Annotated in this window: 57 protein-coding genes (1 of these 57 running past the window's edge); 33 read left to right on the top strand and 24 right to left on the bottom strand. The window is 48.2% G+C overall.

What is annotated here, in order from left to right; genetic code table 11:
• Window positions 1–295 precede the first annotated feature (295 nt).
• From Q1A04_RS13830 to Q1A04_RS13860, 7 genes are all read left to right on the top strand, one after another.
• Entirely contained in the window at window positions 296–2,311 is a 2,016-nt protein-coding gene (locus Q1A04_RS13830; RefSeq protein WP_299707027.1) for a BatA domain-containing protein, read from the top strand.
• A gap of 1 nt (window position 2,312) precedes the next feature.
• Window positions 2,313–3,584, top strand: a complete 1,272-nt coding sequence (locus Q1A04_RS13835) for a dihydroorotase (RefSeq protein ID WP_299707030.1) — start codon at window positions 2,313–2,315, stop codon at window positions 3,582–3,584.
• A 60-nt stretch (window positions 3,585–3,644) separates the two neighbouring features.
• A complete protein-coding gene (locus Q1A04_RS13840; RefSeq protein ID WP_299707033.1) occupies window positions 3,645–4,154 on the top strand; it encodes a DUF4199 domain-containing protein in 510 nt (169 codons plus the stop codon).
• 27 nt (window positions 4,155–4,181) lie between these two features.
• Window positions 4,182–4,700 carry a DUF4199 domain-containing protein gene (locus Q1A04_RS13845; RefSeq protein WP_299707036.1) on the top strand — a complete coding sequence of 173 codons (519 nt, stop codon included), beginning with the start codon at window positions 4,182–4,184 and terminating at the stop codon, window positions 4,698–4,700.
• A gap of 4 nt (window positions 4,701–4,704) precedes the next feature.
• Window positions 4,705–5,679 (top strand): glycosyltransferase family 2 protein, encoded by a 975-nt coding sequence (locus Q1A04_RS13850; protein ID WP_299707039.1) that lies wholly within the window; start codon window positions 4,705–4,707, stop codon window positions 5,677–5,679.
• Window positions 5,679–6,827: a glycosyltransferase gene (locus Q1A04_RS13855; protein WP_299707043.1), complete on the top strand. Its 1,149-nt coding sequence runs from the start codon at window positions 5,679–5,681 to the stop codon at window positions 6,825–6,827. The genes Q1A04_RS13850 and Q1A04_RS13855 overlap by 1 nt, the downstream gene beginning before the upstream one ends.
• A gap of 76 nt (window positions 6,828–6,903) precedes the next feature.
• Window positions 6,904–7,683: an NAD(P)H-binding protein gene (locus Q1A04_RS13860; protein WP_299707046.1), complete on the top strand. Its 780-nt coding sequence runs from the start codon at window positions 6,904–6,906 to the stop codon at window positions 7,681–7,683.
• A 77-nt stretch (window positions 7,684–7,760) separates the two neighbouring features.
• Here Q1A04_RS13860 and purB read toward each other — a convergent pair whose 3' ends face one another.
• On the bottom strand, window positions 7,761–9,113 hold the full coding sequence (gene purB, locus Q1A04_RS13865; protein WP_299708816.1) for an adenylosuccinate lyase: 1,353 nt from the start codon (window positions 9,111–9,113) through the stop codon (window positions 7,761–7,763).
• Window positions 9,114–9,488: 375 nt separating this feature from the next.
• On the opposite strand from purB, the gene Q1A04_RS13870 reads away from it, so the two are divergent.
• Together Q1A04_RS13870 and Q1A04_RS13875 are read left to right on the top strand one after the other, a co-directional pair.
• Entirely contained in the window at window positions 9,489–11,459 is a 1,971-nt protein-coding gene (locus Q1A04_RS13870; RefSeq protein ID WP_299707047.1) for a biosynthetic peptidoglycan transglycosylase, read from the top strand.
• Between the two features lie 188 nt (window positions 11,460–11,647).
• A complete protein-coding gene (locus tag Q1A04_RS13875; RefSeq protein ID WP_299708819.1) occupies window positions 11,648–12,655 on the top strand; it encodes a bile acid:sodium symporter family protein in 1,008 nt (335 codons plus the stop codon).
• A 68-nt stretch (window positions 12,656–12,723) separates the two neighbouring features.
• Here Q1A04_RS13875 and Q1A04_RS13880 read toward each other — a convergent pair whose 3' ends face one another.
• From Q1A04_RS13880 to hemG, 6 genes are all read right to left on the bottom strand, one after another.
• Window positions 12,724–13,047, bottom strand: coding sequence for a DUF3817 domain-containing protein (locus Q1A04_RS13880; protein ID WP_299707049.1), 324 nt, complete (start codon window positions 13,045–13,047; stop codon window positions 12,724–12,726).
• A gap of 175 nt (window positions 13,048–13,222) precedes the next feature.
• Window positions 13,223–14,065: a hypothetical protein gene (locus tag Q1A04_RS13885; RefSeq protein WP_299707051.1), complete on the bottom strand. Its 843-nt coding sequence runs from the start codon at window positions 14,063–14,065 to the stop codon at window positions 13,223–13,225.
• Window positions 14,066–14,408: 343 nt separating this feature from the next.
• Window positions 14,409–15,521 (bottom strand): chorismate mutase, encoded by a 1,113-nt coding sequence (locus tag Q1A04_RS13890; RefSeq protein WP_299707054.1) that lies wholly within the window; start codon window positions 15,519–15,521, stop codon window positions 14,409–14,411.
• Between the two features lie 266 nt (window positions 15,522–15,787).
• Entirely contained in the window at window positions 15,788–16,735 is a 948-nt protein-coding gene (locus Q1A04_RS13895) for a TerC family protein (protein WP_299707057.1), read from the bottom strand.
• A gap of 150 nt (window positions 16,736–16,885) precedes the next feature.
• On the bottom strand, window positions 16,886–17,620 hold the full coding sequence (locus Q1A04_RS13900; RefSeq protein WP_299707060.1) for a polyprenol monophosphomannose synthase: 735 nt from the start codon (window positions 17,618–17,620) through the stop codon (window positions 16,886–16,888).
• 13 nt (window positions 17,621–17,633) lie between these two features.
• Window positions 17,634–18,983: a protoporphyrinogen oxidase gene (hemG, locus tag Q1A04_RS13905; protein ID WP_299707063.1), complete on the bottom strand. Its 1,350-nt coding sequence runs from the start codon at window positions 18,981–18,983 to the stop codon at window positions 17,634–17,636.
• A gap of 117 nt (window positions 18,984–19,100) precedes the next feature.
• Here hemG and Q1A04_RS13910 point away from each other — a divergent pair, with 117 nt between their 5' ends.
• From Q1A04_RS13910 to Q1A04_RS13930, 5 genes are all read left to right on the top strand, one after another.
• On the top strand, window positions 19,101–19,646 hold the full coding sequence (locus tag Q1A04_RS13910) for an HAD family hydrolase (RefSeq protein WP_299707066.1): 546 nt from the start codon (window positions 19,101–19,103) through the stop codon (window positions 19,644–19,646).
• A gap of 102 nt (window positions 19,647–19,748) precedes the next feature.
• Window positions 19,749–20,345: a hypothetical protein gene (locus Q1A04_RS13915; protein WP_299707069.1), complete on the top strand. Its 597-nt coding sequence runs from the start codon at window positions 19,749–19,751 to the stop codon at window positions 20,343–20,345.
• Between the two features lie 95 nt (window positions 20,346–20,440).
• Window positions 20,441–21,181, top strand: a complete 741-nt coding sequence (locus tag Q1A04_RS13920) for a hypothetical protein (RefSeq protein ID WP_299707072.1) — start codon at window positions 20,441–20,443, stop codon at window positions 21,179–21,181.
• A gap of 39 nt (window positions 21,182–21,220) precedes the next feature.
• A complete protein-coding gene (locus Q1A04_RS13925) occupies window positions 21,221–21,721 on the top strand; it encodes a hypothetical protein (protein WP_299707075.1) in 501 nt (166 codons plus the stop codon).
• A 97-nt stretch (window positions 21,722–21,818) separates the two neighbouring features.
• Entirely contained in the window at window positions 21,819–22,379 is a 561-nt protein-coding gene (locus Q1A04_RS13930; RefSeq protein ID WP_299707077.1) for a suppressor of fused domain protein, read from the top strand.
• A 145-nt stretch (window positions 22,380–22,524) separates the two neighbouring features.
• On the opposite strand, the gene Q1A04_RS13935 is transcribed toward Q1A04_RS13930, so the two are convergent.
• On the bottom strand, window positions 22,525–22,683 hold the full coding sequence (locus Q1A04_RS13935; RefSeq protein WP_299707080.1) for a hypothetical protein: 159 nt from the start codon (window positions 22,681–22,683) through the stop codon (window positions 22,525–22,527).
• 90 nt (window positions 22,684–22,773) lie between these two features.
• The gene (locus Q1A04_RS13940) at window positions 22,774–24,168 is read right to left on the bottom strand and encodes an arginine decarboxylase (protein WP_299707083.1); all 1,395 of its coding nucleotides are present in this window, start codon (window positions 24,166–24,168) and stop codon (window positions 22,774–22,776) included.
• Between the two features lie 548 nt (window positions 24,169–24,716).
• Between Q1A04_RS13940 and rocF the strand changes: the two genes are divergently transcribed.
• The 4 genes from rocF (at window position 24,717) to Q1A04_RS13960 (ending at window position 29,220) form a co-directional block, all read left to right on the top strand.
• Entirely contained in the window at window positions 24,717–25,688 is a 972-nt protein-coding gene (gene rocF, locus Q1A04_RS13945) for an arginase (protein WP_299707086.1), read from the top strand.
• Window positions 25,689–25,696: 8 nt separating this feature from the next.
• A complete protein-coding gene (argS, locus tag Q1A04_RS13950) occupies window positions 25,697–27,487 on the top strand; it encodes an arginine--tRNA ligase (protein ID WP_299707089.1) in 1,791 nt (596 codons plus the stop codon).
• Between the two features lie 149 nt (window positions 27,488–27,636).
• Window positions 27,637–28,233: a glutathione peroxidase gene (locus Q1A04_RS13955; protein ID WP_299707092.1), complete on the top strand. Its 597-nt coding sequence runs from the start codon at window positions 27,637–27,639 to the stop codon at window positions 28,231–28,233.
• Between the two features lie 51 nt (window positions 28,234–28,284).
• Window positions 28,285–29,220: a 1,4-dihydroxy-2-naphthoate polyprenyltransferase gene (locus Q1A04_RS13960; protein ID WP_299707095.1), complete on the top strand. Its 936-nt coding sequence runs from the start codon at window positions 28,285–28,287 to the stop codon at window positions 29,218–29,220.
• 7 nt (window positions 29,221–29,227) lie between these two features.
• On the opposite strand, the gene pncA is transcribed toward Q1A04_RS13960, so the two are convergent.
• The 4 genes from pncA to Q1A04_RS13980 all read right to left on the bottom strand — a co-directional run bounded on the left by pncA (window position 29,228) and on the right by Q1A04_RS13980 (window position 32,870).
• Complete coding sequence (gene pncA / locus Q1A04_RS13965; protein WP_299707098.1) at window positions 29,228–29,836, bottom strand: bifunctional nicotinamidase/pyrazinamidase; 609 nt, start codon at window positions 29,834–29,836, stop codon at window positions 29,228–29,230.
• A gap of 54 nt (window positions 29,837–29,890) precedes the next feature.
• Window positions 29,891–30,604, bottom strand: coding sequence for a PIG-L family deacetylase (locus tag Q1A04_RS13970; RefSeq protein ID WP_299707101.1), 714 nt, complete (start codon window positions 30,602–30,604; stop codon window positions 29,891–29,893).
• 137 nt (window positions 30,605–30,741) lie between these two features.
• The gene (locus Q1A04_RS13975) at window positions 30,742–31,290 is read right to left on the bottom strand and encodes a TlpA disulfide reductase family protein (RefSeq protein WP_299707104.1); all 549 of its coding nucleotides are present in this window, start codon (window positions 31,288–31,290) and stop codon (window positions 30,742–30,744) included.
• 137 nt (window positions 31,291–31,427) lie between these two features.
• On the bottom strand, window positions 31,428–32,870 hold the full coding sequence (locus tag Q1A04_RS13980; protein ID WP_299708822.1) for a DEAD/DEAH box helicase: 1,443 nt from the start codon (window positions 32,868–32,870) through the stop codon (window positions 31,428–31,430).
• Between the two features lie 687 nt (window positions 32,871–33,557).
• Here Q1A04_RS13980 and Q1A04_RS13985 point away from each other — a divergent pair.
• Entirely contained in the window at window positions 33,558–34,763 is a 1,206-nt protein-coding gene (locus Q1A04_RS13985) for a CaiB/BaiF CoA-transferase family protein (protein ID WP_299707107.1), read from the top strand.
• Window positions 34,764–34,849: 86 nt separating this feature from the next.
• Complete coding sequence (locus tag Q1A04_RS13990) at window positions 34,850–35,521, top strand: hypothetical protein (RefSeq protein WP_299707109.1); 672 nt, start codon at window positions 34,850–34,852, stop codon at window positions 35,519–35,521.
• Window positions 35,522–35,610: 89 nt separating this feature from the next.
• Here Q1A04_RS13990 and Q1A04_RS13995 read toward each other — a convergent pair whose 3' ends face one another.
• Window positions 35,611–36,360: a phenylalanine 4-monooxygenase gene (locus Q1A04_RS13995; RefSeq protein WP_299707111.1), complete on the bottom strand. Its 750-nt coding sequence runs from the start codon at window positions 36,358–36,360 to the stop codon at window positions 35,611–35,613.
• A gap of 112 nt (window positions 36,361–36,472) precedes the next feature.
• A complete protein-coding gene (locus Q1A04_RS14000; RefSeq protein ID WP_299707113.1) occupies window positions 36,473–36,646 on the bottom strand; it encodes a hypothetical protein in 174 nt (57 codons plus the stop codon).
• Window positions 36,647–36,806: 160 nt separating this feature from the next.
• Between Q1A04_RS14000 and Q1A04_RS14005 the strand changes: the two genes are divergently transcribed.
• Window positions 36,807–37,931, top strand: a complete 1,125-nt coding sequence (locus Q1A04_RS14005) for an alkaline phosphatase family protein (RefSeq protein WP_299707115.1) — start codon at window positions 36,807–36,809, stop codon at window positions 37,929–37,931.
• A gap of 113 nt (window positions 37,932–38,044) precedes the next feature.
• Window positions 38,045–39,148, top strand: coding sequence for a hypothetical protein (locus Q1A04_RS14010; protein WP_299707117.1), 1,104 nt, complete (start codon window positions 38,045–38,047; stop codon window positions 39,146–39,148).
• A 49-nt stretch (window positions 39,149–39,197) separates the two neighbouring features.
• On the opposite strand, the gene Q1A04_RS14015 is transcribed toward Q1A04_RS14010, so the two are convergent.
• From Q1A04_RS14015 to Q1A04_RS14025, 3 genes are all read right to left on the bottom strand, one after another.
• The gene (locus Q1A04_RS14015; protein ID WP_299707119.1) at window positions 39,198–41,075 is read right to left on the bottom strand and encodes an ABC-F family ATP-binding cassette domain-containing protein; all 1,878 of its coding nucleotides are present in this window, start codon (window positions 41,073–41,075) and stop codon (window positions 39,198–39,200) included.
• A gap of 94 nt (window positions 41,076–41,169) precedes the next feature.
• Entirely contained in the window at window positions 41,170–41,559 is a 390-nt protein-coding gene (locus tag Q1A04_RS14020) for an SPW repeat protein (protein ID WP_299707120.1), read from the bottom strand.
• 87 nt (window positions 41,560–41,646) lie between these two features.
• On the bottom strand, window positions 41,647–42,174 hold the full coding sequence (locus Q1A04_RS14025) for an RDD family protein (RefSeq protein WP_299707122.1): 528 nt from the start codon (window positions 42,172–42,174) through the stop codon (window positions 41,647–41,649).
• 319 nt (window positions 42,175–42,493) lie between these two features.
• On the opposite strand from Q1A04_RS14025, the gene murI reads away from it, so the two are divergent.
• The 8 genes from murI to Q1A04_RS14065 all read left to right on the top strand — a co-directional run bounded on the left by murI (window position 42,494) and on the right by Q1A04_RS14065 (window position 49,938).
• On the top strand, window positions 42,494–43,309 hold the full coding sequence (gene murI / locus Q1A04_RS14030; RefSeq protein WP_299707125.1) for a glutamate racemase: 816 nt from the start codon (window positions 42,494–42,496) through the stop codon (window positions 43,307–43,309).
• Window positions 43,310–43,591: 282 nt separating this feature from the next.
• Complete coding sequence (locus Q1A04_RS14035; protein WP_299707128.1) at window positions 43,592–44,143, top strand: hypothetical protein; 552 nt, start codon at window positions 43,592–43,594, stop codon at window positions 44,141–44,143.
• 173 nt (window positions 44,144–44,316) lie between these two features.
• A complete protein-coding gene (locus Q1A04_RS14040) occupies window positions 44,317–45,504 on the top strand; it encodes a glutathionylspermidine synthase family protein (RefSeq protein WP_299707131.1) in 1,188 nt (395 codons plus the stop codon).
• A gap of 143 nt (window positions 45,505–45,647) precedes the next feature.
• Complete coding sequence (locus tag Q1A04_RS14045; protein WP_299707134.1) at window positions 45,648–46,751, top strand: complex I subunit 1 family protein; 1,104 nt, start codon at window positions 45,648–45,650, stop codon at window positions 46,749–46,751.
• Window positions 46,752–46,856: 105 nt separating this feature from the next.
• Entirely contained in the window at window positions 46,857–47,465 is a 609-nt protein-coding gene (locus Q1A04_RS14050; RefSeq protein WP_299707137.1) for an NADH-quinone oxidoreductase subunit I, read from the top strand.
• 36 nt (window positions 47,466–47,501) lie between these two features.
• On the top strand, window positions 47,502–48,014 hold the full coding sequence (locus Q1A04_RS14055; protein ID WP_299707140.1) for an NADH-quinone oxidoreductase subunit J: 513 nt from the start codon (window positions 47,502–47,504) through the stop codon (window positions 48,012–48,014).
• The gene (nuoK, locus tag Q1A04_RS14060) at window positions 48,014–48,331 is read left to right on the top strand and encodes an NADH-quinone oxidoreductase subunit NuoK (protein ID WP_299707143.1); all 318 of its coding nucleotides are present in this window, start codon (window positions 48,014–48,016) and stop codon (window positions 48,329–48,331) included. The genes Q1A04_RS14055 and nuoK overlap by 1 nt, the downstream gene beginning before the upstream one ends.
• A 314-nt stretch (window positions 48,332–48,645) precedes the next feature.
• Entirely contained in the window at window positions 48,646–49,938 is a 1,293-nt protein-coding gene (locus tag Q1A04_RS14065) for a T9SS C-terminal target domain-containing protein (RefSeq protein WP_299707146.1), read from the top strand.
• Window positions 49,939–50,018: 80 nt separating this feature from the next.
• Here the strand turns inward: Q1A04_RS14065 and Q1A04_RS14070 are convergent, their stop codons facing one another.
• The 4 genes from Q1A04_RS14070 to Q1A04_RS14085 form a co-directional block, all read right to left on the bottom strand.
• Window positions 50,019–50,345, bottom strand: a complete 327-nt coding sequence (locus tag Q1A04_RS14070) for an iron-sulfur cluster assembly accessory protein (RefSeq protein WP_007656691.1) — start codon at window positions 50,343–50,345, stop codon at window positions 50,019–50,021.
• A 13-nt stretch (window positions 50,346–50,358) separates the two neighbouring features.
• On the bottom strand, window positions 50,359–50,766 hold the full coding sequence (locus Q1A04_RS14075) for a hypothetical protein (protein WP_299707154.1): 408 nt from the start codon (window positions 50,764–50,766) through the stop codon (window positions 50,359–50,361).
• Window positions 50,767–50,781: 15 nt separating this feature from the next.
• A complete protein-coding gene (gene iscU / locus Q1A04_RS14080; RefSeq protein ID WP_018478387.1) occupies window positions 50,782–51,195 on the bottom strand; it encodes a Fe-S cluster assembly scaffold IscU in 414 nt (137 codons plus the stop codon).
• 92 nt (window positions 51,196–51,287) lie between these two features.
• Window positions 51,288–52,502 carry an IscS subfamily cysteine desulfurase gene (locus tag Q1A04_RS14085; RefSeq protein WP_299707162.1) on the bottom strand — a complete coding sequence of 405 codons (1,215 nt, stop codon included), beginning with the start codon at window positions 52,500–52,502 and terminating at the stop codon, window positions 51,288–51,290.
• A 117-nt stretch (window positions 52,503–52,619) separates the two neighbouring features.
• On the opposite strand from Q1A04_RS14085, the gene mce reads away from it, so the two are divergent.
• The 3 genes from mce (at window position 52,620) to Q1A04_RS14100 (ending at window position 55,230) form a co-directional block, all read left to right on the top strand.
• Window positions 52,620–53,021, top strand: a complete 402-nt coding sequence (mce, locus tag Q1A04_RS14090) for a methylmalonyl-CoA epimerase (RefSeq protein WP_196116171.1) — start codon at window positions 52,620–52,622, stop codon at window positions 53,019–53,021.
• A 63-nt stretch (window positions 53,022–53,084) separates the two neighbouring features.
• Window positions 53,085–53,657, top strand: a complete 573-nt coding sequence (locus Q1A04_RS14095) for an L-threonylcarbamoyladenylate synthase (RefSeq protein WP_299707175.1) — start codon at window positions 53,085–53,087, stop codon at window positions 53,655–53,657.
• A gap of 145 nt (window positions 53,658–53,802) precedes the next feature.
• The gene (locus Q1A04_RS14100; protein ID WP_299707178.1) at window positions 53,803–55,230 is read left to right on the top strand and encodes an HD domain-containing protein; all 1,428 of its coding nucleotides are present in this window, start codon (window positions 53,803–53,805) and stop codon (window positions 55,228–55,230) included.
• A gap of 187 nt (window positions 55,231–55,417) precedes the next feature.
• On the opposite strand, the gene Q1A04_RS14105 is transcribed toward Q1A04_RS14100, so the two are convergent.
• Window positions 55,418–55,699: a hypothetical protein gene (locus Q1A04_RS14105; protein ID WP_299707180.1), complete on the bottom strand. Its 282-nt coding sequence runs from the start codon at window positions 55,697–55,699 to the stop codon at window positions 55,418–55,420.
• A 198-nt stretch (window positions 55,700–55,897) separates the two neighbouring features.
• On the bottom strand, window positions 55,898–57,521 hold the 3' portion of the coding sequence (locus tag Q1A04_RS14110; protein ID WP_299707182.1) for a DUF2807 domain-containing protein. It continues 896 nt past the right edge of the window; the window shows 1,624 of its 2,520 coding nt (coding positions 897–2,520); the start codon falls outside the window, past its right edge; its stop codon occupies window positions 55,898–55,900.

Consider the following 57,521-nt stretch of genomic DNA (forward strand, 5'->3'; position numbering starts at 1 on the left):
CCCGGGAGAGTAGGTGGCCGCCAACCCCAACAAGGACGGCCCCCGTTTCGAAAGAGACGGGGGCCGTTCCGCGTTTACACCCACACCCCGCGCCCGCACGCTCAAGGCCAAAAACGCGTGACGGCCCGGGGGCACTGCAGCCCAAGTATGATGAGCCTAAAGGAAATGCCTAAATAGCTAAAAGGTATACTTTAGTTTTCCTGCCACTCTTCACTTATCTATTTGTTAGCAGCAACGTATTGTAATGTTCAGCTTATTCGTTGCATTTTATATACTTCCTGTCTAACTTGTTGCTATGGCATTTCTGTATCCATCCTTTCTTTGGGCTCTTGCTGCTATCGCAATTCCTATCATATTGCATCTCATTCAGTTGCGAAGGGCTAAACGAATTGAATTTAGTAACGTCAAGTTTATACAGGTATCAAAAGACCTGACTGCCAGCCAACGTAACCTTAAAGAGCTTTTAATACTAATCTCAAGGATTCTATTTATTTTCTTCTTAGTCTTAGCGTTCGCGCAACCCTATATTCCGGCATCTGAATCCATACAACCTGTCGATGCCTCTCAGGTAACAATCGCCATTGATAATTCCCTGAGCATGCAGAATGTACATGCTAATGAAGATCTGTCTTTACTAACGGTGGCCACTGATCAGGCTAAACGTGTACTTGATCTTTTCCCATCTACCGCTGCTGTTAGTATAAACTCTAATGCTAATTACAATCGCTCTCCTACGGTAACCGCTGGTGAGGCCGTCCATGTGCTTGATCAGTTGGATTACTCTACTCGTCCATTCATAAAGAGGCAAGCTGTCACATCTGATCGCTCGTCGGCAGAACATGTCTTTCTTTTCTCTGACTTTCAAAAGTCCCTTTTTGAACCCGCACTTTTCAATAGCTTAGATAGTTCCCGTTTCTATCATTTAGTGCCAGTAAAAGCTGGTGCTGTTGAAAACGTCTTCATCGACTCTGTATATCTGGCTGATGAGTTTGTTCGTTCCGGTACAGAAGGAACCCTTTATGTACGGTTATATAATGCAGGTGACAAAGCTGTACCTGATTGTCCGGTTAGATTAGTAATCGATAATGTACAGACAGCTGCCTTAAGTATCGATCTTCCGGCTAAGCAAGTAACAGAAGCTGCGATAGGTTTTACTATTCGTGGAGAGGGCACGAAGCGGGCAGTAGTAGAGGTGGAGGACTATCCCGTCGAGTTTGATAACGCCTACTATTTCGTGCTGGCACCCTCGAACAAACTGCTTATCACCGAAGTAACCAATAGCAATGACAGTCCCCTGCAACGACTTTACCAGAATGAACCTTTATTTGAAACGTTGCGCTTTAGTGCGAGTAACATAGATTATCCTCGTTTAACCGCTTCTAATCTTGTTGTTTTGCAGGGCTTGTCAGATATACCGGCGGCTCTTGTGCCTACTTTGTCTGAGTTTGTTAAAAATGGTGGCACACTGGTAGTCGTACCTAGCGCTTCAGAGCAAGGCAATAGCTACCTCAGCCTGATGCAATCCTTATCTATACCTGCTTCATTTTCTTCAGCAAGTGCCACATCTTCTAAAACTTCACTTGCTATTCCAAACAGGGACAATCCTTTCTTCAGCACGATTTTTTCCGAATATGATCCTAAGATGCAAATGCCGGCCGCAACAAGAAGTTTAGTTTGGTCTAGGTCGTCGGACGATATTATGAAATACAGAGGAGGGGCTCCCTTTCTTTCGAGATTTGACAGGGGGCAGGGGCAGGTATACCTAATGGCCGCTCCGCTGCAAGCATCGCTAAATGAATTGGTGAATCATGCCCTGTTTGTGCCCGTCATGTACAGACTTGCCATTAGTAGCTATAAGCAGGAACAACAACTCGCCTACCGAATCAGCGATGTTTCCCTTAGTGTGCCTGTACAGGAGCAAATAGGTAGTGAAGGTATTTTCAAACTTGTCATGGACAGTGCTGCTTTCATCCCTGAACAACAAATTAGAGGTGGTAATTTAGTGTTTAACATGCCACCTGATCTGGAGGAGGCTGGTTTCTATGATTTGTTCCTTCAAGATACTCCAGTAGCCACCTTTGCTTTTAATTATAATAAGCAGGAATCTCTGTTAGATCAGTTCAGTCCTGATGAGCTCAAAAGCTTCTTAGGTACAGATCGTCCGAATGTGCAGGTATATGACTACAATGACAGCTTTTCGATGAAAGGGGAATTCGAAAAACGATTTTTTGGCGTCAAGCTTTGGAAATATTGCCTAATATTGTGTCTGATTTTCTTGATGGCAGAAATTGCTCTAATCAGATTCCTCTAACATGAAACTACTTCTCAAAGCAGTCCAGATTTACGACCCATCTTCAGCATATCATCTACAGCGCCAAGACATATTGGTTGAAGACGGTGTGATTGCCTCTATAGGGGCAAACTCAGTGGGGGCTGACCAAACCATTGACTTAGATGGGCTTTGTGTGTCTCCGGGCTGGGTTGATTTGTATGCACAAGTGGGCGAACCGGGTTTAGAACACAAAGAGGATATCGAATCTTTGGCAGAGGCGGCTGCGGCTGGTGGTTTTAGTGATGTACTGTGCATGCCCAATGTGCAGCCTGTTGTGCAAAGTAAAGGCGCTATCAATTTCTTGAAGGCGAAATCGGCTGGGCTTCCAGTAAATTTGCTTCCGGCTGGTGCTGTAACAGTGGATACGCAGGGAAAAGAACTGACTGAGATGATTGACCTGCAACGTGCCGGGGCAATGGCATTTACAGACGGAGCTAAGCCCGTGCAGGGAGCCGAGGTGATTGTGAAGGCTTTGCAGTATCTTCAACCGTTTAACGGCATCCTGATGAACCGACCTGAGCATACCCGCCTAACAGAGTTTGGGCAGATGCATGAAGGGATTGTGAGCACGCAGCTTGGCATGAAAGGTATACCGGCGCTGGCCGAAGAGTTAATGGTTACCCGGGACCTGCAATTGCTGGAGTATACTGGTGGCCGTCTGCACTTCTCCCTCGTTTCTACGGCTGGTTCTGTAGAGGCTATTAGAACAGCAAAGGCAAAGGGCCTGCAGGTAACTTGTGATGTGGCCAGCTACCAAGTGGCTTATACAGACGCCACCATGGCTCCTTTCGAAACCAATTACAAAGTGTCTCCACCTTTCAGAAGCAAGCAGGATGCTAATGCTATTTTGCAGGGATTGGTAGATGGCACGATCGATGCCGTCGTGTCCGCACATCAGCCTCAGGATACCGAAAGTAAAAAGCTGGAGTTTGATCTTGCAGAGTTCGGTATGATTAATCTCGAAACGGCTTTTGCTGTTGCCAACACTACGATGGCCCATGTCCTCCCGCTCGAGAAACTCATAGAGAAGCTAACCGTTGGGCCACGTCAGATTCTTAATCTGCCTGCCTGCAGCATAGCCGAGGGGCAGCAGGCTTGTTTGACGCTGTTTCATCCTCAACTTAAATGGACCCCAACACTGGGTGATACCCGTTCAAAATCAAAAAACTCACCTTTCCTAGGTCAAGAGCTAACCGGTAAAGCAATCGGACTTATCAACAAAGGGCAAGTGGTACTAAATCAATCTTTTTAATATATTTATCGCTATATTTCTGTCAGAATAAGGATTGTGACGGGGAGAAGCAAATAACGAATGCTGAATCAGACGATTGTAAGGGTGGGAGTGCGCTACGGCGTACTATGTGGCGTGGCATGTTTTGTCATTTTGATGGCGCTATACCTGATGGGGTTTAACCCTTTCGGTGATGCTGGAAGGTGGAGTTACTTACCGCTGCCAATCTTTATTTTTCTGGGTCTGAAGTACTTCAAGGGCTTTCACGATGCCGAGGTCGGTTTTTGGAAAGGGATGCGTGTCAACATGTCGATTACGTTTTACACGGCCCTTTGCACAGCCATGCTCATATACCTAATGATTTACATGGTGGGCCCTGAGATTATACAACAGCATGTGGCCGAACTTAGGGCACTGTTGGATGAGAGTAGGGAGGCGCAGATAAAACTCTTGGGCGAGCGTAACTTTGAAGAAGCATACAAAGGGCTAGATACTCTTTCGCCTAGTATGTTGGCAACACATGATTTTTTAAGCCGGATATTGGTAGGGATGGTGTTTTCGGTAGTAGCGGCCATATTTTTCAGAAAATAAATTTCCACTTTTATAAACCAACTCAAAATGACTGAAACCCAACCTTCTGTTTCTTCTGTGGCGCTAAAGTATGGCCTTATGGGCGCCTTGGCATCAATTGTATACTCCGCTATTCTGTTAATTAGTGGCGTTAATGTGAGCGGTTGGGCGGGTGCTATAGGTTATCTTATACTGATCGCTTTTATGGTGCTTGCCATGAAAGAGTACAAAGCCCAGAACTATGGCTATATGTCCTATGGGCAAGGACTGGGTATAGGCACGTTGGTAGCACTGGCCTTTGGTGTACTGGGTGGCCTGTTCATGTTTGTTTATACCTCGTTTGTAGATACTGAATATACCTCAAACCTGATGGATAAGCAGCGCATTGAGTTGGAGGAGAGAGGTATGAGTGATGAACAGATCGAGCAGGCTATCTCTATGGGTGAGTCTTTCTCTAGTCCTGTTATGATGATTGTCTGGTCTATAGTGGGCTACTTGTTTATAGGCTTTCTTCTGGCGCTTATAGTGGCTGCTGTTATGAAGAACAAGCGACCGGAGTTTGAATAGAAAAATGCAATACCCTTACGATATATCGGTGGTGGTTCCTCTTTTTAACGAGGAGGAATCACTGCCTGAGCTGGTACGCTGGATCAAACGTGTGATGCACGCGCACAGCTTTACTTATGAGATTATTTTAGTGGACGATGGCAGCACAGACCGTTCTTGGGATGTGATCACTGACCTGAGTGCCGAAGACAATACGGTGAAAGGCATTAGCTTTAACCGAAATTACGGTAAATCCGCAGCCCTGAACGAAGGGTTTAAGCGTTGCACTGGAGAGGTAGTCATCACCATGGATGCTGACCTGCAGGACAGCCCCGAAGAGATTCCAGCCCTGTACGACATGATCAAGCACCAGAAGTATGATCTGGTTTCTGGCTGGAAGCAAAAGCGCTTTGATCCGCTTAGTAAGACCATTCCGACCAAGTTTTTCAATGCCGCCACCCGCAAGCTATCGGGCATCCAGCTCCATGACTTTAACTGCGGCCTGAAAGCCTATCGGCAGCTGCTTGTCAAGAGCATTGAGGTGCATGGCGAGATGCACCGTTACATACCGGTTATCGCCAAGTGGCACGGCTTTACGCGCATTGGTGAAAAAGTGGTGCAGCACCAAGAACGCAAATACGGTACTACCAAGTTCGGACTGGAGCGCTTTGTCTATGGCTTTCTCGACCTGCTGTCCATCACGTTTGTAAGCCGTTTTAAAAAACGCCCGATGCACTTTTTCGGGACGTTTGGTACACTTTCCTTTGTGATTGGTCTAGGTATAACGCTGTGGCTCATTCTGCAGAAGATATTTGGGCTATACCCTAATGGCCGTGTGCGCGATGTGGTGGACCAGCCACTGTTTTATCTCTCTTTAGTCGCCGTTATTCTGGGGGTGCAGCTGTTTTTAGCCGGTTTTTTGGCCGAGATGATCTCAATGGCCTCCAATAAAAAGAACGAATACCTGATCCGGGACCGGGCTGGTCTGATCAAGAAGTAATGACTAGGCGTGTGATAATTGTGGGGCCTGCGCATCCGCTGCGGGGCGGTGGCATGTCCACTTTCAATGAGCGCCTAGCCCTTGCCTTTCAAGAAGCGGGCGATGAAGTGGAGATCGTCTCCTTCAGCCTGCAATACCCCCCCTTTCTTTTTCCCGGCAAGAGCCAGTATACCAATGAGCCTGCTCCTGCCGGACTGGTTATAAAATCGCTCATCAACTCTATCAATCCGATTAGTTGGGTTAAAACCGGGAATTACATTCGCAGGCAGCGCCCCGACTTAGTTGTTTTCAGGTTTTGGCTGCCTTTTATGGGCCCAGCCTTGGGCACGATAGCCCGTATTGTCCGTCGGAACAGGTATAGCCGCATACTGGCCATCACCGATAATGTGGTGCCGCACGAAAAGCGGCCGGGTGATGTTCCTTTTACCAAATACTTCCTGAGCGCCTGCCACGGCTTCCTGACCATGTCGCGCTCTGTTCAGCAGGACCTGTTGCGTTTCGAACCTGCCAAGCCCAACTTGTACCTGCCACACCCCCTTTACGACAACTTTGGCAAGTCGGAACCTAAGGCAGAAGCGTGCGCCACACTGGGTTTAGATCCAAAGTACAGGTATATCCTGTTCTTCGGTTTCATACGGGCTTATAAGGGGCTCGACCTGCTGCTGCAGGCCATGGCTGAACCGGCCCTGAATCAGCTCACGGATGTAAAGCTGCTGATAGCAGGTGAATTTTATGAAGATGCCGCCCCATACCGTGACCTTATTCAGAAACTGAAGCTGCAAGAGCGACTTATCCTGCGTACTGACTTTATACCTAATGCCGAGGTGCGCCACTACTTCTGCGCAGCTGATCTGGTAGTGCAGCCTTACAAACACGCGACCCAGAGCGGAGTGACACAGGTAGCCTATCATTTTGACAAACCGATGGTGGTAACCAACGTGGGAGGCTTGGCAGAACTGGTGCCGCACGGCGAGGTTGGCTATGTAGTGGAACCTCAACCTAAAGCAATAGCAGAGGCCATATTCGATTTTTACAGTACCGAAAAGGGAGCAACATTCATGCATAACATCAGCAGTTATAAGCAACGCTTCAGTTGGAGTAAGTTTATAGAAGCTGTGTATGAGTTGGCTGAACGGATAAAGCTGTGATACATCTACTTGATTAGCTCTTTTTCTATATACCTTTATTCTTCATATTCTATTTACTTGTAACGAATTGAACTATATGAACACACAGCACTATACCTTGGTGTTAGGAGCATCGGGTAACTTGGGTGGCAAAGTGCTTCAGGAGTTACTGAAGCGTGGTGAAAAAGTAGCAGCCATTGTCCGTAATAGAGAAAAGCTGCATGAGTTTGAGGGACAGATCGAAATACTAGAAGGTGATTTTCATGATGATAGGTTTTTGCAGAGCGCATTCAGTCAAGCGAAAGCGCTCTTCTGTACCATACCTGATGCAGCCCTTGGCAGCCCTGAAACCGCAGCGGAGCGTTTAATCCCTATTCTGGAGGCCAGCCCCATACAGCATATTGTGAACATCAGCAATGCCACACTAAAGCGAAATGGCGGTTATACCGCTTTAATCAGGTTTGAACGGGCTTTAAGTAAACTAAAGGGTATAGCCTTGAAGCACTTGCGCTGCGCCAACTTTTTTGAGAACTTAAACTGGGGTATCCATACGCCATACCTGCCGGATTTGAGACTCCCATATATTTCCTCCTATGAAATAGCCCATGTGGCTGCCAATTATCTGCAGCATAAAAATTTCGATGGCGTATCAACTGTTGAGTTGTTGGGAGAGCGGGACTACAGCATGTCGGAACTGGCGGCACATGTTGGCATCAGCTATACGCAGTTGCCTTACTCTGACGAAAACATTGGCTTCTATCAACCATTCAATGAGGGCAATTTTGAACTTGTTACTCGTACAGACCAAAACACCAGCTCACCCGCTGAAGAGCGATTTACTCTAGATTACTTTATCAGGCACGATTTAAAATTGTAATATAGGCTTGTACAAAACGCAAAAAAGCCTCTGCCAGCAAAATGTTGACAGAGGCTTTTTCTGTTTTTGGCTATACCTTACACCAACTGCACGCCGGTATAAGAATAAGGTGTTATCTTTTTCAACTCGGCTTTAACCGCATCGCTTACCTGTAGGCTATCGATAAAGTTGGAGATGGTCTGCTCCGTGATTTTCTCGTTTTTGCGGGTCAGGTCTTTCAGCGCTTCGTAGGGCTGCGGATAGCCTTCGCGGCGTAGCACCGTCTGTATGCCTTCGGCTACTACGGCCCAGTTCTCCTCGAGGTGATGGCGCAGCGCCGCCTCGTTCAATTCCAGCTTGCCAATACCACGCTCCAGCGATTTCAAGGCGATAAGTATATGCGCTAACGGAACACCGATGTTGCGCAGCACAGTCGAGTCAGTGAGGTCACGCTGCAGGCGGGAGATCGGCAGTTTGGCCGATAGATGCTCTAGCACGGCATTGGCTATACCTAAGTTGCCTTCGGCGTTCTCGAAGTCGATCGGGTTTACCTTATGCGGCATGGCTGAAGAGCCTACCTCGCCTGCTTTTATCTTCTGCTTGAAATAGCCCATCGATACATACTGCCACACATCGCGCGAGAAGTCGATCAGTATGGTGTTGAGGCGTTTGAGGCCATCGAAATAGGCGGCTAGGTTGTCGTAATGCTCAATCTGGGTGGTGTACTGGCTGCGGCGCAGGCCCAAAGCCTCTTGCACAAAGCGGTTACCGAACTCCGGCCAGTTAACATCCGGGTAGGCCACGTGGTGGGCGTTAAAGTTGCCGGTGGCTCCGCCGAATTTTGCCGAAAACGGCACTTGGCGTACTTGATCCAGCTGCGCCTCTAGACGCTCCGCGAACACCATGATCTCTTTGCCCAAACGAGTAGGGGAGGCAGGCTGTCCATGGGTATGGGCCAGCATCGGAATGTCTTTCCATGTTTGGGCCAGCTCTACCAAGGTCTGGTGCAGGCTCTGATACAGCGGCATGATCACACGATCATCAGCCTCGCGCAGCGAGAGCGGAATGGCCGTGTTGTTCACGTCCTGCGAAGTAAGACCAAAATGGATAAATTCCTTGAACTGACTCAGTCCCAATTGGTCGAACTTCTCTTTAATGAAGTACTCCACCGCCTTCACATCGTGGTTGGTGGTCTTCTCGGTCTCCTTGATGCGTAGGGCGTCGGCCTCTGAGAACTGCTCATAGATAGCACGGAGCTCGGCGAACTGATAAGGCGGTACTCCGGCCAGCTGCGGCAATGGCAGCTCGCACAGGGCGATAAAATATTCCACCTCTACCAGCACGCGGTAGCGTATCAGTCCGAATTCAGAGAAGTAAGCAGCCAGTTCGGAAGTGTTGCGGCGGTAGCGGCCATCCACTGGGGATATCGCCGTGAGTGATGTCAGGTTCATGAAAGAGAATGTTTCGTTGTTCAAAGATAAGCTTATTGCCAAAGTAAGCCAAAATAGAGGGGCCTATTTAGTAGGTTAAAGGCTCTTTAACGGTAAGCTGCCGCGATGGTGGCTGAAAAAGAACGGAAGCGGTGAATTTCCTGTTTGAAGGGTATAAGATACTGTAAATGAAATGATTGGTATCTTTATTGCTATGAGCACCCCCGGATAGTGCCTTTAAATAAATCTAATTCTACCCTAGGTCGTATGCGGGGTTAAATAACACAAACCGCACGCTCTTACGTATGGAGTGTGGAGTGCTATATTATATGGGCACTATATTTTAATACTTAATCTAATTAGCGTAATTCGCATCTCGATATTTTGGACCAACGATTGAAAAAACGAATAGTGATAGGGACCGGCATTGTGCTTGGTCTTTTCCTGATTCTCCTGATCTCCCTGTTTGCCTTTAGAAGTAGGCTGCTAAACTATACCATAAACCGTGTGGTGGAGAAAGTGGAGAGTCGGTACCCCGTAGATTTTACGATAGGAACAGCGGAGTTTACCGGTCTTACCTCAGTCGTGCTCAGTGATATATCACTGGTGCCGCACGGGCAGGATCAGCTTTTCAGAACTGACAGCGTACACGCCACCGTGGGCTTCCGTTCGCTCTTCAGAGGCCGTATTGTGCTCCGTGAGCTAGATGTGGCTAATGGCTACTTAACGGCTATAAAAAACGGTGACCGAAACAACTTTTCTTTTCTGTTTAGAAAGGACAGTAGCCAGCCCATAGACACTACTTCCGGTGGCCGTAATTATGGGGCGCTCCTCAACCGCGTACTCGAGACAGCATTCGATAACGTGCCCGAGCAGGTGGACTTCAGTAACTTGAACGTAACCTATACCTCCCCGAACCGCAACATTGACATCCGAATGCCATACCTGACCATAGAGGAAGGTAGGATCAATTCGCAGGTCTCCATTCAAACGGATTCGCTTGTAAACAATATGCTGGTGAAGGGTACCATCGATCCGCGCGATTATAACATGAGGGCCAGTCTGTACGCTTCCGATAACCAAGGTATACGCCTGCCTTATGTGCAAGAGAAATTCAGCGGAACAGTGGCTTTCGACACGCTGCACCTAGGTATAACAGACAAAACCTACCGACGCGAAAAGCTTACGGTGAAGGGAAGTGCCATGGTAAACAACCTTGTGGTAAGCCATGAAAAACTTGCCGATGAGGATATTCTCCTGAAAGAAGGAGCGGTTGACTATGTGGTGAGTCTGGGACAGAACCTTTTTGTGGTGGACAGCCTGACCGAAGTGCGTGTGAACAGGGCAAAAGCCAATGTATACGCCGCTTACAACAACGCCGATTCGAAAATAATTGATCTGAAAGTACGCACGGAGTCATTGCCGGCTAACGACTTCTTTGGATCGTTGCCTCCCGGTCTGTTTGAAACACTGGATGGTATACAGGCAGAAGGCGAGTTGCAGTACAAAATGCAGTTCCACGTTAACTTGGACAGTGTCGAGCGTGTCGTATTCGACTCAGATCTGGATGCCTCAAAGGACTTTAAGATTGTGAAGTGGGGCAATGCGAATCTGGATAAGTTGAAAGGACCTTTCATGCATACCATGTACGAGTATGGTAAACCCATTCGTACGTTCATGGTAGGGCCTGCCAATCCTTTTTACGCCCCGATCGGACAGATATCGCCCTACCTGCGCAACGCTGTCTTGACCGCTGAGGACGCTGGGTTCTACAGCCACAATGGTTTCCACGAAGAAGCTTTCCGGCAGGCGATCGCCACTAATATCAAAAAAAGGGAGTTTGTGCGCGGCGGCAGTACCATTTCCATGCAGCTGGTTAAAAACGTGTTTCTGACCCGTAAGAAGACAGTTTCGCGTAAGGTGGAGGAGGCCATTATTGTGTGGCTGATCGAGAACCTTGAGATCGTGTCGAAGAACAGGATGTTTGAGATATACCTCAACATCATTGAGTGGGGGCCGGATGTGTACGGCGCCAAGGATGCTTCGCGTTTCTACTTCGGCAAGCAGCCATCGGAGCTCAACCTGAACGAGGCGATCTTCCTGACCAGCATTATACCTAGTCCTAAGCGCTACCGTTCCTCGTTTGACAGCTACGGCAATTTGCGCAGTTGGAAAGCCGGTTACTATAGGCTTATCGGTGGCATGATGGCCCGGCGCGGACTTATTTCGCAAGAGGATTACAACAACCTGCAACCGAATGTGCGACTTTACGGGCGTGCTCGCGATCTGATCGTGACAGCACCCGACGCCGACTACGAAGACACGACCGAGTTTGAGCTCGAAACCATCGATATGCTTGGCTTTTAAAAACAAATGAGATGAGAAACAACGGCCGGCGTTTGTAATTGCGCCGGCCGTTGTTTTGTTTTGGGCTGTTCAGTATCGAAAAAACTACGTAGCTATACCCGCGCATTTAAGCTATACCTACATTGGAAATAAAACCGACCCCTCCACCTGATAAACCGACAGGTCCGGCCAAGCGACCCCGGCTGGGCATAGGCAGTGTGCAGGCCCTGCTGGTGCGCGCTGGTTTCGACTGGTTTCTGCTCGCGCTGATGGGGATGATCCTACTGGCCTACCTATGGCCGAAGGGGGGGATAGACCGGGAGCCTATATCCTTGGGCGATATTGCCAACTACGGTGTTTCCGTGATTTTCTTTTTTTACGGACTTCGTCTGAGCCCTGAAAAGCTTCGGGTAGGCTTGGGCAGCTGGCGACTTCACATGGTCGTGCAGACATCTACTTTTTTGCTTTTTCCGCTTCTTATCATACCTCTGCATGGACTGTTCGAGGGCACCTCAGGTGAGATGCTGTGGTTGGGCACCTTTTATCTGGCGGCGCTGCCGTCCACCGTGTCGTCGTCCGTGGTAATGGTGTCGATAGCCGGCGGCAACATACCTGCCGCTATTTTTAATGCCAGTATCTCCAGCCTGATTGGGGTGTTTGTAACGCCGCTCTGGATGGGGCTATACCTGACGGCTGGCTCCGGCGACTTCGATATGGGAGAGGTGATGGGCAAACTGGTATTGCAGGTGCTTCTGCCGGTTACGCTAGGCATCGTGTTGCACCGCTTTTGGGGAGCCTTTGCCGATCGTAACCGGAAGCAGCTTCGTTATCTAGACCAAACAATCATTCTGCTTATTGTCTATACCTCTTTCAGTGAGTCTTTTGCCCGCGATATGTTCAGTGGCTATAGCTTTGGTGACTTGCTGCTGTTGGGAGTAGCCATGCTAGGGCTGTTCTTTTTGGTGTATGGTATCGTGCACGTGATCAGCCGCGTACTAGGTTTCAATCCTGCTGATAGGATAACGGCTATTTTCTGCGGCTCCAAGAAATCGCTGGTGCATGGCACGGTCATGGCCAAAGTGCTCTTCCCGGATGCCAACATGGTGGGCATTATGCTGCTTCCGATCATGATTTACCATGCCCTGCAGCTGTTGGCTTCGAGTGTGATAGCCCAGTCCATGGCACGGCGAGCGGGCTTAGACGTAAAGGGTGAATAAAAGAGAAGGGACTGCAGCTGAACTGCAGTCCCTTCTTGGTACTTTGGCTAAAAAGTTGAGGGTTGTTGTTATGCAACCTGCTTCACAGGTTTTTCTTTTTTGACTTCCTCTTCCTTGAGTAATTTCTTGTCCAGAATAAATGGTCCGAATGGGAGCAGGGAGGCAACTACGGCCGCTGCGATTTTTTTAATGGACCAGTTGTGAGTCAGTGTCACTTCGAGCACTGATATCATGTAGAGTACGAACAGCACACCGTGGGCCCAGCCTGTGTATTTTACCATGGCTGGCATATCAGCCATATACTTCAGCGGCATCGCAATGCCTAGGAGCAGGAGGTAAGATATTCCTTCGTAAATACCGATGGTGCGTAGTCGTGAAATCGGGGTTCTCATATATTAAAGCTTGATGATGTTCAGCTACAAAGATACCACTTAACAGGAGAGGTAGGGTAATGGTGCCATTGGAATTAAAAAAAGATGGGGGATCTAAAAGTAGAGCTTTGTTGAGAGGGCGAAAAAACAAAAGACCGCCTTATGAGCGGTCTTTTGTGATAATAGTCTATTCTAATTAAAGAGTAGCAGTAGCAATTACTTCATCGCCTTCTTTAGCAGTCCAATCGCCAATTGGGTCCTCTTTGTCTGATTTCTCCATGCGGAAAGTCACATAGAAGGTGTTGCTGTAACCTGGCGTGAGGTTCAATTCAGACCACGATACAACAGCGTTATTGTTATTATATCTTACGTCTCCTTCTACTCCATCCGCTGACATCGCTACCACATTGCCTGTAATAGTTGCAGAAACACCTCCCTGAAGCTTTACATTGCTGTATTCTGTACAAGAAGTGAGGGTGAAAGCCACCTTGTATTCAGTTAAGCCACCTTCAACAGGATTAGCATAAACCTGCTGAGCAGTTAGGTTTGCACCAGTACAGATAGCAATAAAAGTTACATTGCCTTCCATATGGGCTGCTTTGTAGCCGCTGCCATTTTTTGGTACATACTGTGCTCTGAATGAATACTCTTTAGCTGTATTGGAGGTATAGTCATAAGTGAAAGGAGCCGTGGCATTCTCAAGGTTGAACACTCTTAGGTTGGTCCAGATCGTACTTCCGTCCAGTGCAACGCCTGTAGCTTCCTGAATGCGTAACTCACCACTAGTCGGTACTGCAGTGAATTTAGCTTCAATGGTTGTATAAGTACCTACCTGCGGCGTAGCATTAGAGAACTCAATAGCTAAACCAGTTTCGATAGGCTGGCTTCCACCTCCATTGTTATTCGGATTCGCATTTGTTGCTCTTACTGCCTCAGTAGCTGAGGAATTGAGGCCTACTTCGTCCAAGTCTTTTGTACAGCTTGTGAATGTGCCAGCTACAAGTAGTAGCGCTGTGGCAATAGAATAAAACTTCTTCATGATTTGACAAGGGTTATAGTTATAATTGTTTATAGGTATATAATAATTTTACAATCATTAGGCTTTAACTGATGTTATGGTAAAATTGTTTCAATTTATTTAAATATTCTAATATTTAAATAAAAATATTTTTAATAATTGTATCGAAAGTTATAATGAGTTTGCTGTGTGTAACTTTAAAAGTGTTGGAGGATTCTTTTCAAATTATTATAAACAAGGGGAAATCAAACTTGCAGAATACTGTGTATAAAAAATCGGAATGGTTAAAATTGCATCAAAAAAAATCCCTGCTACTGACTTAAAAAGCAGTAACAGAGATTTTTGGTAAGAGATGTATAAGAGATTAGGAACTCAAGCCATAGTTATACAAGTGGGTACGAGCATATTGCGAGCGTACTTCCTGAAATATAGTCTTCACAAAACCTTGGTCTATACCTGCAGTGTTAGCCTGATGCAAAAGGTTCTCCAATACCAAGTCCCAGCGCACAGGGTCAGGCAATGCAGACTGCTCAGCAGTAGGCTTTCCGAAGTTACCGAGCTCGGCTGTGACTTTGGTCCTGCGAGACATTAGTGCAAGCAACTCATCGTCCAGCAACTCTATTTCTTTGCGAAGCTTTTCCAACTGCGCGCCTTGCTTCACTTTTTCAGCCGAGGTTTTGTTCGGTTTCAGGGCCTGTAAAAGCATATGCAACTCCTGCGGCATAATCTGCTGCTGGGCATCACTCAGCGCCGCCGCAGGGTTGTGGTGCGATTCCACCATTAAGCCATCGTAGCCTAAATCAAGGGCGCGCTGGCTCACCGGGCGCAACAGACTGCGGCGGCCTGCTATGTGGCTGGCATCGCAGTACATGGCAAGGTCTGGCACCAACTGGCGAAGCTCCAGTGCGTGTTCCCACTTCGGGTGGTTGCGGTAGGGCGCGCTGTCCAAGGTAGAGAAGCCCCTGTGCATCGCGCCGAGGTCAGTTATACCGCTGTGGTGTAGCCGTTCAAGGGCGCCCAGCCACAGTTGCAGATCCGGGTTTACCGGGTTCTTCACCAGCACTGGTACTTGCACGCCCTTCAAGGCATCGGCTATTTCCTGCACCAAGAAGGGGTTTACAGTAGTGTGAGCACCTATCAGCAATATGTCAACACCGTGCTGCAGCGCCAGTTCCACCTGCGATGTATTGGCCACTTCGCAGGCAGTGCGCAAACCGGTTTCCTGTTTCACGGTGCGCATCCATTCCAGACCGATGGTGCCCACCCCCTGAAAACTGCCCGGACGGGTACGTGGTTTCCAGATGCCGGCTCTGAAGACGGTAACGCCTTTTACCTTTTGCAGGCCAAGGGCGGTTTGCAACATCTGTTGCTCACTCTCAGCGCTGCAGGGACCCGCGATCACCATTGGTCGCTTCTTGCTTACCAATTGGCTTTCCTGACCGGCTAATTTCATGCTGCTGTGTGCTGCTGTACTCATGGGTGTAATGTATTTAGTAGTATTGCCTTAAAACAAAAAAGCCCCGCTTGTGGCGGGGCTCCTGTGGTACCTGTGTATGTTCTGTTTTACCTAACGCACAAAGTTCTACCGCGGAGCCCCATCTGGAGCACCATCTTAGAATTTGTAAAAATATAGGCGTTAGAGAAAATCATTTTCTGCGAATTATCTTGCAATTGAAGTTATAAAAAATGACAAAAACAAATATCTGGCTAAAATTTTAGTGAAAAACATTGACGTTTTGCGTCCTAAGGTATAAAATCAGGAGGGGGAGGCAACGCATTGTCCTTCTTTGGAAACATGAGTGAAGCAACGATGGAAACGGTCAGGATGACACCCACCACCAGCAGCGCATAGCGCATGTCCAGTTCGTAAATATCGCTTAAGAGCAGCTTGGCGCCAATAAACACCAGAATCAGTGACAGACCATAGTGCAGGTAATGGAAAAGCTGCATGATGCCAGCCAGCGCAAAGTACAGCGCTCGCAGGCCTAGAAGGGCAAATACGTTGGAGGTATAAACAATGAAGGGATCCTTTGAAATGGCCAAGATGGCAGGTATGGAGTCGGCTGCGAAAACCACATCGGTGCTTTCCACCATGATGAGCACCAGAAAGAGTGGGGTCGCGTAGAGCTTGCCGTCCACTTTGGTGAAGAATTTGCCCCCAACGGCTGTTTTAGTGAAGCGCAGCTTTTGGCTCACCCACACAATAAATGGGTTCTGTTCGGGGTGTAGCTCGCCATCGTCTTTTGTGAAGGCCATTTTTATGCCCGTATACACCAAGAAAGCGCCCAGTATGTAAATGATGAAGTGGAACTTGGCTATAAGCGCCACACCCACCAGAATGAAAATGCCGCGTAATACCAAGGCTCCGATAATGCCCCAGAACAGGATTTTGTGCTGGTACTGCAGCGGCACCTTAAAGAAGTTGAATATAAGGATGAATACGAAAAGGTTGTCCACGCTCAACGACTTCTCTATCAGGTAGGCTGTCAGGAATTCTAGCGCGGGAGCAGGTCCCTTCCAGTAGTAGATGAATGCATTGAAAATAAGGGAAAGGGCGACCCAGAAAGCACTCCAGAGGAGCGCCTCTTTTATCTTCACCGCATGCTCTTTGCGATGGAACACAAACAAGTCGAGTCCCAACAGGAGGAGGATGAATATATTGAATATGACCCAGAAAAAGACGGTATCCATAAGCTACAGAATCAAAGCAGTAAAGCGTCCAACGGTAAGGGAAACACTACACCTAACTCGTAAAGTTAGTTTTTTATAGGTGTATCTGCAGCGATCGGGCAAGAATAAATTTGTGGCAAGCCAGATGCCGCAGCTGTAAACGTTGTGCAGCTAGTAGCGATCGAAATGACGGAAAATGCTGTTTACTTTCATGCGAATCACACCCAGCACGGCTTCTTTGAAAATGCCTGACGACATTTTGGACTCGCCCTTGGTGCGATCTGTGAAAATGATGGGCACTTCCTTTATTTTGAAGCCGTATTTGAACGTGAGAAATTTCATCTCGATCTGGAAGGCGTAACCCACAAAGCGGATTTTATTGAGTTGAATCGTCTTGAGTACCTTGCGACGATAGCATACAAAGCCTGCAGTAGTATCTGCAATGGGCATGCCGGTGATGAGGCGCACATAAAGGCTGGCAAACCACGACATGAGCACGCGGTTCATGGGCCAGTTCACCACGTTTACACCTTGTATGTAACGGCTGCCGATGGACATGTCATAGCCTTCCACGGCGCAGGCATGATAGAGGCGCACGAGGTCGTCGGGATTGTGCGAAAAGTCGGCGTCCATTTCAAAAATGAACTCATACCCCTTGCGCAGCGCGTACTTAAAACCATGAATGTAAGCCGTGCCGAGTCCTAGTTTGCCGGTGCGCGACTCTAAGTACAAGCGCTCCGGGAACTCCTGCTGCAGGGAGCGCACGATATCGGCGGTGCCGTCCGGAGAGCTGTCGTCTACTATGAGCAGGTCAAAAGGGTGGGGCAGTGACAGTACCTTCCGCACAATAGCCTCAATGTTTTCCTTTTCATTGTAGGTCGGTATGATCACCAGCGAGTCATTCATACCGCAAATATAGCTATTCAGCTATTGTGCGGGAAACAGCGCGGGTATTAATTTTAGCGGCAATATTTTTGGCTTCCCGCACACAGTCGGGAACGGCTACGCCAGCATGCCAGTTCGCCGAGATAAAGAAGCCTTCGCTCTCAAGCAGTTCTGCCATGTTATGGGCATCCTCTATGTAGAGGTCAAACTGGGGCATGGCATGCGGCCAGAGGTGCATATGCTGGAAAACAGGAGCTAAAGCCCGAATGCCGTAGGTGGCGCTTAGCTCTTGGTGTACCTGCTGCAGTAGGCTGCTTTCGTCAAGGTGCGCGTGTTCTGCAAAGCGGGTGCCTCCCACGTAGGAAGTAAATAGCACTTCGTGCGGTCGGCAACGGCCTTCGAACAGAGAACTAGTCCAGATAGAACCGGCCGTGAAGGTTTGTTCTTCCCAAGGATGGAGCGCGCCAAAGCCCTGCAACAGGTGGCTTACCTCAGCCCGGTTGTAAACCGTATGCACCACAGCCATAGGCGGGTAGTTGATATTCTGCAGCGCGGCCGACATACCCGGATAAGTGAATTCGATAAGTTCGGCGGCCTGATGCGCTGGAAGGGCTAGTACCAGTTTGTCATACTCCTCGTCATCGTGATCACCATGCGAGGCGCAACTGATGATGAATTTGCCTTTGATGCGGGTGATGAACTCTACTTTATGGTTCAGGTGCAGCGAGATGAGTTTATCAGCGATGGCTTGTGGTAGCGTGGCCATACCTTTCTGGAAGGAGAAAGCACGCTGGAACACGCCTCTTTTTTTCTTCTGCAGCATTCCTTCGAGCACCGATCCATACTTCGTTTCCATTTCCTTCAGTTCAGGGTGGGCTTTGCTAACCAGCAGTTGTCTGGGATCGCCACCGTATAGGCCACTAATCATAGGCGCGGCCAAGTAGTCTACCTGATCCACCCCGAAGCGCCTTTCAAAAAACTCGGCTATGGTTTCGTTCTCAATTTGGGCAGGGGGCACATTTCTTTCCTGCAGAATCCTGTACTTGTCTTCCCACGAAAAAATGTTGTTCCCCAGAAATGACTTAGGGCAGGAGGGCACGGGATGCAGGCTTCCTTCATGTAGCACGTACCTTTTGCTGCTGCGGGGCGTTACCGGCAGGAGTTCGGTTTCGAGTTTCAGCTCTGTGATGAGTTGCAGCAATTCCTCGTTCATCTGCAGGGTATTGGGGCCCATCTCTAAGGTATAGCCGTTTTTCTTTAGCGTACGCATATTGCCGCCCACTTCGCTACCGGCCTCAAAAAGATCGTAGGCTATGCCCATACGCTGTAAGTAGTAGGCCAATGCCAACCCCGAAATCCCCGCTCCTATAATCGCTACTCTCATAATAAATGCCTGTACTACAAAACTGTTATTTAGCCGCCGGTTAACATCAATGTGCAAGACGGCGTGCATATCAAACGTAATAATCCTAATTTTAGCGCCTGAACCTACCAAATACTGATGCAACAGAAGTGCGTGTTCCTTGACCGTGACGGGGTGCTTAACCGCGAACGGGGAGACTATACCTATACCTTGGAAGATTTTGAGGTGCTGCCGGGAGTGCCGGAGGCATTGGCGCTTTTGAAGCAGAACGGCTATTTACTGATTGTGGTTACAAACCAAGGCGGCATTGCTAAAGGCCTGTATACCAAGGCCGATGTGTTGGCCTGCCATCAAAAACTGCAGGATAGCTGCGATCATTTAATTGATGCGATGTACTACGCGCCTTCCCACCCGAAGTACTCCGAATCGCTCTCCCGCAAACCCGACAGCCTGATGCTCGAGCGCGCTAAAGCTAGGTATAACATAGACCCTGCGCAAAGCTGGATGGTAGGTGACTCCCACCGCGACTTGGAGGCAGCTGAGAAGGTTGGTGTGCGGAGTATTATTGTAGGGGATAAGTATGAACCGGAAAGCTATACTTGGCAGGTAAAGGATTTGTGGGAGGCAGCGCAGGTGATTGTTAAGCAGAATAATTCTTTACCTACCTCTGAAGTAATTAGATAGCATTTCTTATATTTAACATAAGAGGTATTACGTTTAGCCAACATGGGTTTGTTGAAAAAGCGTATGTTCCCGCTTTCGAACAAGTTAGGCTACAATATAAATATGAAAATAAGTTATCTCATTTTGCTTTTTGCTCTCATTCAATCAGCTGTTTTTGGTCAAGGAACGGAGAGGAAAAAGCTATATGTAGAAGGACGGATAATTTCAGAAGTAAACAATAAGCCGCTCGAAAATGTCATAACCTACTTGCAAAAAGAAAGAGTTTTTATAGCCACCGACAGTACTGGCTTCTTCAGAATCCCTGTTAAAGCTTCAGGTGAACATCGTCTGATTGTCATTGAGGGAGGATATAGTGAGTTAGATTCCTTAATTGTCATCAAAACAGAATCTTTAACTGATTTAAATATAGTGTTAGTAGCGGATTGCCCGTTCAATCGCTCTTCAGCCGAAAAGGATATAAAAAAAGGAAATCCGAAGCTTTTGCTTGTAGGAAGCATCGCTCCTGTAGTTTATACCGGACAAAATTATTTTGAGAGAAAATACAAAGTTCAATACTACGACTTTGGTTGTACACCTCCAGCCGACGCATGCATTGAAGAATATAACCAAAAGGTATTTGAGTTTTTGGACAAGAAATATGGCGACAAGTGGAGGAAAGAAGTTCGCAAAGACGTGCGCTTCTTAAGCAAAACCAAATAAAATATCGTAGCCTAACATTATATAAACGGCATCTCGGCCGACGGCCTCACCCGCTGTTCCCACGAGCCCGTTAGGCCAAATTTTGAGCAAGAGAAATGAAGAAAATATTTAGCTTTCCTCAACTGATAATTACTTTCTCTTTTCACTTGTCTGTCTGGTTGATTGAGCGCTTCAACAATATTGAAAAATATCAGAAGAAAGTAGCTAAGCTTCATGAATTAGAAGAAGGAACACTAGGAAAGGACATTGCTGAGTGCTTATCAAAAAATAATTTAAGACTTGTACCCGGTTATGAATCTCACGACCTCAAACACGTGCTTCTGGATTACAAAATGAATCCAGTTGACGAAATAAGAATGCAGGCTTTTATGATAGGCAATGGTAATATCTCAATCCCAAGTCTTGCCATCTTTTTATACGGACTCTTACTTCTTCCTCATAAATGGCCAACATTCTATAAAGACTTCAAAACTGGATTCGCTTCTCAACCGATAAAGAACTGGCAAATTGAACAGTATTCAAGCTTCAGCACGACAGATTTAAGGCAAAAAGTAGTTGGGACAAGAAATGTAGAACCTATTATTCAAATGAAAATGAAGAAATTAGCTTTGATCGGCTCTTGTATTTCAATGATTTTAGGAGCGTTGGGAATGCTTTATTGCTTGCCCTTTTTGTTCTCTAATGTTCTTGAAGATTTAGTAGGGGCAGGTTTCCCATTTGTAGGTGGTGCAATATTATTTGCAGCGGGATTAATTAGCTTCTCTATAAATAATAAAAAACTGGGCCTAACCCAGCCTATAAGTTATGCTTCGGGTCAGCCTCGCAAACCTTATTAGGCAAAGCCGTTGTACGTCATAAAAATCATGAAAAAATAAATGCCAACAATAGAAATAGTCTCAGTTGGTGCAGGCAGTTTGAAGTTGAACCAAAGCAACTTTGAAATAGCCCTTATAGAAGAAGACAAGCTTAAAAGCCACCGTGGACTCTTTTATGATTGGCTGATTCAGCAAGAAGGTGTGATTGTGCATCTCGGCAATCAAGAATTTAAAGAAGATAAAGCTGGAGGGTTCTTTGCAGGCGAGTTGATTGATTGGAGCTTCGAGCCAACTACCATTGAGCTACCTAACTTTAAGGAAGGAGAAACTGGAACAAACCAAATTTCGGCTTTTAGATTCTTGACTGACTATCAGATTGAAGTTGCGCTAATACTCAAAAGAGCAATTGACGCTTCACCCGAACACAAAGCTTACTTTCTGACTGATATTCAGTTTGGAGCAGACAAAGGGGAAATAGAAGATTTAAACCTCTCAGAATTCTGGAAAATTCATGATACTGAAGGTTTGAAATGGAACACTCTTTATAAACTGAAAAAGTAAAAAATTACGAGCGTACAACACAGTTTATACCTTATGTTTCGGCAAAGCCTCACACAGGGTATACACGAGCACGTTGGCTCCAATGTTAAAATAAGAAATGGCGAATACTCCGATAGAAAAGTACCTTGAGTATCTTGATTCAATATTTCAAGTAGAACCAGAATTCTTTAGAGAAGAGTCATTAGACAAAAACCTTCCTGGGGTTACAAGCATTGTCTACAGGGACGTTCCAGAAAAGGGAATGATTACCGCTTTGACTTACGGAGTTTCCCGTTCAGAGCACAAGGACTGGAAATTCGGCCGACCTGAACTTTGCATCACCGTGGAATCAGATGATATTTCTTGGGGACAAGTTATTGGCTACATCGGGAACCAACTTAGAGGCGAATTCAACTTTGGGTACGGACAAACAATAAACTTCAATGAGCAAATCTCTGATGAATCGGAAATGGATGCATTCCTGATTTTCGGACCATCTATACTTGACAAAGAAGATTACCTTGGCATAGACGTGGGGTTGGATTATAAAATCAATCTTGCTGGACTCTACCCGATTTACTCTTCAGAAATTGAGAAATATAGCAAAATTGGACTGGAAGAGTTTTGGAATCATTCAAACTTTGACCTGTATAATGTGAACCGTAAAAGAATAGAATAAAAAACACAGGAGCTAACATTGCATAAACATCAAGCCACGGCCGACGGCCTTGCTCGTTGTTTATACTACCCGTTAACCCCTCCCCCAAAAACAAAAAAACCGGCCTTAAAGCCGGTTTTTTTATATCCATAGGCAATCGCTCGGATTAGCCCTTGATAACTGCAGTTGTTTCTGTAAGCTCAGATGCTGGGGCGTTCTGATCGGACACCTCTACGCTGGCAAAGTTGTAGGCTGGGCAGTACGTCTTGCAAGAAGTCATACCCAGTGCCAGAATAAATGCGCCGAATGCTGCTAATTTCTTCATGGTAAAATATTTAAATAAACGATGGTAATCCAAAAATACATTTTTTACTATAAATGCAAAACAGTATACGCAAATTTAACGCGCTTAGCCTTAAATTTCGTATCCCAGTATGTTCAGCATCGACTCATAGGTCTGTTCCGGCGCAAATTGCCAGCTTTTTAACTTACCGTTTTCATCCTTGTCCACCAAAATATGCTGTGGTGAAGGGATGAGGCAGTGCTTGATACCGCCATAGCCGCTGAGCTGCTCCTGATAGGCTCCTGTGTGGAAGAACCCGATATAAAGCGGCTCCTGCTTTGGCGCTTTCGGCAGGAACACTTGGAAGGAGTGCATCTCCGAGTTATAGTAGTCTTGGCTGTCGCAGGTCATGCCGCCAAGCTGTATCTTACGGTACTCCTTGTCCCAATGGTTAATGGCCAGTAGCGGCCAGCGCTGGTTAAGTGCCCACGCATCCGGCAGGTTCGTAATAAACGAACCATCGATCATGTACCATAGTTCCTTGTCGTTCTGGAGCTTCTCATCCAGAATAGAGTAAATGTTAGCCGCGCTTTCGCCTACCGTAAAGATACCAAACTCCGTGAAGATGTTCGGCTCCGGCACACCTTCATCCTTGCAGATGCGCTTGATGGTGCGCAAAATCTCCTCGGTCATGTACTGGTAGTTGTAATCCGCCTGAATGGAGGTTTTGATCGGGAAACCACCCCCGATGTCGATGGTGTCGAGTTCCGGGCAAACCTTTTTAAGCTCGCAGTATTTGTGCACAAAGCGGCTCAACTCTGACCAGTAGTAAGAGGTATCCTTTATACCTGTGTTGATGAAGTAATGGAGCATTTTAAGCTCGAACCTGTCGTCCGGCTTGATCTGCTGCTCGTACAGGTCGATCACATCGTTGTAACGCACACCAAGTCGGGAAGTATAGAACTGGAACTTGGGCTCTTCGTCGGAGGCGAGGCGCATGCCTACCTTGGTCTTCACGTTTACGTGCTCCTTGTAGTACTCAATCTCTCCAATGTGGTCGAGTATGGGCATACAGTTCACAAAGCCATCGTTGATGAACTCTGTGATCCACTGGCGGTAGCGCTCACGCTTAAAGCCGTTGCAAACGATATAGGTGTTTTTGTTGATTTTACCTTTTTTGTAAAGGGCCTTCACGATCTGCATATCGTAACCAGAAGAGGTTTCGATGTGAATATCGTTCTTGAGCGCCTCTTCCATCACAAATGAGAAGTGCGAGGCCTTGGTGCAGTAGCAGTAGGTATAAGTGCCTTGGTAGTCAAGCTTCTGAATGGCGTCGTTGAAAAGACGTTTTGCCTTCTGAATCTGCGAACTAATCTTGGGCAGGTATGTTAATTTTAATGGAGTCCCGTACTGTTTGATCAGGTCCATCAGGGGAATGCCGTTGAAAAACAACTCATTGTTCTCTACGGTAAATTCGTCTGTGGGAAAATCAAAAGTTTGGTGAATTAGGTCGGTGTATTTATCCATTCTGGTGCTTGTGGGCTTAAGAAAACATGCAATATTGTTCGTTATTTACCATCTTTGCAAAAAGTTTGTTTAAATTATAAGAAACGTTCAGTAAATTATTCCTATCACGCTCTTTAAAGCGGGAAAATAATTAGGGAGGGATGTTCACGTGTGAACGATTGTCATCCCCTGCATCCTTTGAAGGGGGACTTGTCCTCAATAATGCAAGATGTTTAAAATGTACGCATATTGAGTATCCCCCTTTTAAGGCAGAGACGTTAAGTTCTAGCAAAAACTATCCCCTTGAGGGGATTATAGGGGTGTAATGCTGGTTGGAGAAGCCTTATGCCAAACGCCAACACCCCTCTAAGAGCTACGCTCGCAAGTTTCGAACTCACGTTCTCACTTGTCCTCAAGGGGAGAATCTAGATACCGTTGTGTCTAATGGTGTTGCCATGGACTATCGATATGATGTAGAACTTAACAGCTCTACCCTTTTGAAGGGGCAGGAGGATGACAAGCTTGGAAAGAAAATCTTTACCTGAACATTTCAAGAACACCTATTACCTATGAAAAAAATTAAACTGATAGAAGTGCGCTCTGAGCTGGGAGCCGGTACTCGTGGTGCGAGTATGGGCGTTGATGCGCTGCGGGTGGCCTGCTGGGACAAAGGTTGTGACTACTTCAAGCGTTTCAACTCTGTCAGCGTTCCTGACCTTAACTATACCCTTTTTGACAAGGACCTGTTCCCGAATGCACACCGCATCGATAGCATCCTGACCGTACAGAAAAACATTGCCAATGCCGTAGAGCAGACATTGGGGCTTGATATGTTTCCGCTGGTGCTATCGGGTGATCATTCCAACGCGCACGGCACCATAGCAGGTATAAAAGCTGCTTACCCTGATAAAACATTAGGTGTGATCTGGGTGGACGCGCACGCCGATATTCACTCACCGTATACCTCGCCTTCAGGCAACGTGCATGGCATGCCGCTGGCTATGGCCCTAAACATCGACAACCTCGATCGTCAGATCAACGACCCGGCACCAGAGACGGTGTTCTTCTGGAACTCACTTAAGAAACTTGGCTTCGACGGCCCGAAACTCAAGCCAGAGCACTTAGTATACATCGTGGTGCGCGACACCGAGGAGCCAGAAGATTATCTGATGGCTAAACATGGTATCAAGAACTTCACCTACGCCGAGCTCAGCCAGAAAGGACCTGAAAAGGTAGCGGCCGAAGCGCTGGACCGCCTGCGTGACTGCGACATAATTTACGTGTCGTTTGACGTGGACAGTCTCGACTCAAAATTCTCGAAAGGCACCGGTACGCCGGTAGAAGTGGGTCTGACTGTGGAAGAGGCCAAAGTGCTGAACTACCACCTGCTACAGGATCCGCGCATTGTGTGCTACGAAATGACCGAGATTAACCCGACGCTTGACACCGAAAATACCATGGCCGAAAACGCCTTCGATATACTGGAGACCGCCACCGACGCCATTTTACACCGAGAATTTAATAAAACAGCTATACATTAATCTACTTAATGCAACTTCAAAACGCCATCAGCCAGAGCATCAGCCAAGCATTGGAGGCTTTGTTCGGCCTTACTGTTGACGCTTCTGCCATCAGCCTGCAGCCTACCCGCAAGGAGTTTGCCGGCAGCTTCACGTTCGTAACCTTCCCCTATACAAAGCAGGCCGGCAAAGGTCCCGAGCAGATTGGGGAGGCGCTGGGTGCTTACCTAAAAGAGCACGCCGCCGAAGTAAAGAATTACAACGTGGTAAAAGGCTTTCTGAACCTCGAGATAGAGGAAGAGGTATGGGTGCGTTTGTTCCGCGAGCTGATGACCAACCCAAGTCATGGCCAAGCGACTGATTCCGGCAAGAAGGTGATGGTAGAATACTCTTCGCCAAACACGAACAAGCCACTGCACCTCGGTCACCTGCGCAATAACTTTTTGGGTTACTCCGTGTCGGAGATCATGAAGGCCAACGGGCATGACGTGATGAAGGCGAACCTCGTGAACGACCGCGGTATTCACATCTGCAAGTCGATGCTGGCCTACCAGAAGATGGGCAACGGCGAAACACCGGAGAGCAGTGGCATTAAAGGCGATCACTTGGCGGGCAAATACTACGTGCTGTTCGACAAGGCTTACAAAGAGCAGATCGACGAGCTGGTAGCGCAAGGTATGGACAAGGAAGAGGCTAAAAAGAAGGCGCCGCTTATTCTGGAAGCCCAGACCATGCTGCAGAAATGGGAGCAGGGCGACGAAGAAGTCGTATCGCTCTGGAAAACCATGAATGGCTGGGTATACGAAGGCTTCGATGCAACCTATCGCAACATCGGCGTTGATTTCGACAAGTTCTACTACGAGTCTGAGACCTATACCTTGGGCAAAGAACGTGTAGAGGAAGGCCTGCAGAAAGGTGTGTTCTTCAAAAAGCCGGACGGCTCAGTATGGGTTGACCTGACAGACGAAGGACTGGACGAGAAACTGCTATTACGTTCAGACGGCACATCGGTATATATTACCCAAGACATGGGTACGGCTGAGTTGAAACACAATGACTTTCCGTATGATCAGTCCATCTACGTAGTTGCCGACGAACAGAACTACCACTTTCAGGTACTGAAGGCGGTGCTTAAGAAACTCGGCAAGCCGTACGCCGAGGGCATCTATCACCTGTCTTACGGCATGGTGGACTTGCCATCTGGCAAAATGAAATCGAGAGAAGGCACCGTGGTGGATGCTGATGAGCTGGTGCAGGAGATGATCGACACAGCGCGCCAACAGACTGAGGAACTGGGCAAGATCGAAGGCTTTACGCCGGAAGAGGCTACTAAGCTATACCATACATTGGCAATGGGTGCTTTGAAGTACTTCCTGCTGAAAGTGGACCCGAAGAAGCGCATGCTTTTCAATCCGCAGGAGTCGATCGACTTCCGTGGCAACACGGGGCCGTTTGTGCAGTACACGCACGCCCGCATCTCGGCTATACTGCGCAAGGCTGGCGAGATGGGTATAGCCGTGGATGCCGCTTCGTTCAGCGATTTCAACAACCTGCACGAAGCCGAGCAGGAGGTGATCACGCTGCTGGTGAACTATCCGGAAGTAGTGCAGGAGGCAGGCAAGCTGTATGCTCCGTCTGTGATTGCGAACTACGCTTATGAATTAGCCAAGGCCTATAACCGATTTTATCAGGAAATCTCGATCTTCAACGAAACCGACGAACAGGCCCGTAACTTCCGCATTGCCCTCTCTGCCATGGTAGCCCGCTTCGTGCGCGAAAGCATGAGCCTACTGGGGATTGAAGTGCCAGAGCGGATGTAGGGTTGGGGATCTGTATAGGTGAATAGGTATGGCGCGAGTCGAAGATCCCGGACTCGATTCGGGACGTCTTCGCTCGCGCCGTAGTGAGTTAAAACAAAAACAAGATATTCCGGTTAAGCCGCATATACTTATACCTTACAAAATCAAACATGAAACGCATCGCACAACTTTTGACCGTAGGACTTGTATTAGGGCTTACAACAGCCTGCTCCGGAGGGTCTAACACGACAAATACAGACACTGAAACGATGACCACAGAAACAAGCCAAACGGCACAGGCCAGTGACTTTCACGCTTTCAAGATTGAGAGTCTAGAGGGTAAAGAGATCGACTTCTCGCAGTATAAAGGTAAGAAAGTGCTGGTAGTAAACACTGCTTCGGAATGTGGCTACACACCGCAGTATGCCGACTTGCAAAAGCTGCACGAAACACACGGCGACAAGGTGGTGGTATTGGGTTTTCCGGCGAACAACTTCGGTGGACAGGAGCCGGGCTCCGAGGAAGAGATTGCAGCCTTTTGCCAGAAGAACTATGGCGTTACTTTCCAGATGATGGAGAAGGTATCGGTGAAAGGGGATGACCAGCATCCGCTCTACCAGTGGCTGGCGAAGAACAGTCCGAACAACGACGAGCCATCTTGGAACTTCAGTAAGTACCTCATCGACGAGAACGGGAAGGTGATCGCTTTTTATCCGTCTAAAGTGAAGCCGATGGGAGAGGAGATCCTGACGGCGATTCAGAAATAATAGCAGACAGGTATAGCGCTTAGGTATACCCGCTGATTTTTGCATAACACATTGAACACAACGCAACACATCCCGCAGAATCCAAGTCTTGTGAAGGCTTGGATTTCCGCTTTTAGGCCGCGCACACTCCCTTTGGCTTTTTCTTGCATCGGTATGGGCGGTTTTATGGCCGCCGCATACAGTAGCTTCAACGCAACTGTCGTGGTCCTGTGCGTATTGACTACGCTCTTCCTGCAGATACTCTCCAACCTAGCCAATGACTACGGTGACTCCATACACGGTGCCGATAGCGAACACCGGGAAGGACCGAAGCGTGCCGTACAGGCAGGCCATATCAAAGCAGAGCACATGAAGAAAGGGATGGCGGTGTTCAGTTTGCTATCACTGGTGTCAGGCTTGCTACTGTTGTGGGTGAGCTTCGGAATGGAAGGGCTATACCTGTTTCTGATTTTTCTGGGTTTGGGCTTGGCTTCTATCTGGGCGGCGATCAACTATACCGCTGGCTCAAAACCATATGGTTATGCCGGCTTAGGCGATGTTTTCGTATTTGTGTTCTTCGGTCTGGTTGGTGTGCTGGGGACTTACTTTCTGCAAGCGCAGTCGCTGCCAGTGCTGGTGATTCTGCCGGCCATGGTCTGCGGATTCTTCTCCACGGCGGTGCTCAACGTAAACAACATCCGCGACATCAAGTCGGATGTGCTGGCGGGCAAACGCTCTATACCTGTGCGACTCGGACCTATGCGGGCACGTGTCTATCATACCTTCTTACTGGCCGGGGGCGTGTTAAGTGCAGTGGCTTATGTGCTGCTCAACTTCTACAGCGTATGGCAGTTCTTTTTTGTGCTGGCTGTGCCGCTGGTTATCGTGAATGGCGTGAAGGTATGGCAGAAGCAGACCTCTGCTGAACTCGATCCCTACCTGAAGCAAATGGCCATCACGACCATGCTGTTCGTGCTGCTATTTGGTATAGGCCAAGTGGTGGGCTAGGCAGCCGCTATAACAGATCGCTGCTCTTTATAATTTTCCCGCCGCTTGCCAGCATATCAGCACGGGCCGCCTCATATCCTTCCTGACTGATCGGGCGGGTAGCGTCTTCTATAAAAAATTTCTCGAAGCCTTCCGATAAGGCATCTTTGGCGGAGTAGTACACGCAGTAGTCCGCAGCCAAGCCAGCTAGGTATAGCTGCGTCACGCCTTTGCCGCGCAGGTAGTCAGCCAAGCCGGTGGACTTGAGACGGCCATTGTCATAAAAACCGCTGTAGCTGTCGATCTCCGGATTGGTGCCCTTTCTGAAAATAGCCTCAATCTTTCTAGCCTCCAGTGCAGGGGCCAAGTCTGCGCCGGGTGTGTCCTGTAAACAGTGGTCTGGCCAAAGCACCTGTGGAAGTCCCAGCAGTTCGGTCATCTCAAATGGATTCTTGCCTTCATGATTGGAGGCGAAGCTCTTGTGGTTGGCCGGGTGCCAGTCCTGCGTCGCCACCACCAAATCGAAGCGCTCCTGCAACTGGTTTACAATCGGTATGATCAGGTCTCCCTCGGGTACGGCCAAGGCGCCACCGGGCAGAAAATCGTTTTGTATGTCGATCAATAAAAGTGCATTCATGGACTCGTTCTCAGGAACGGCAAGGTATAGGTATAAGCTGAATTTTGCAACGGATTAGAGACCGTCCGTTAGGTTAGCCAGTGGTGGCTTGTGGTCTTCGCCGTAAATCTCAAAATAAACCGTATCGCCAATAGACTCGACCACATTTGCCTGCTTGATGACATCCTGATAGGTTTTGTAGCAGCTCAGGGCTTTTGTCAGGATCTCAATGTCTTCGGATCGTAGCCGCACTTCGCAGTCGATCAGACTAGGGTCGCTATGCTTCATGATGAACGTGCCTTGCTGCAGCGGCTGTTCAGTCTTGTTCGGTAAGGTCAGGAAGGCAAGGCGCTTGAGGTAATCGGCATCGCCGTCCCGCATCTCTAGGTATACCCGCTTGATGATGGCATGCATGACGAGGTGGTCGTGAAAGCCACTCACCCCGTGCACCGGGTAAGACACGATGACCTGTGGTTCAATCTTCCGGATATGCGCTTTCACTACTTTCTCTATTTCCCGAGGGTCCATCTCCGCCAATCCGTTGTCGGGCAGGTCAAGCACGGTCATACCTGTTAACCCAAGTGTTCGCTCCACGGCCAGCATCTCCTTATACCTAACGTCTCCCATCTCCTCCACACTCAGGCCAAGTTCGTGCCGCACCTTGGTAGCGCCACCTCGTGTCAAGGTGAGGAGATATACCTGATGGCCCTGCTCAAGTTGCTGCCACATGACAGGGGCAGGGCCAAAGGATTCATCATCAGGATGCGGGAAAATATAGAGGATGCGCATGTGCTTTGCATATTTAGGTTCGATTACTTAAACGGGCAAAAGCAAGGGGATGGTTAGATTGTCTGTTTGTGTAAAGTACCTGCTAGCCATAGATATTGTTTGCAGGTATAGAGGGTATACTATTAAAGCATGCAGGACTATCGTTTTTTGCGCTCCAGCCTTTTGAGTATCGGTGAGTAAAGTTCGACTACCCGAACTGTTATCTCATAAGTGTCATAATTTGTAGCTACTGGTGTACCTTGTTTTACATCTCTGATTTTGCCGCTGCGGTCGATAAAGAAGTTTCTTGGGTAGCTGGTGATGCCCCATTCTTTGAACAAATCTGTTCCGTCAGGCAAAATAAGGAAGTCGAAGGGATGTTTGGCGAGTAAGCTGTTGATCTTGGCGTCGTTTTCGGGTGCAATTGCAAGAAACAACACATCTGGGTGCAGTTCTTTCAGTCGGTTCAGATCGGGCATTTCCATAATGCAGGGCCCGCATGTGGTAGACCAAAAGTTGATCATGACCACTTTGCCTTCCAGCATTTTATTATCTACTATGGTGCCATCGAGTGCTTTTAGTGAAAATGTGGGCAAAGACTTGTTTTTATACTTGCGCACAAAGTCCTCTTCCTCATCTACTGCACTTGTAGGATTCCCGCTGTCAACAACAGGTATGGTCGGGGATAAAAGTAATGTTATGTACAAAAAATGAGGTACTAGTAAGAACAAAAGTTTGGTGCTCATAACTCACAGATTTGGCAGGTATATATGTATAGGCTAATATAATAAAAATGTGCAGTTAACAAAAGAGCCGCTCTGTTTGGAGCGGCTCTCTCATGCTATTAGTTATTGTCCTGCGGTACCGGTTGGCTGTTGCCTTGGGTGTTAGGGTCGCTCGGCTTATTGCGGTTTCTGTTCCGGTTGCGGTTCTTGTTTCGGTTAGGCTTACTGCCAGCCTCCTGTCCTTCGGCTCTCGGTGATGCTTCACCCTCTGGGCGTGGGTTCTGGTTGGCTAGCTTCACTGGGCGGTCGCCGTCTTCTCTGCGCGGGGCACCTGCTCCCTCCGGCTTCGGACCTCTGCGACGGTTGCGGTCTCTGCCGCCCCCTTCACTGGAGCGGCCTGCACCGCCACCTGATCTGCCACCACTGTGTCTACCACCGCCTTTGCCGCCTCTTCCGAAGTCGCGTCGGGTCGGATCGAACACCGGGGCAGCGCCAAAGCCCTCTGGAAGCGACAATTTCGGCAAATCACGCTCAATGAGCTGCTCTACCTTGCGCACGCGGTACATGTCGTTCTCATTCACGAAGGTAATGGCCATACCTGTAGAAGCGGCACGGGCCGTACGACCTACGCGGTGCACATAGTCCTCTGCGTCCTGCGGCATGTCAAAGTTCACCACGTGGCTCAAGCTGTCAATATCTATACCTCTCGAGAGAATGTCAGTCGCCACGAGTATCTGGTACTTTTTGTTTTTGAAGCCCTGCAGTGCCTTCTCGCGCTCGTCCTGTGTCAGGTCCGACATAATGCCCTCCGCCTCGAAACCCATCTTGCGCAGCGAGCGCACAATCTGGTTCACGTTTGACTTGCGGGAAGTAAAGATGATCATGTTCGATACCTCCAACTCACGAATCAAATGCTCCAGCAAAGGCAGTTTTTGGTTGTCGTACGTCAGGTACAGGCGCTGGTCTATCCCTTCGGCAGGCTTCGAGATAGCCAAGTTGATTTCAGACGGCTGTTGCAATATCTGCTGGGACAGATCGCGGATCTTCTTCGGCATAGTGGCCGAGAAGAGCAGGGTCTGTCGCTCCGTAGGCAAGGCGCGCACGATCTTAAGGATGTCATCCATAAAGCCCATGTCCAGCATCTTGTCTGCCTCGTCCAACACAAGGTATTTCAATTGGTCCAGTTTCACGTAGCCTAGCGCCATGTGCGACATCAAGCGGCCCGGTGTGGCGATGATGATATCGGCGCCACCGGTGAGGGCGCGTTTCTGTTGCTCCCACTCATCACCTTTGCTGCCACCGTAAATGGCGATCGAGCTGACAGGGGCGAAATAGCCGAGACCTTCTACCTGCTCGTCTATCTGCTTGGCGAGCTCACGGGTGGGCACTAATATAAGCGTGCTCGTGAATTCATAATTAGCATGCGAGATGCGGTCGATGAGCGGCAAAAGATAGGCGGCCGTCTTGCCTGTACCTGTCTGAGCGCAGGCGATTATATCTTTCTGCTCCAGTATGAGCGGTATCGCCTGCTGTTGCACCGGGGTCGGGGTGTTGTATCCCATCGACTCGATTCCGGTAATCACATCGTCGTGTAGGTTGAATGAACGAAAATCCAAAGTTATCTCCTTAAAATTATTTTATGGCCTAGCGGCCTCTAAACCGCATTTATTGTGGTAAAGATACGATTTTTATACCTTATTTAAGAAAAATTTAAAAGTTGATGTTATTTATATTGAAAATTATATTAATATTGCATCGTCATCAGCAGGGAATTTGTAATAATCTCTTAAAAAGTTGAAGACACATTTAAAATATACAAAGCATTAGAATATCGCTATATAGTTTAAATGTCTGAAATTCCGCTCCGAAATCATATTTGAAAACTAACTTATATCACTTAAACAATATTAAATTTTATTTACATAGAATTTTTTATATTAACGCCGAAACATTTAAAAAGGCTAGGCGTAAATAAGCCCAAAGTGACTTAAAAAGATCATTTTATAAACTATAAAAAAAGATTTATTAAAATTTAAAATGAAAAAAGCTATACAAGATTCGCCAAACTTCTATCTTCTTCTAGGTGTTAATATCATCAACGCAGTTTTTTTGCTGATATAGGAGTTCTTTAAATAGAATACATAAAAAGTAAAACATATGGGCAGCTATCCTTCGGGATGGCTGCCTTTTTTTATACCTTTTCGAAAAATTTGCCTACGGCCGATAGCCTAAGCACTAGATAAGCAAGTATGACGGAGCCAATCTTTAAAGATATGCTGGTATTGGAGCTGGCCAGTGTACTGGCTGGGCCTAGTGTTGGGCAGTTCTTCGCCGAACTGGGAGCGACCGTTGTGAAGTTGGAGAATGCCACCACCGGTGGCGATGTGACACGCACTTGGAAACTGGCCTCTGAGCAGCAGGACACCAATGTGTCGGCGTACTTTTCGGCGGCCAACTGGGGCAAGCTCTCCGTAGGGCTCAATATTATGGAGGCCGCAGCGCTATCAGCGGTGCACCGCTTAGCGGCCAAAGCCGACGTGATCATTGCCAGCTACAAGCCCGGCGACGCCGAAAAGCTTCAGGTTGACTACCAAACGCTGAGCCAACTTAACCCGAAGCTTGTCTATGGCCACATAACCGGCTACGGCACCGAGGACCGACGGGCGGGGTATGACGCGGTGGTGCAAGCGGAGAGTGGCTTTATGCATATGAATGGCGAATTGGATGGTCCGCCTGTTAAAATGCCCGTGGCGCTGATGGACATTTTAGCGGCGCATCAGCTCAAAGAGGGCATCCTGACAGCGCTGCTCCTGCGGGAACGTACCGGAAAGGGCCGCTATGTGAGCGTGTCGCTACTGGATGCGGCTGTGTCGGCACTGGCTAACCAAGCGACCAATTACCTTGTGGCGGGGCACAACCCGCAGCGGATGGGGTCGGAGCATCCCAACATAGTGCCCTATGGCAGCGTGTTTACCAGTCAGGATGGGCTACCGCTGGTGCTGGCCATTGGCGGCGACCGACAGTTTCGCAGGCTATGCGAGGTGCTAGGGGATGCAGGTATGGCAGATCAGCCCAACTTTGCCACTAATAGCGCCCGCGTGCGATACCGAGCGGAGGTAAACAAACAACTTAGCGATTTGATAGGCCGACATAACCGAGACGAACTGTTGAGACAACTGCATGCGCTGCATGTGCCGGCCGGGGCCGTGAACAGCGTGGCCGAAGTGTTTGAGCTGCCACATGCGCAGCACATGCTGCTGACGCAGGAGCAAGGCGGTAGTGGTGTCAGGCAGGTGGCTTTTGTGAGCGAAGGTATGGCAGCAGACGCCATTATGCCACCACCGCACTACGCCGCGCACACCCGGCAGGTGTTGGAGCAACTGGTGGGGCTGCCTCCTGAGGTGATTGCAGCCATCCAGCTGACAATTGATGAAGATAAAAGTATAACCGATTGATAAATAGAGGCAAGCGCTCCCTGAATAACTATTTGCATTACAAAGCAGTACAATTTATAGCCTTTGCACCCAAGATTAACTTTTTTATGAAAGATAGACTCGACGATATTATTACCGGCCTGCAACAGAAGTCCGCTACGAAGCAGGCCATCTACCGGAATACCTACGAAACCTTTTCGCGCATGAAGGAAATCTCCCAGGATATAGTGGAGGAGTTGACAAACCGTATAACCAGCCATAATGCCGATGTGGTGATCGAATATAGGGCCATCAGCGATCTCGAATTCCAGATCAAGTTTTCGGGCGATCTGCTTGTATTCGTTATGCACTCAAACATCGTTACTTTTCCGGACGACTACGAGATCATGCGGACAGATTATATTGATGAGGACTTCAGACGCCGTTTCTTTGGGCATATCATGGCGTACAATTTTATGGCTGACACCATTAAGTATAACCGGCTGGATGATCCGGGTTATTTGGTGGGCCGCATGCTCATCAACATCGAAAACCACTTCTGTATTGAGGGAGTGAAGCAGCTTGATCTGCCTTACGACCAAATTGCCCGCAACGTGGTAAATGACGATACGCTTCGCCTGATAGTGGAGAGCGCCATGATCGCCGCTGTGAACAATGACCTGATGGGGCAGGACGTGTCGGATATCGAGCGCATCACTTACAAGCAGAAGCTCGAGAACTCCCAACTGTCTAGACCGCGCAAGCTTGGCTTTATGATCAACCACGAATTGACGCACTAGCCAGTTAGCGACAAGGTAAATAATACCCCTCCGGTTAAGGTATAAGACTATGAGATCTGCCTTAACCGGAGGGGTAGTTGTTTTCAAGTCTACTTGACTTCAATCAGTGAGTCCTGCTCACGCAGTTTTTGCAAAGCATTCTCCAAGGCAGGCAGGCTTTCCAGTAACTGCTCAAAACTGCTGATGCAGAAGTACTGGCTCTGGAAAGTCTCCTTAATGTAAGGCGTGTTGAGTATCTGCTCCACGTCAAACTCAAACTTCACACTTTCATCTGATACAGACAGATTGCTTTCTCCAACAGATGATAGAATGCCGGCCCCATAGATCTGTGCCTTTTGGCCCGGCTTTCGGAAAAGCCCGAACTCAATTGTGTACCAGTAGATGCGTGTCAGGCGGTCGATGATGTCGGGTCTGTCTAGGTGGGAGAGGGCCATTTCGGAGAGTTTGGCCAGAAACTCGCAGTATACAGGTATAGTGAGTAACGGCACGTGTCCAAACACATCATGGAACATGTCGGGCTCCTCAAGGTAGTCGAGCTGGTCCATGCGACGCACCCATACTGTGGCCGGGAAGCGCTTGCTGGCGATCAGTTGAAAGAATAGGGCATCGTCGACAATGCCCGGGGCAGCCACTACCTCAAAACCCGTAAGGGGCTTTAGCTTTCGGTTGATTTCGTTGAAATCAGGTATACGGTCACGGTTGAAACCTACTTTCTGCAATCCCTCCAGAAACTCTGGTATGGCTTTGTCAGGTAAGTTGCGCAGTTGGCGATCGTAAAGGATGGTCCATACTTCGTGGTTCTCGGAGGTGTAGCTGCTGTAGTTCTGTGTCAGGTTCATGGCTGTTGTGTTTCTTAGTTTAAAATGGAATAGGTATAAAAAGAAAAAAGCAGAGCTTTCGCTCTGCTTCAGTTGTATCAGTTAAGAAGTGCCGGATGGGGCTTTTTCCTTTTTAGGTGCGGTTTAAAAATCGCCTGATTGCCTGAGAGAGCGCAGTAGAGCAGCGGTAATAATAACCGTAGCAATAATAGGCGGCACGATAGCAATCAGCGGAAATAGCATGCAGCAGCACGATGCCTAGTGGCATGGGCAAACGGAGGGTCGCTATGGCTGCTGGTGTATGCATGATTTTATTGATGGACGCAATGACGCGATAATTGCGATAAACGCAAAATTTTCTGCAAGGTTTTTCCTTCGCCGCCGAGACCTCGAGTGGATATGCCTGAACTTATGCCAAAGACGTATAAAAGGGTATAGCACAACGGGGGCTTTAAATTGCATCAGGTATGGAGGCACCAAAACGAACGGATAGTACTTCTGGTAGCATCGACTTAAGAAAGTGGTTGATTAATCTGTTCGTGCTCGTTCTGCCTGCCGCACTTGCAACCTGCACCGCACCGCCAGCGGGCACTGAGCCGCTCCGCACACAGCATGTGGTCATTTTGGTGATTGACGGCACGCGCTGGTCCGAAACATGGGCCGCAACTCCCGGCCTTATTCCCAACATGTCCACTACCCTGCGTCGGGAAGGTAGCTTTTTCCCGAACTTTCTAAACGACGGGTATACCTACACAAACTCGGGACACACGGCTATTATTACTGGCGTGAACCAGCCAATTGATAATTATGGCGATGAACTTCCGGCGAACCCTTCCATTTTTCAGTATTTTCTGAAGCAGTCTGGAAAACCGGCGACAGCCGCTTGGATTGTGTCGAGCAAAGATAAACTGCACATACTGGCCGATACCCAGCGACCTGATTGGAAAGGTACTTTTAATCCGTCTGTAAATGCCGGCGTCAATGGTCCCGGGACCGGCTACCGCATGGACTCGCTCACCTTGGTAGAGGCAAAGCGGATACTGACTACCCACAAGCCGAACCTGATGCTCATTAACTTTATGGAGCCCGATGGGTATGCCCATGCCGGCAACGAAGAGAATTACCTGAGGGGCATTGTTAGGACGGACAGGTATGCGAAGCAGCTTTGGGATTTTCTGAATGAGAACGAACCTTTTAAACGGAACACGACCCTTTTCATCACCACTGACCACGGTCGGCACTTAGACGGGATAAACGGCGGCTGGATGGAGCACGGCGACAACTGCGCTGGCTGCCAGCAGATTTATCTGCTGGCGCTGGGACCTGATTTCAACAAAGGGGAAATAGCGACCCGGCATACACTGATTGACATTGCGCCCACTGTTGCCCGTTTGCTCAACTTCGAGATGGACTCTGTGGTAGTGGTGCCGCGTGTGGACACTACTGTAGTAGAGCTTGCCATGGATACAACGATCGTAGCACCGAGGAGAGATTCTATCCGGTTAGAAATTAAAATGGATACTACTGTGCTGCAGGGAAGCTTCATAAAAGAGCTGTTTCCTAGAAAGCGTCTCAAAGAATTGGGCCTTTAAGCTCATCATTGCCTTATTTACTGAAACCCACAACTGACAGTCCTCCTACCATTCGTGCTACAAATGTAGCTTGCCACTGCGTGCTGACCGATATCTGATTAAAAAGCAGAGAAATGGCCTTAATTATTACATCAAAGCGAATACGTCGCAGGGTTGTCAGCTGTGTATACCTGCTGGTGTGGGCTTTGCTGCCATGGCAGCAGGTATGGGGGCAGCCAGAGAGTTCTTTGTTTACAGACGAGGAGGTGCTCCAGCTAAAACTGGTTGTAGACTTTCAAAAACTGCTCAAAGACAGGGGCGACGAACGGTCTTATCATATGGGCACACTGTCTTACACAGGCGCTAAAGGAGAAACAGTTGCTTTGCCGTTAAAAGTGATGGTTAGGGGTAACCGACGCCGCGATCCGAGAGTGTGCCGATTTCCTCCGCTCATGCTCAACTTTATCCGGAAAGAAATGCCGGAGGGAACCATCTTTGCCGGACAGAATAAAATTAAACTGGTGACGCATTGCATCGGGGACGAGTATGTGCTGCGGGAGTATCTGGTGTACAAGGTATACAACCTCCTGACGGAACAAAGCTATCGCGTGAGGCTGTGCCAAGTAGAATATGCCGATTCACTTGGGAAACGGAAAATTGAACAGCACTACGCCTTTATGATTGAGGATGACAAGGATATGGCTGCTCGGAGTGAGGCGAAGCTTATACCTAAGAAAAGGATCGTGCGGATGGAGCGCGCCGATCAGCGCGTGATGGCCCGACTGGCGCTTTTTCAGTACATGATGGGAAATACGGATTGGTCTGTGCCTTTCCGCCATAACATCGACCTCATGGCAACAGATTCGCTAGCGCCTCCTATACCTGTGCCCTTCGATTTTGACTATGCAGGGATGGTAGCGGCGCCTTATGCCACGCCGCCACCAGAATTGGGTATAAAATCTGTAAGACAGCGGTTATACCGCGCGTATAGTTTCCCTGAGAACATTTACCGAGAGACCACAAACACTTTTAATGCTCTCCGAACGCCCATCTATGCTATGTACAGGCAATGCGAGCCTTTAAGCAAATCAGGCCGAAAGCAGTCACTAAAGTATTTAGATGGTTTTTACAGCATTATAAACAACCCTCGCAAGTTCGAGCGGGAAATCGTGAAAGTAGGAGAACGGAATGAGCGGGAGTATGTGGCTGTAATTGGGCTGGAAAAGAAAAAGCGTTGATACGGAGAGACTCCCTATCAACGCTTTAATGTTTAGAATGGTCAAAGGCTTACATGATCTCTGAAAGTTCGAGCCAGCGCATCTCTTTTTCTTCTAACTGCTCGTTTATCTGCTCCAGTTCCATCGCCCAAGCGTTCAGCTGTTCGTGATCGGTGGTGGTGCCGGCATTCATGATTTCTATGAGATCTGTTTTACGGCTTTCCAGTTTTCCCATTTGCTGCTCGAGCTCTTCAAACTCCTTTTTCTCCTGATAAGTTGGCTTGCGCTTGCCTTCCGATTTTTCCTGTTTCTTCTCAGGTATAGCGGCAGGAGCAGCCTGTTTGGTTTCTTGAGCGTTTTTGTCCTGTTCTTTCAGCCACTCACGGTAGTCGGTGTAGTTGCCCGGGAAGTTACGGATCTTGCCCTCGCCTTCGAACACGAACAGATGTTCTACGAGTCGGTCCATGAAATAACGGTCGTGCGACACCATCAGCAGGCAGCCCCCGAAGTTGAGCAGAAAGTCCTCTAGTATATTGAGCGTGATGATGTCAAGATCGTTGGTGGGCTCATCGAGAATCAGGAAGTTGGGATTCTTGATGAGAACGCGAAGCAGTTGCAGCCTACGCTTCTCTCCACCGCTCAGTTTGCTCACAAAGGTATATTGCTGCGCCGGAGGAAATTGGAAATGCTGCAGAAACTGGCTAGCCGTGATTACCTCGCCGTTGGCCATTTCCACCACCTCGGCAATCTCTTTCACGATGTCGATTACCCGCTGGTCGTCCTTAAATGTGAGTTCATCTTGGGTATAGTAACCGAATACGGTTGTTTGGCCGGCATCGATCGTGCCACTGTCGGGCTGCAGTTTGCCGGTGAGCATGTTCAGGAAAGTGGACTTTCCAGCGCCGTTCGGGCCTACTACACCTATTCTGTCCTTTTTCTTGAAGACATAGGAAAAGTCGTCCACTATTTTCTTGTCGCCAAAAGACTTCGAGATATGGTCCACCTCGATGATCTTACCGCCCTGTCGGGTTGTCTTTACAGAAAGCTCCAACTGTGGGGCAGCTGTTTTCTTGGCGGCTTTTTCCTTCAGTTCCTCAAAGGCATCGACTCTATACTTGGCCTTGGTGCCACGGGCCTTTGGCTGACGGCGGATCCAGTCCAACTCCTTGCGCATCAGGTTGCGGGCTTTCTCGGTCTCAGCGGCGGCCATTTCCTCCCGCGACGCTTTTTTCTCCACAAAGTAGCTGTAGTTGCCCTTGTAGGTATAGAGTTCGCCGTTGTCGAGTTCCGCTATCTCATTGGCCACTTTGTCTAGGAAGTAGCGGTCGTGCGTTACCATGAGCAACGTGGTGTTTTGGGTAGAGAGCAGGCCCTCCAGCCACTCGATCGTGTCGAGGTCCAAGTGGTTGGTGGGCTCATCAAGTATAAGCATGCTCGGCTCTTCGATGAGCACCCGCGCCATGGCCACACGCTTGCGCTGACCACCGGAGAGGTGCTTTATCTGCTGGTCAAGGTTGTGGATGCCCAGTTTGGAGAGTATTTGCTTGACTTTGATCTCGAAATCCCAAGCCTGCAGCTCGTCCATACGCTCCATCAGCTCTTGCATCTTCTCGGCGCTGGTGTCGGCGTGGGAGATGGCCACCTCGTAGTCGCGTATCAGATCCAGCACTTCGCCCTGTCCTCCAAAAATGGTCTGCTGCACCGTCAGTTCCTCGTCAAACTCCGGGTTCTGACCCAGAAAACCGATGGTAACCTCTTTGCGCACGCTCACGCTGCCCTCGTCGGGTGGCAGTTTGCCAGCCAGCACATTAAGTAGGGTGGTTTTGCCGGAGCCGTTTACACCCACCAGTGCTACACGCTGTCCTTGGCTAATACCGAAGTTAAGGTTCTTAAAAAGCCAGCGATCACTGAAGCTCTTGGCTATATTTTCTGCGGATAGGTAATTCATAGGGCAAATTTAGTCATTTCTATGCTATGGCACAGTCAAAATAAAACAGGCCAGCCCTAAGGCTAGCCTGTTTAGTATACATAGTTTATGTGGACTATCTTACAGTTTCTTCATTTGCCATATTAGTTTTGTAGGCCCTGCTAGGTGTGCGGTGCGTAGTGAGTGACGCCAGCATAGAGAACACACCAAAGACAAGATGTGGCGTATACACGTAATCAGCAAAGCCAAAAATCCAAGGCGACAGCGCCAGTATAACACCTATACCAAAATCAAGCATCAGGTGGGTCTGCATCGGGATCTTCTTTACAAGTCCCACCTCAAAATCGGTCAGCGCGGCTTGAATGAGTACAATCGCACCTATTACAACGGCCACCCAAGTTTCGGCACCTCCAGCGGCAAAGCCGAATAGCCAAGGTGATGCTATTAGTAAAACACCATATATGTAATCCAATATACCGTGAAAACGGGTTGGGATAAATCTCATAAAGTCCTCCTTTCTAGTTGTATTACAAACTATAGTATACGTATATCGATAAGAGGTGGTAGCGTTGCTTCGTTGAATCAGTGCAATTTATTGCTCGGTCATGACCAGTGTGCGGGCTACATAGTCATGCAACGCTTGGCGACGGCGTGTGAAAAGAATCAGTATAAAACCCAAGAGCACCGGCAGCAAAGAGAGAATGCGCGAAAAGTACCGCAAATTCGCCTGCCAGAAAGAAATGCGTTTGCCTCGCAAGTCTGTCACTTTTAAGCCTAAGGTAAACTTGCCAACAGTGGCCTGTTTGGGAGAAGCCTCTAGCAGGGTATAGTACAGCCAGTGTAGTACGGGAAAGTACATGCTGAAAAAGAAAAGCTGTATCACGGATTGAAATTCCATCATGTCAAATCGGCCTGCTACGAGGATTTCTTTCCACGTGTCGAAATGCGCTGCACTGTCCGTAACAGAGTAGAGGATGATGGAATACCAGAATACCAAGATTGTCGTATCGATAAGCGATGCGACAAAACGACCTACAAAGCTACCGTAAAGCGGAGTACGCTTCACTACAGGTGAGCTTGGCGTGATGATAAAGGCAGAGTCGGTGATAGCAGTTGGCATAAGGGCTATACTTGATGGTGAATAATCTGCATTGCCGGCTGTATGGCAATGCCAACGGGAGGTGAAACTAACTGTCAGTCCTTTTCAGGTAGCAGTTATGCCTAGGTAGTACTGAATCACTAAATATATTAAATAATAATTTATTTACAAAATATATTTTTAAATTAATATTTAGTTGATTTGGTATATGTTTTTGTGTTGTTGAATTATAACCTAATAATAACAAGTAAAAATTCAAACTGATATTCATTTTGGGTAAACGTATCAAAAATATTGGTCAACATGAGAATTAGACGGTTTTAGCATAACTTCGTGCCCTATGGGACAGAATTTGAATCAGCAACCAATCGGGATATTCGACAGCGGGATAGGCGGACTGACTGTGGCTCAGGCTATTGTGCATGCGTTGCCGCAGGAGCGTTTGGTGTATTTTGGCGACACGGCCCACTTGCCCTATGGCGATAAGTCTACGGCGGCTATTCAGGCCTATGCCGTTAAGATTTGCGACCTGTTGCTGCGGCAACACTGTAAGGTTATCCTGATCGCCTGTAACTCGGCCTCGGCTGCGGCCTACGAACTCGTAAAAGAGTATGTGGGCAGTAAGGCCCGCGTGCTGAATGTTATCGATCCGGTGGTGCAGTACATAGGGGAGACCTACCCCGGCAAAACCATTGGCTTGATCGGGACAAAGCAGACGGTAAACTCCAATGTGTACCGAAAGAAGGTTGATGCGCTCGATCTAGATATTACCTTGAAATCACACGCCACCCCCTTGTTGGCCGCCATGATTGAAGAGGGTTTCTTTAATGACTCCATATCGGAGAGTGTTATTCACGCCTACCTCTCGGATCCAGATCTGCAAGGTATAGAAGCGCTCATACTGGGCTGTACACACTATCCGCTCATTAAGAGACAGATCGAAAACTACTACAAAGGTGAGGTGGATGTGTTGGATGCCAGCCAGATTGTGGCGCGTCATGTGAGGCATTTTATAGAGGATAACCAGATGGCTTCGGCTGAATTGGTTGGCGACCATTCTTTTTACGTATCCGACTTTACCAGGTCGTTCGAGGAAAGCACGCGCATATTCTTTAAGCGCGAAGTGCATTTGGAACATTACCCGCTGTGGGAGTAGAATAAGTTTAAGAGTTGGAGAGTTTAGGAGTTTGCGAGTTAAAATGTAGCGGCTCTACACTGTAACGTCGAGATTGGGATGGTAGACATCGATATGGGCTGGTATTGAGGCATGGTCTTTCGTAGGGACAGGTCGCGACCTGTCCGAATCGTGCACTAGTCACTGCTCAAATCGAACACCAAACAATTGGCAATTAACAATCAGCGATCACCATTCAACAATCCCTCGACTTCCAAAAATCCCGTAAAATGAGTACCTTTATACAGCAACGGAGAATTTCTTATGAAAAAGCGATATTTAACGATAGGAGACTTTAAGCGCAATGCCTTTATTGTGGCGGCTGCCGCTACGTTGGGGCTGACCAGCTGCGACTCGAACACCCGTACGGAAGATGAATGGAACGCTGGTACTGAAGTGCCTGCCCCAGATGGCATTGTGACGGAACTGACTGAAGAGGCGCCTGATCAGTGGAAGATCACAGACGAGCGCACGACGGCTCCGGGTCAGAGCATGGCCATCCTGAAGTACAGTGATGGCCGCGTGGACACGCTGCAGGGCTTGGCGCTGGAGAACCAGATGCGCGACATCGCCCAAAACGAGCAACAGTATACCCAAGGCGGCTTTGGGCTGGGCAGCGTGCTGTGGTGGAGCGGCATGGGCTTTATGGCCGGTCGCATGATGTCACCTAGGCCTGCTTATTATGCCAATCCGGGCGTAATGAACAACACCGCCGCGTGGCGCCAGAACGTGCAGACTTACCGACAGCAGTCCACTGCGCCGCGTTCAGGCCGAAGCGGCTACTTCCGTGGACGCAGCGGCGGAGCAGGAGCTTAAGCAAGCTAAGTCCATCAGTCAATAGGTACTGCCAAGATAGGAACAGCACATCATGTAGGTATAGCGCTATCTTTTTTGAAAGCCTATACCTTGTTGCGAAGGTATCAGTATAAGCCGCTATGCTTGTGCCGATACCTTCTTTCGCGTTTCAACCTTTTATATCAGAGCATTTCATGTTAGAAAATTCGAAGACGAACATACAGGTAAAACCCCACACAGGCGATGTGGAGAAGGCAGTGCGCGGTCTGGGCTGGGAGTGGTGCGTAGAAGACGGCTGCGCCAACTATGTACCCGGAGAAGCGGTGGTAATAACGGAGGACGAAGCCGAGGAACTCCTCGACGCCGCCAGCTCGCTTTATGATATGATGGTGCAGGCCATCCCGAATGATCTTCCGGATGCTTTCCTGAAAGTGCTGGGTATACCGGAGAACCTGTGGCAACTGGTCCGCCTGTCTTGGAGCGACGACCGCCAATTGCATCTGTATGGCCGCTTCGACTTAGCCATGACGCCGGACGGGCCTAAAATGCTGGAGTTTAACGCCGACACGGCCACCTCTATACCGGAAACTGCTGTAGTACAATGGGCGAGTCTGGCTGCTGCTGGGAAGAATGACGCGCTGCAATACTCGGGTCTGTACGAAGCCTTGGTAGAGCAGCTCAAGGTATGGCGCGAGCGCAATGAAGACTTAGCACCTGCTTTGCTGATAACCTATATTGGGGCTAGCGCCGAGGACGAAGCCAACTGTTCCGTTATCACACAAGCCGCTAACGAAGCCGGATTCGACGCGCATCTTTGCCCAATCGAGGAGGTTAGTTTCACAACAGAAGGAGAGGAGAAAGGCGTGTGGGCGCAAGTAGAGTCGGAGCAGTGGCGACATTTTCCGTTCCTGTTCAAACTCCTACCTTGGGAACAAATCGCTTGGGAAGAACCTGAACTCCTGCAAACGCTGACATTGCTTGCCCGGTCCCGTACCATCACGATTGCCAATCCCGCCTATACCTTGCTTTTCCAAAGTAAAGGGATGCTGGCGTGGTTGTGGAAGGCTTTTCCGTACCACCCACTCTTACTGGAGGCTGATATCGAGCCACTAACGGGTAAGTACATAAAGAAGCCATACTTCGGCCGTGAAGGGCAGAGTGTGGAAGTGATAGACCGGGGCCGTGTAACCAAAGTACGTGGGGAGTACGACAAGCAGCAGCAGGTATACCAGCGCTGGTGCGAACTGCCCGAAGACAGTAAAGGCTATCAGTACCAAGCAGGCGTGTTCTGGTCAGGCGAAGGAGCGGCCATCGGTTTCCGCCGCGAAAAAGGCATCATCACCAATCTCTCGCAATTTGTGCCGCATCTGGTGGAGGGGTGAAATAGATGAGAAAATTTGAAGATTTGAAAAACAGGAGATGCTTTTGTTGTATAATTTATTGGGACACTCATTTCCAAATCTTCTCATCTTCAAATCTCCAAATTAATAAACTACCTTTGCCCATTCACAAACCCTAACCACGTATGCTTGCCTTTCTGCTGACACTTATGCTATTGCTGGGTATCGTCATTGTGTTGGCGTACGCGGAGCGCAAGGTGGCTGCCTTTATGCAAGACCGCTTGGGACCAACCGAGGCCGGACCTTATGGCTCACTGCAGTCGGTGCTGGATGTGCTTAAGCTGTTGCAGAAAGAAGACATTGTACCTACTGCTGCAGATAAAAAGCTGTTCAAGCTGGCACCCATTCTGATCTTCGCCGCAGTATTCGCAGGCTTTGCCGTTATACCTTTCACACCGGATCTTATACCTGCAGGCATTGGCATCGGCGTGTTCTACCTGCTTGCCATTATTTCATTGGATGTGGTAGGTTTGCTGATGGCTGGCTGGGGCTCCAATAACAAGTACGCCATGCTGGGTGCCATGCGCTCTGTTGCCCAAATTGTGTCGTATGAAATACCAGCCGGGTTGGCCATTCTCTCTGTTGTGATGATCTGCCAGTCACTCGATTTTCAGGAGATCAGTTACCAGCAGGGTATACTGCTCAACCGTTTCCCCGGACTTGAGTTCGAAACAAACTGGCTTTTCGGCATTGAGGCCTTAGGTATAAATACTACAAACATAGGCGGCATCACAACGTGGAACATTTTCAGAGCGCCGCTTCTGCTGGTGGCCTTTGTGATTTACTTTATCGCATCTTTGGCCGAGAGTAACCGGGCGCCGTTTGATATACCAGAGGCGGAATCGGAACTAGTGGCGGGTTTTCACGTGGAGTACTCAGGCTTCCGGTTTGCGGTGCTGTTTCTGGCGGAGTACAGCATGATGGTGCTGGTCAGTCTGGTAGCGGTCATTCTTTTCCTTGGAAGTTGGAATACGCCTCTACCGAACCTGACCACGCTGAAGTTCGCTAACTGGACAACCGGCACGGTAGGGGAGTTGTCAGGTATACTGTGGGGCGGCTTCTGGTTGCTTAGCAAGACCTTTGTACTGCTGTTTCTGCAGTTGCAAATCCGCTGGACCTATCCGCGCTTGCGTGTTGACCAACTGATGCACCTGTGTTGGAAAGTGCTTACACCCATAGCGCTGGGTATAGTACTGCTGGCTGGCATCTGGCGGCTGCTAATGGTTTGAGTTTGAGAGTTAATGAGTTTAAGAGTTAGAGAGTTAAAAGTATTGGGTAATTTATTCCCCTCTTAGGAGGAGTAGATTTCAACTTATACTTGTAACATTTTAAAAATGGAGAAATCGTCCGTTCAACATAAAACCGGTTTTTGGGAAGTAGTGAAGTCGCTGCTGAGCGGCTTGCGACTGACTTGGCGGCATTTCCGGAATGCGGATAAGCGGCGTGCGCCTGTGCCGGTTATGGACGAGAACTACTTTAACCAACCGGAGGGACTTGTAACGCTTACCTATCCCTATGAGGCTATACCTGTGCCTGATAACGGCCGCTACCGCCTGCATAACGAGATCGACGATTGCATTGTGTGTGATCTTTGCGCTAAGATTTGCCCAGTGAATTGCATTACCATCGAATCAGTGAAGGCAACAGAGGAAATCGGGATGACTTCTGACGGTACTAAAAAGCGCCTCTACGCGCCTGTGTTCGATATCGACATGGCCAAGTGCTGCTATTGCGGACTCTGCACTACCGTTTGCCCAACTGACTGCCTGACTATGACACCTGTGTATGATTTCGCAGAAGTAGACATCAAAAACATGATCTACCATTTCACAGACCTTACACCGGAGCAGGCCGAGGAGAAAAAACAGCTGCTAGCCAAGCAGCAGGAGGAAATGGCCGCCGCCAAAGCAGCGGCATTAGCCGCTCGTAAGCAGCAGGGTTAAAAGATATTGATTATTATTAACTGATCACTGTTAAAGATGCTTTTCTACATTTTTGCCGCATTGGCAGTAATTTCGGGAGCCTACATGGTGCTCACACGCAACCTGCTGTACGCCGGTTTTTCGCTCTTGCTCACTTTGCTAAGTGTGGCCGCCATCTACGTACTGCTCTTCGCCGATTTCGTAGCAGTTACCCAACTGATGGTTTATGTAGGTGGTGTGCTGGTACTGATTCTGTTCGGTATCATGCTCAGCAGTCGGGTACACGATAAGTCAGTGATGTCAGAAAATGTGAATGTAGGCTGGGGCATCTCTATTTCGCTGCTTACGCTTATTGGGTTGGGCTATACCATCTGGCAGGCCAGTTTCAGTTCTCTACCTTGGATTCAGCAGGCTAATACGGATATATTGGCTGGTCAAAAGAGCACGGTGCAATATATAGGTATAAAGCTGATGACAGACTTTGTGCTGCCTTTCGAAATCGCTTCTCTACTGCTCCTTATCGCCCTAATGGGAGCCGCCTACATCGCCACTGACAAACAGAAGGTATAATGCTGACTCAGATTCCACTCGAACATATCCTGTTGCTTAGCGCCGTGCTTTTTAGCCTCGGCGTGCTGGCCGTGATTACCAAGCGCCATGCGGTGTTGGTTTTGATGGGTATAGAACTGATCTTCAATGCCGCTAATCTCAATCTGGTCGCCTTTAGCCGTCACGATCCACAGCTGATGCAAGGGCAGCTATTCTCGCTGTTTGTTATCATCGTTGTGGCCGCTGAAGCCGCCGTGGCCTTAGCCATTGTGCTGCGGGTATACCAGCATTTCAAAACAGCCAATCTCAATCAAATCGTGAGTAAAGAGAACACCTAAGTTTCCAAAACTCATAATTTCAAAACCCCCTTATCTCATTTCATTTTTCATAACGGTGGCTACCTGATTCCCTGCTGGGCTCAGTTGCCTTTTTATGTAATAACTTTTTGCTGCAGCCTTTTTGTTTAACAGGCAGTTACTCGATCCTATTAGAGTCTGCCGCTTAAACCACTAAAATTCAGTGTTTAAACACAAATAAAATTATTCTAAGATGGTATAGGTTTTTGAACTTTAAAAAGAAGCCTAAAGTTAAAGTACAAATTTTCATATTTAAAGCATTACTATAGGGATTTGTAACTTTACTTTTAGCCAAAATGAGAAGAAGTTTTACCGCGGGCCGATGGTCAGGAGTGGGTGTGTTGTTTGCAATGGCTGCAATTGCTAAACCTGTTGTCGCACAGCAAGTGGAAATGGGTAGGCTCGTCACCACCTATACCCAAGATTTTAATTCGTTGCCATCTACAGAAGGTACAGCTGAGTTGGGTGTTAATGCGTTTATTCCTGATGGTTGGACGGTTCATAGGTCAAGAGCCGGAACTACTATCAACATTAATAATGGCTCATCTAATACAGGTGGTCTTTACAGTTATGGACATACAAATTCGACAGATAGAGCACTAGGTGGTATTACTGCAGAGAAGCCTGGTGAGTTTACATATAACTTATTGCTGCACAATACCTCTGGCAGAACAATCACAGCACTTGACATTGCATTCGCTGCCGAACAGTGGCGAGTTGGGAGCACAAATACAGATGTGCAAAGGCTGCTCTTCACATATGCCGTTGCAGAATACTCTTCCTCTTTTAATACAACAGTTAAGCTCAATACACTTGGCTGGACCACTGTTTCTTCCCTTCAATTTAACAGTCCCCTTTACAAAACTAAAGCCGGCCACTATGATGGCAACTCACCTCAAAACCGAAAAGAATTCTCCTATACCTTGCCTGAGGCTATACCTGATGGATACTATGTCATGCTGCGCTGGTACGATCCTGACGAGTTAGAACAGGACCATGGACTAGCCATTGACGACGTAAAAGTTACTTGGAATTTCGAACCTGATTATATCCCGCTTCCAGTAGAACTTACCAAGTTTACAGCTCATGTAGTAGCCAAAACTGTTGAGTTAAACTGGACTACAGCCTCTGAGCAGGACAGCCGCCATTTCGAAATAGAGCGCAGTGCTGATGCAAAGCATTTCACGACACTGGGTATTGTGAATTCTAGGGGCACGACGAGTTTAGTCACGCATTATAATTTTCACGACCGAGAGCCACTCTTAGGCACGTCGTACTACCGACTCAAGCAAGTAGACGAAGACTTGACTTATACCTATACAAACATAATTGCTGTAACAAATCAGCAGGCCAAAGCAGCCTCAGTATACCCAACGCTCGCACAACAGGAGCTAAAAGTTGAGCTTCCGCTTGCTCACTTAACTTACGACGCGGCTGTGTATGACAAGATGGGGCGAGTGGTACTGCGACAAAGTCTGAAGGGCTATACCCACTTATTGGATGTAAGCCGCCTAGGTTATGGAAATTATACCTTGGTTCTCTTGAATGAAATGGGGGAGAGGCAAACCTTACGGTTTTTGAAGAAATAGCTATACCTGCCACAGGTATAGAAGCAGAAGGGCCAGCTATCTCTAGCTGGCCCTTCTGCTCTGTATAAGCTGCTGTTATTTTAAACAGAGAAGCTATCGCCGCAACCGCAGGTACGGGAGGCATTCGGGTTGTTAAAGTAAAAGCCCTTGCCATTCAAGCCGTCCGAAAAGTCAAGTTCGGTGCCAGCTAGGTATAGGAAACTCTTCATGTCTACCACTACCTTGATGCCTTTGTCTTCGAACTCTTGATCCATTGGCTTCACCTCGTCGTCGAAGTCGAGGTTGTAGGAGAGTCCGGAACAACCGCCTCCGGCTACAGATGCGCGCAGGCGAAACGTATCGTCGAGCTGTGCGTCTTGCTTCAGCTTCAATACTTTCTCTTTTGCTTTATCTGATACTGTTATCATAACAATTCTATCTTTAAGATACCGGATTCAGCACCACACTGAAAACAGTGATTGTGTTCATGTCGCGGCCAAAGTATAACTTGTCAAGCGCCTCGTACATATTGCGGGCTCGGAAGTAGGAAGTATTCAACTCCTTGTCTCCACGAGTCATCCACTGCACGGTATAAGGGCTCTCTTTTTCTTTATAACTCTGCACGTAGTCCAGCATTTTACGGAGCGCGTCCACTCTGTCATACCCAATTTCCGTGTGGAAGAGGAACGACTGCAAGTGGCGCGGGTTTACCGTAATCAGGTCCAGACGCACTTTGTTATCCATCGGTCTGAATTCGAAAAGCAGACTGTCACCGCTTAATCCTAAGTGGTTTTCAATCTGCTTTTGAATGCGTGCACTTTCTACGTGCACATCGGTCGTTGACTCCATGCGTGAGTCTGTGTCTTAGTGGTGAGACTTCGGCATTTCCAATGCTGGAAGGCCGTTCTTTACTCTGTAGTCGTTGATGGCAGACTTAATGGCGTCTTCGGCCAGCACAGAACAGTGAATTTTCACAGGCGGTAATGCCAGTTCTTCCACGATGTCCATGTTGTCGATGGAAAGGGCCTCGTCAACAGACTTGCCTTTCAGCCACTCGGTAGCCAGCGAAGAAGAAGCGATTGCAGAACCACAACCGAAGGTCTTGAACTTCGCATCAGTGATGATTTGGTTTTCGTCAACTTCGATTTGAAGGCGCATTACGTCACCGCACTCAGGCGCACCTACTAGGCCAGTACCCACGTTGTTCTTCGCCTTGTCAAGCGTTCCAACGTTGCGTGGGTTGTTATAATGATCGATTACTTTATCTGAATAAGCCATAGCTATTTATAATTACTAGTTTTTAATGATTAATGAATAATAATGGGGGAGAACAATTAATCATTATTCATTCCCCATTATTAATTAAAATCTTAATGTTCCGCCCACTCGATTGAGTTCAGGTCGATGCCTTCTTTGAACATCTCCCACAGTGGCGACATTTCGCGCAGTTTGGCAACAGCCTCTTTCACGTGGCCGATGGCGTAGTCTACTTCTTCTTCAGTTGTGAAGCGGCTCAAACCGAAACGCAGCGAAGAGTGTGCCAAGTCGTCACTTAATCCTAACGCTTTTAGTACGTAAGAAGGTTCTAATGAGGCTGATGTACAGGCAGAACCAGAAGATACGGCGATGTCTTTCACACCCATCATCAAGCCTTCGCCTTCTACATACTTGAAGGAGATGTTAGACACGTGCGGCAGACGGTGCTCTACTGAACCATTCACATAAGATTCTTCGATTGTCAAAAGTTCTTTCTCCAGACGGTCGCGCATAGCAGATAGACGGGCTGCATCAGCTGCCATTTCTTGCTTGGCTAATTCGCAGGCTTTGCCCAGACCAACTATACCTGTAACGTTAAGCGTACCAGAACGCATGCCACGCTCGTGTCCGCCGCCGTCCATCTGGGCGGTTACTTTCACACGTGGATTTTTGCGACGAACATACAAAGCGCCAATACCCTTCGGGCCGTACATTTTGTGGCCAGAGAAAGCCAAGAGGTCGATACCGTCAGCTTCCACGTCCACAGGAATTTTGCCTACTGCCTGCGTAGCGTCTGTAAAGAACAGCACACCGTGCTTCTTGGCAATGGCAGAGATTTCCTTGATCGGCTGGATAACGCCAACTTCGTTGTTGCCATACATGATCGAAATCAGAATGGTCTTGTCGGTAATCGCTTCTTCCAATTGCTTTAGGTCAATCAGACCTTCTGCGTTCACAGGCAGGTAGGTTACCTTGCCACCGATTTTCTCGATGTGCTTACAAGTGTCCAGTACCGCTTTGTGCTCCGTGGTAGCCGTAATGATGTGGTTACCTTTAGAAGCATACATCTCAAACACACCTTTAATAGCAAGGTTGTCTGACTCTGTAGCGCCCGAAGTGAAGATGATTTCTTTTGGTGAACAGTTGATAAGTGAGGCAATTTGCTCACGTGCATAGTCAACAGCCTCCTCGGCATGCCAGCCAAATGCGTGGTTACGGGAAGCAGCGTTGCCAAACTTGCTAGTGAAGTATGGCATCATGGCCTCCAGCACACGTGGATCCATGGGCGTAGTGGCGTTGTTGTCTAAGTATATCGGGAATGTTAGCATATCACTATTTTTTATCTCTTTTTGTACTGTTTGAATAACAGTTGTGAGAAATTATTAGTTTTGAATTCCCTGCAAAATTAACAAAAAAAGGTTACTTAGACTAATTACAAATTGAAAATGGTAAACGTAGAACATATAGGTATAGCGGTTAAAAATTTTAGCGAGGCAAATGCCCTGTATTTTAAATTGCTGGGCGTGGAGCCTTATAAAACAGAGTTTGTGGAGTCAGAGGCTGTAAACACCTCTTTCTTTAAAGTGGGCGGCACTAAAATAGAGCTTTTGGAAGGCACAACGCCTGACAGCGCTATCAGCAAGTTCATCGAGAAGCGCGGCGAAGGCATACACCACATTGCGTTTGAGGTGGAAGATATTCTGGCTGAAATGGAAAGACTGAAGGGAGAGGGCTTCATTTTACTGAACGAAACACCCAAAAAAGGCGCCGACAACAAGCTAGTATGCTTCGTGCACCCCAAAAGCGCCAACGGTGTGCTGGTAGAGCTTACGCAGGAGATTCGTTGAATGGTTGAAAGGCTGTGCCACTCACAGCCATTCAGCAATTAAACAATTTAACCATCAAAAACTATGAAACACTTTCTGAAAGAAGTACAGGCGGCAGAAGACGAGTTGCTGGTTGGAAACGTCATCCTATACCCGACCGATACGGTTTGGGGCATTGGCTGTGATGCCGAAAATGCGAAAGCTGTCAAGAAAATTTTCGAAATAAAAGAGCGCGAGGAGTCGAAGTCGATGATCGTGCTGGTGAGCGACGTGGCCATGCTGCGCCGTTACGTGCGTGATTTGCCGGAGGGCTTCGAAGAACTGGCTGGGGCACAGGAGCGACCTACGACCTTTGTGCTGTCAGGTGCACAAAATCTACCCAAAGAGCTAGTGGCTGAAGACGGAAGCATAGGTGTTCGCATTGCCAAAGACGAATTCTGCCACCGCCTGATGCAGCAAATCGGTAGGCCGTTGGTGTCAACTTCTGCCAACGTGAGCGGTGAGCCCTCGCCACGAACTTTCGCCGAAGTGTCTGATACGATAAAGGAGCGGGTCGACTATGTGGTGCAGTGGCGGCGGGATGAGGAAGTGGAGTCGCAGCCGTCTCGGATTATCAAGATTGATGAAAGCGGTAGGCAGACCATAATCAGAGAATAAGTTTAGGTATAGCATCCTTAGCATCGACAAGTTATACCTTGATTGGGTGCATCTCACCAAATTTTGCCTCCGCTCTAAATTTATCTCTTTATTTTTGTGCCTCGGGTGTGCGGGTATGCACTCCCCGAGGTTTTGATTTTTCTGAATGGATACGATAAAATTACCAGAGCACCCCATATTCGATACCGTGGCCGCAGCGGCTGCGGAAGTAGGCGTAGAAGCTTACGTGATTGGGGGCTTTGTGCGTGATTTGGTCCTGAAAAGGCCTTCTAAAGATATTGACGTGGTATGCGTGGGCAATGGCATTGAGTTGGCCGAGCGCGTGTCGCATAAGCTGCCGCATAAGCCTAAAGTGTCGGTTTTCAAGCATTTCGGTACGGCCATGCTGCGCTCCGGCGAGTGGGAAGTAGAGTTCGTAGGCGCCCGCAAAGAGTCTTATGTGGAGCACTCCCGCAAACCCGAAGTAGAGACCGGCACACTGGAAGATGACCTGAAACGCCGGGACTTCACCATCAACGCGCTAGGTATAAGCCTGAATGAAGGGAGCTACGGACAGCTGATTGACCGCTTCGATGGGATAAAAGACATGAAGCGCAAGATCATCCGCACGCCGTTGGAGCCGGGCATTACATTCTCCGACGACCCCTTGCGTATGATGCGGGCCATTCGTTTTGCCTCCCAACTTAACTTCGACATCGCTCCCGAGACTTTCGACGCTATCATCGACAACAAGGAGCGCATCAAAATTGTGTCACAGGAGCGCATCACCGATGAGCTGAACAAGATCGTGCTTTCCCCGAAGCCCTCTTACGGTTTCAAATTGCTATTTGCGTCAGGCCTTTTGCAGCTGATTTTCCCGAAAATGGCGGAATTGCAGGGCGTAGAGACTATTAAAGGGAATTCGCACAAGGATAATTTTTACCATACCCTGCAGGTGCTCGACAACGTGGCTGAGGTGTCGGATGACCTATGGCTGCGCTGGTCGGCCATTATGCACGACATTGCCAAGCCTGACACCAAGCGCTACCACGAAAAAGTGGGCTGGACCTTTCACGGCCACGAAGAACGCGGCGCCCGCATGGTGCCCAAGCTGTTCAAGGACTTGAAACTGCCCCTAAACGAGCACATGAAGTTTGTGCAGAAGCTGGTTCGACTGCATTTGCGCCCCATCGCGCTTGTGAAAGACACCGTAACCGACTCAGCTATACGCAGACTCCTGTTTGAGGCAGGCGACGACATTGACGCATTAATGAAACTTTGCCGCGCCGACATTACCTCCAAAAACGACAGCAAAGTAAAGCGTTACCTACAGAACTTTGATAAGGTTGAAAAGCGACTGATAGAAGTAGAGGAGAGCGACAAACTGCGCAACTTCCAGCCAGTGATTACAGGCGAGATTATCATGGAAACTTTCGACCTGAAGCCGTCTAAAACGGTAGGGGAGTTGAAAGAGGTACTGACGGAGGCGATACTGGAAGGGACTGTTAAAAACGAGTTTGGCGAAGCCTTCGCTTTTCTCCTTAAAAAGGGAGAAGAGATGGGGCTTCGCCAGGTAAACTCACCAAACAACTAAACAAACAAATCACTCAGGTATAGAACCTGTAATAGGGTATAAAGTTTTATTTTGTACTAAAGGGCAGGTATAGGAACTATGCGGACTGGCGTACTTGATTGTCCTCAGGGCATTAGGCGCAACAAGTGAGCAAATACTTTCGAATTGAGACAGAATTAAGCATCGATACTGTTGGGCACAGGCTTGTCTATTCGTACATCTGGAAAGTTACCGTGTTACTGGTTTTAGCAATACCATAATTTTCTTCATCTCTGAAATTCACCACACCAGATTTTATTGCTTCTTTATCTTCTCTAAGTTCCTGTGCTAGCTTTCCAATTTCTCGAGAAATTTGTTCTTTTTTCGCAGGAGTATAATCATCAAATTTGGGGTCGATATTTGATACAATCAATTCATTATTGTTTTTAATATTTATTTCAACTTTCTCTGTTTCATATTTTTCGGATATAGATTTTTTCAGTCGATTCATATATTTAAACTCTCCAGTCATTTCCGAACAGCTGAGTAAAGTAACTAGCAGAATCAACAGGACTACGGAAGTACATTCTTTCATTATTCTGGTTGCAGTATATCAATAAAGATTTTTTTAAGACTTACGTCCAACATGTATGTTATAGGTATATGAAAGGGATAAACCAAACGGCTTATCCCTTTTTTTGTAAACTTGCTACAAGCGTGAGATCTTGCTGGCACCCGATACATCCGTCACTACATTGCTTGGATTGCCTTTGTAGCGCACTTTGCTGGCACCCGATGCATCGGCGCGGAGGGTATTGGTAGCATGCACATCGGCAGAACAGGCGCCTGCGGCTTCAATCTCCACAGTGTTGGCTACCAATCTGGTAGCGTCCAGTTTACTAGCGCCTGCAATATCCATGTCCACGTTATCGGCACGTCCTGTGAATGTGCTTTTAGAGGCCCCTGCAATATCTGCTTGAAGTCTGTTCACATTCACATCCACGAAAGCCTGTGTCGCACCTGTCAAGGCAAGGTTTAGGCTGTTTGTTTTGATGTGTCCGATATCAGCTTTGATGGCACCGCTCAGGTCGAGGCTGCGCAGCTCAGGCACCGTCACTTGAATCAGTACTGTTTTCTGTCTGTCGAAAAGCTTGAACGTTCTGTCTTCGTGTTCTATCACCAGTTCACTGCCTTTCTTTGTGATTTCAAGTTTCTCCAGATCATCCGCATCGCCGCTAGCCGTCACACTATAATTGCTGCCCTGCGTAATTTGCACGTGATAAGCACCATTTACCGTGATGGCGTCAAAATCGCTGAAATCGAAGGTTTGTTTGTTAGAGCTATACTCCGACTCGTTCATCAGCACGCTTCCGCCAGCACCCATGGTAGCAGCAGAGTTGTAAGTAAAGTCGTTATCGGCAACGTCGAGCGTGTCAGCCGCGCAGGTGATACAGGCAAGTCGGTCGCCTTTTACCTGCCAAAGGTTGCGGAGGGTCTTTTCGCGACTATACTCTTCTTCGAAAGCACTGCTTGGCATCATGCGGAGGAAGTTGTTGGTCAGGCGCAGTTGCTTGTCCTGCGGTATCATCAACGTCACGTCCATGCGCTGGCTACGGTAAGCCGCTCCTGATGCAAACTCGAAGCCGTCATCGAAACGGATGGTGGAATCGTTCTGCACCACGCGGTAGGTTACCATGCGGGCATTTTCCTGTGCTTCAGCTTCGGTTTTTCCTTTGGCCTGCAGGCGTTGCTGTACTTCTACATTAGAGCCGTCGTGGCCCTGCACATCAAAGTAAATGCGATTTTCATAAGAAGAGTTCGTGTTATACCCATCCAGTGTGATAGTTGGGTATGGCCCCACCGGGAAAGACTGCGTTGTCACCACTTCGCCTGAGCGACGGAAGTTTTCAGCGTGCCCCGCAATGAAGGCAATCATGGTGAACAAGCTAATCAACCAAATGCCGAACAAAGACCAACCTACCAATGGGCGCATAAAGAAGCGTTTCGCCAATAGGCCGATGGACAACAAAATCAGGAACAAAATAGGGATAAGACCTACAAAAAAACCTGCCACCAGTCCGAGCCGGGGAAAGCCCTCCAGAAATACGGAGGCCGGTAAATCACCAGTATTAAACCAAATCTGATTATCTACAATGCCCAAAGACACAAACAGGGAAGTGAAAAGCGCTACCGTCAGCCCCAGTGAAATCACCAACAGGGTGATACCGGCAGCTACTCTGATCAACGTGATCAGGACGGCAAGTATCGGCCCAAGCGCACGGCCCAACCAGTTAATTATCTGCGAAATGATGCGAAAAGGCAGTAACAGCACC

The sequence above is a fragment of the uncultured Pontibacter sp. genome (assembly GCF_947499215.1).
Classification (GTDB): domain Bacteria; phylum Bacteroidota; class Bacteroidia; order Cytophagales; family Hymenobacteraceae; genus Pontibacter.

Bases quoted from the DNA above. Each gene is read 5' to 3' on its own strand.
- Q1A04_RS13885 (WP_299707051.1), bottom strand. From the start codon at position 14,065: ATGAAGAAGTTTTATTCTATTGCCACAGCGCTACTACTTGTAGCTGGC.
- Q1A04_RS13980 (WP_299708822.1), bottom strand. From the start codon at position 32,870: ATGGGATACAACACCCCGACCCCGGTGCAACAGCAGGCGATACCGCTC.
- Q1A04_RS13990 (WP_299707109.1), top strand. From the start codon at position 34,850: ATGAAAGATAGACTCGACGATATTATTACCGGCCTGCAACAGAAGTCC.
- Q1A04_RS14100 (WP_299707178.1), top strand. From the start codon at position 53,803: ATGGATACGATAAAATTACCAGAGCACCCCATATTCGATACCGTGGCC.
- Q1A04_RS13835 (WP_299707030.1), top strand. From the start codon at position 2,313: ATGAAACTACTTCTCAAAGCAGTCCAGATTTACGACCCATCTTCAGCA.
- Q1A04_RS13850 (WP_299707039.1), top strand. From the start codon at position 4,705: ATGCAATACCCTTACGATATATCGGTGGTGGTTCCTCTTTTTAACGAG.
- Q1A04_RS13995 (WP_299707111.1), bottom strand. From the start codon at position 36,360: ATGAACCTGACACAGAACTACAGCAGCTACACCTCCGAGAACCACGAA.
- rocF (WP_299707086.1), top strand. From the start codon at position 24,717: ATGAAAAAAATTAAACTGATAGAAGTGCGCTCTGAGCTGGGAGCCGGT.
- pncA (WP_299707098.1), bottom strand. From the start codon at position 29,836: ATGAATGCACTTTTATTGATCGACATACAAAACGATTTTCTGCCCGGT.
- Q1A04_RS13955 (WP_299707092.1), top strand. From the start codon at position 27,637: ATGAAACGCATCGCACAACTTTTGACCGTAGGACTTGTATTAGGGCTT.
- Q1A04_RS14040 (WP_299707131.1), top strand. From the start codon at position 44,317: ATGTTAGAAAATTCGAAGACGAACATACAGGTAAAACCCCACACAGGC.
- Q1A04_RS14035 (WP_299707128.1), top strand. From the start codon at position 43,592: ATGAAAAAGCGATATTTAACGATAGGAGACTTTAAGCGCAATGCCTTT.
- murI (WP_299707125.1), top strand. From the start codon at position 42,494: ATGGGACAGAATTTGAATCAGCAACCAATCGGGATATTCGACAGCGGG.
- Q1A04_RS13880 (WP_299707049.1), bottom strand. From the start codon at position 13,047: ATGAGAACCCCGATTTCACGACTACGCACCATCGGTATTTACGAAGGA.
- Q1A04_RS14095 (WP_299707175.1), top strand. From the start codon at position 53,085: ATGAAACACTTTCTGAAAGAAGTACAGGCGGCAGAAGACGAGTTGCTG.
- Q1A04_RS14020 (WP_299707120.1), bottom strand. From the start codon at position 41,559: ATGAGATTTATCCCAACCCGTTTTCACGGTATATTGGATTACATATAT.
- hemG (WP_299707063.1), bottom strand. From the start codon at position 18,983: ATGAGAGTAGCGATTATAGGAGCGGGGATTTCGGGGTTGGCATTGGCC.
- Q1A04_RS14005 (WP_299707115.1), top strand. From the start codon at position 36,807: ATGGAGGCACCAAAACGAACGGATAGTACTTCTGGTAGCATCGACTTA.
- Q1A04_RS13915 (WP_299707069.1), top strand. From the start codon at position 19,749: ATGAAAATAAGTTATCTCATTTTGCTTTTTGCTCTCATTCAATCAGCT.
- Q1A04_RS13920 (WP_299707072.1), top strand. From the start codon at position 20,441: ATGAAGAAAATATTTAGCTTTCCTCAACTGATAATTACTTTCTCTTTT.
- Q1A04_RS13940 (WP_299707083.1), bottom strand. From the start codon at position 24,168: ATGGATAAATACACCGACCTAATTCACCAAACTTTTGATTTTCCCACA.
- Q1A04_RS13910 (WP_299707066.1), top strand. From the start codon at position 19,101: ATGCAACAGAAGTGCGTGTTCCTTGACCGTGACGGGGTGCTTAACCGC.
- Q1A04_RS13970 (WP_299707101.1), bottom strand. From the start codon at position 30,604: ATGCGCATCCTCTATATTTTCCCGCATCCTGATGATGAATCCTTTGGC.
- iscU (WP_018478387.1), bottom strand. From the start codon at position 51,195: ATGGCTTATTCAGATAAAGTAATCGATCATTATAACAACCCACGCAAC.
- purB (WP_299708816.1), bottom strand. From the start codon at position 9,113: ATGAACCTGACATCACTCACGGCGATATCCCCAGTGGATGGCCGCTAC.
- Q1A04_RS14105 (WP_299707180.1), bottom strand. From the start codon at position 55,699: ATGAATCGACTGAAAAAATCTATATCCGAAAAATATGAAACAGAGAAA.
- Q1A04_RS14085 (WP_299707162.1), bottom strand. From the start codon at position 52,502: ATGCTAACATTCCCGATATACTTAGACAACAACGCCACTACGCCCATG.
- Q1A04_RS13845 (WP_299707036.1), top strand. From the start codon at position 4,182: ATGACTGAAACCCAACCTTCTGTTTCTTCTGTGGCGCTAAAGTATGGC.
- Q1A04_RS13890 (WP_299707054.1), bottom strand. From the start codon at position 15,521: ATGAGTACAGCAGCACACAGCAGCATGAAATTAGCCGGTCAGGAAAGC.
- nuoK (WP_299707143.1), top strand. From the start codon at position 48,014: ATGCTGACTCAGATTCCACTCGAACATATCCTGTTGCTTAGCGCCGTG.
- Q1A04_RS13840 (WP_299707033.1), top strand. From the start codon at position 3,645: ATGCTGAATCAGACGATTGTAAGGGTGGGAGTGCGCTACGGCGTACTA.
- Q1A04_RS13930 (WP_299707077.1), top strand. From the start codon at position 21,819: ATGGCGAATACTCCGATAGAAAAGTACCTTGAGTATCTTGATTCAATA.
- Q1A04_RS14065 (WP_299707146.1), top strand. From the start codon at position 48,646: ATGAGAAGAAGTTTTACCGCGGGCCGATGGTCAGGAGTGGGTGTGTTG.
- Q1A04_RS14000 (WP_299707113.1), bottom strand. From the start codon at position 36,646: ATGCATACACCAGCAGCCATAGCGACCCTCCGTTTGCCCATGCCACTA.
- Q1A04_RS13830 (WP_299707027.1), top strand. From the start codon at position 296: ATGGCATTTCTGTATCCATCCTTTCTTTGGGCTCTTGCTGCTATCGCA.
- Q1A04_RS14050 (WP_299707137.1), top strand. From the start codon at position 46,857: ATGGAGAAATCGTCCGTTCAACATAAAACCGGTTTTTGGGAAGTAGTG.
- Q1A04_RS13935 (WP_299707080.1), bottom strand. From the start codon at position 22,683: ATGAAGAAATTAGCAGCATTCGGCGCATTTATTCTGGCACTGGGTATG.
- Q1A04_RS14055 (WP_299707140.1), top strand. From the start codon at position 47,502: ATGCTTTTCTACATTTTTGCCGCATTGGCAGTAATTTCGGGAGCCTAC.
- Q1A04_RS14070 (WP_007656691.1), bottom strand. From the start codon at position 50,345: ATGATAACAGTATCAGATAAAGCAAAAGAGAAAGTATTGAAGCTGAAG.
- Q1A04_RS13895 (WP_299707057.1), bottom strand. From the start codon at position 16,735: ATGGATACCGTCTTTTTCTGGGTCATATTCAATATATTCATCCTCCTC.
- Q1A04_RS14045 (WP_299707134.1), top strand. From the start codon at position 45,648: ATGCTTGCCTTTCTGCTGACACTTATGCTATTGCTGGGTATCGTCATT.
- Q1A04_RS13860 (WP_299707046.1), top strand. From the start codon at position 6,904: ATGAACACACAGCACTATACCTTGGTGTTAGGAGCATCGGGTAACTTG.
- Q1A04_RS13985 (WP_299707107.1), top strand. From the start codon at position 33,558: ATGACGGAGCCAATCTTTAAAGATATGCTGGTATTGGAGCTGGCCAGT.
- Q1A04_RS14075 (WP_299707154.1), bottom strand. From the start codon at position 50,766: ATGGAGTCAACGACCGATGTGCACGTAGAAAGTGCACGCATTCAAAAG.
- Q1A04_RS14015 (WP_299707119.1), bottom strand. From the start codon at position 41,075: ATGAATTACCTATCCGCAGAAAATATAGCCAAGAGCTTCAGTGATCGC.
- argS (WP_299707089.1), top strand. From the start codon at position 25,697: ATGCAACTTCAAAACGCCATCAGCCAGAGCATCAGCCAAGCATTGGAG.
- Q1A04_RS14010 (WP_299707117.1), top strand. From the start codon at position 38,045: ATGGCCTTAATTATTACATCAAAGCGAATACGTCGCAGGGTTGTCAGC.
- Q1A04_RS13900 (WP_299707060.1), bottom strand. From the start codon at position 17,620: ATGAATGACTCGCTGGTGATCATACCGACCTACAATGAAAAGGAAAAC.
- Q1A04_RS14025 (WP_299707122.1), bottom strand. From the start codon at position 42,174: ATGCCAACTGCTATCACCGACTCTGCCTTTATCATCACGCCAAGCTCA.
- mce (WP_196116171.1), top strand. From the start codon at position 52,620: ATGGTAAACGTAGAACATATAGGTATAGCGGTTAAAAATTTTAGCGAG.
- Q1A04_RS13855 (WP_299707043.1), top strand. From the start codon at position 5,679: ATGACTAGGCGTGTGATAATTGTGGGGCCTGCGCATCCGCTGCGGGGC.
- Q1A04_RS13925 (WP_299707075.1), top strand. From the start codon at position 21,221: ATGCCAACAATAGAAATAGTCTCAGTTGGTGCAGGCAGTTTGAAGTTG.